General features: G+C 60.1%; 42 protein-coding genes and 3 pseudogenes (1 of these 45 only partly in view). 23 read left to right on the top strand and 22 right to left on the bottom strand.

Annotated elements, in window-relative coordinates:
• Positions 1-1,174, top strand: the 3' portion of a protein-coding gene (locus tag R4P64_RS29875; protein ID WP_317823812.1) for a helix-turn-helix domain-containing protein. It extends 305 nt beyond the left edge of the window; the window shows 1,174 of its 1,479 coding nt (coding positions 306-1,479); its start codon lies off the left edge, out of view; the stop codon is at positions 1,172-1,174.
• A 501-nt stretch (positions 1,175-1,675) separates the two neighbouring features.
• Here the strand turns inward: R4P64_RS29875 and R4P64_RS29870 are convergent.
• Entirely contained in the window at positions 1,676-2,005 is a 330-nt protein-coding gene (locus tag R4P64_RS29870) for a hypothetical protein (RefSeq protein WP_317823813.1), read from the bottom strand.
• A gap of 2,028 nt (positions 2,006-4,033) precedes the next feature.
• On the opposite strand from R4P64_RS29870, the gene R4P64_RS29865 reads away from it, so the two are divergent.
• The 7 genes from R4P64_RS29865 (at position 4,034) to R4P64_RS29835 (ending at position 13,414) form a co-directional block, all read left to right on the top strand.
• A complete protein-coding gene (locus tag R4P64_RS29865; RefSeq protein WP_317823792.1) occupies positions 4,034-5,494 on the top strand; it encodes an aldehyde dehydrogenase family protein in 1,461 nt (486 codons plus the stop codon).
• Complete coding sequence (locus tag R4P64_RS29860; RefSeq protein WP_317823791.1) at positions 5,494-6,624, top strand: NAD(P)-dependent alcohol dehydrogenase; 1,131 nt, start codon at positions 5,494-5,496, stop codon at positions 6,622-6,624. Before R4P64_RS29865 ends, R4P64_RS29860 begins: the two co-directional genes overlap by 1 nt.
• Complete coding sequence (locus R4P64_RS29855; RefSeq protein WP_317823789.1) at positions 6,624-8,240, top strand: class I adenylate-forming enzyme family protein; 1,617 nt, start codon at positions 6,624-6,626, stop codon at positions 8,238-8,240. Before R4P64_RS29860 ends, R4P64_RS29855 begins: the two co-directional genes overlap by 1 nt.
• A gap of 76 nt (positions 8,241-8,316) precedes the next feature.
• Positions 8,317-8,733 carry a PEP-utilizing enzyme gene (locus R4P64_RS29850; protein ID WP_317823788.1) on the top strand — a complete coding sequence of 139 codons (417 nt, stop codon included), beginning with the start codon at positions 8,317-8,319 and terminating at the stop codon, positions 8,731-8,733.
• 28 nt (positions 8,734-8,761) lie between these two features.
• On the top strand, positions 8,762-10,198 hold the full coding sequence (locus R4P64_RS29845; protein WP_317823787.1) for a hypothetical protein: 1,437 nt from the start codon (positions 8,762-8,764) through the stop codon (positions 10,196-10,198).
• A gap of 82 nt (positions 10,199-10,280) precedes the next feature.
• Positions 10,281-10,901 carry a hypothetical protein gene (locus tag R4P64_RS29840; RefSeq protein WP_317823786.1) on the top strand — a complete coding sequence of 207 codons (621 nt, stop codon included), beginning with the start codon at positions 10,281-10,283 and terminating at the stop codon, positions 10,899-10,901.
• A gap of 5 nt (positions 10,902-10,906) precedes the next feature.
• Complete coding sequence (locus R4P64_RS29835; protein ID WP_317823785.1) at positions 10,907-13,414, top strand: pyruvate, phosphate dikinase; 2,508 nt, start codon at positions 10,907-10,909, stop codon at positions 13,412-13,414.
• 79 nt (positions 13,415-13,493) lie between these two features.
• Here R4P64_RS29835 and R4P64_RS29830 read toward each other — a convergent pair whose 3' ends face one another.
• The 8 genes from R4P64_RS29830 to R4P64_RS29795 all read right to left on the bottom strand — a co-directional run bounded on the left by R4P64_RS29830 (position 13,494) and on the right by R4P64_RS29795 (position 21,632).
• The gene (locus R4P64_RS29830) at positions 13,494-15,659 is read right to left on the bottom strand and encodes a helix-turn-helix domain-containing protein (protein ID WP_317823784.1); all 2,166 of its coding nucleotides are present in this window, start codon (positions 15,657-15,659) and stop codon (positions 13,494-13,496) included.
• A gap of 81 nt (positions 15,660-15,740) precedes the next feature.
• Positions 15,741-16,778: an alcohol dehydrogenase catalytic domain-containing protein gene (locus R4P64_RS29825; RefSeq protein WP_317823783.1), complete on the bottom strand. Its 1,038-nt coding sequence runs from the start codon at positions 16,776-16,778 to the stop codon at positions 15,741-15,743.
• Entirely contained in the window at positions 16,775-18,106 is a 1,332-nt protein-coding gene (locus R4P64_RS29820; protein WP_317823782.1) for a malate dehydrogenase, read from the bottom strand. Before R4P64_RS29820 ends, R4P64_RS29825 begins: the two co-directional genes overlap by 4 nt.
• Complete coding sequence (locus R4P64_RS29815) at positions 18,103-18,738, bottom strand: hypothetical protein (RefSeq protein ID WP_317823781.1); 636 nt, start codon at positions 18,736-18,738, stop codon at positions 18,103-18,105. Before R4P64_RS29815 ends, R4P64_RS29820 begins: the two co-directional genes overlap by 4 nt.
• Complete coding sequence (gene eutJ / locus R4P64_RS29810; RefSeq protein ID WP_317823811.1) at positions 18,735-19,541, bottom strand: ethanolamine utilization protein EutJ; 807 nt, start codon at positions 19,539-19,541, stop codon at positions 18,735-18,737. Before eutJ ends, R4P64_RS29815 begins: the two co-directional genes overlap by 4 nt.
• The gene (locus tag R4P64_RS29805; protein WP_317823780.1) at positions 19,541-20,917 is read right to left on the bottom strand and encodes an aldehyde dehydrogenase family protein; all 1,377 of its coding nucleotides are present in this window, start codon (positions 20,915-20,917) and stop codon (positions 19,541-19,543) included. The genes eutJ and R4P64_RS29805 overlap by 1 nt, the downstream gene beginning before the upstream one ends.
• A gap of 52 nt (positions 20,918-20,969) precedes the next feature.
• On the bottom strand, positions 20,970-21,293 hold the full coding sequence (locus R4P64_RS29800; RefSeq protein ID WP_317823779.1) for a BMC domain-containing protein: 324 nt from the start codon (positions 21,291-21,293) through the stop codon (positions 20,970-20,972).
• Between the two features lie 60 nt (positions 21,294-21,353).
• Complete coding sequence (locus R4P64_RS29795; protein WP_317823778.1) at positions 21,354-21,632, bottom strand: EutN/CcmL family microcompartment protein; 279 nt, start codon at positions 21,630-21,632, stop codon at positions 21,354-21,356.
• 300 nt (positions 21,633-21,932) lie between these two features.
• Between R4P64_RS29795 and R4P64_RS29790 the strand changes: the two genes are divergently transcribed.
• The 7 genes and pseudogenes from R4P64_RS29790 (at position 21,933) to R4P64_RS29760 (ending at position 28,774) form a co-directional block, all read left to right on the top strand.
• Entirely contained in the window at positions 21,933-22,928 is a 996-nt protein-coding gene (locus R4P64_RS29790) for a hypothetical protein (RefSeq protein WP_317823777.1), read from the top strand.
• Between the two features lies 1 nt (position 22,929).
• Entirely contained in the window at positions 22,930-23,916 is a 987-nt protein-coding gene (locus tag R4P64_RS29785) for an HAD family hydrolase (RefSeq protein WP_317823776.1), read from the top strand.
• Positions 23,913-24,725, top strand: coding sequence for a 5'/3'-nucleotidase SurE (gene surE, locus R4P64_RS29780; protein WP_317823774.1), 813 nt, complete (start codon positions 23,913-23,915; stop codon positions 24,723-24,725). The genes R4P64_RS29785 and surE overlap by 4 nt, the downstream gene beginning before the upstream one ends.
• A gap of 1 nt (position 24,726) precedes the next feature.
• Positions 24,727-25,020, top strand: a complete 294-nt coding sequence (locus tag R4P64_RS29775; protein ID WP_317823773.1) for a BMC domain-containing protein — start codon at positions 24,727-24,729, stop codon at positions 25,018-25,020.
• 305 nt (positions 25,021-25,325) lie between these two features.
• Positions 25,326-25,867: pseudogene (locus R4P64_RS29770) on the top strand (IS3 family transposase); the annotation flags it as partial.
• 382 nt (positions 25,868-26,249) lie between these two features.
• Positions 26,250-27,350: pseudogene (locus R4P64_RS29765) on the top strand (RNA-guided endonuclease InsQ/TnpB family protein).
• A 1,016-nt stretch (positions 27,351-28,366) separates the two neighbouring features.
• Positions 28,367-28,774: a cutinase family protein gene (locus R4P64_RS29760; protein WP_317823772.1), complete on the top strand. Its 408-nt coding sequence runs from the start codon at positions 28,367-28,369 to the stop codon at positions 28,772-28,774.
• Positions 28,775-30,941: 2,167 nt separating this feature from the next.
• Here R4P64_RS29760 and R4P64_RS29755 read toward each other — a convergent pair.
• Both R4P64_RS29755 and R4P64_RS29750 read right to left on the bottom strand, forming a co-directional pair.
• Positions 30,942-33,269 (bottom strand): ATP-binding protein, encoded by a 2,328-nt coding sequence (locus R4P64_RS29755; RefSeq protein WP_317823771.1) that lies wholly within the window; start codon positions 33,267-33,269, stop codon positions 30,942-30,944.
• A 1,509-nt stretch (positions 33,270-34,778) separates the two neighbouring features.
• A pseudogene (locus tag R4P64_RS29750) lies at positions 34,779-35,390 on the bottom strand (MFS transporter); the annotation flags it as partial.
• Between the two features lie 297 nt (positions 35,391-35,687).
• Here R4P64_RS29750 and R4P64_RS29745 point away from each other — a divergent pair.
• From R4P64_RS29745 to R4P64_RS34080, 4 genes are all read left to right on the top strand, one after another.
• On the top strand, positions 35,688-36,644 hold the full coding sequence (locus R4P64_RS29745) for an Lrp/AsnC family transcriptional regulator (RefSeq protein ID WP_317823810.1): 957 nt from the start codon (positions 35,688-35,690) through the stop codon (positions 36,642-36,644).
• Positions 36,645-37,060: 416 nt separating this feature from the next.
• A complete protein-coding gene (locus R4P64_RS29740) occupies positions 37,061-37,885 on the top strand; it encodes an N-acyl homoserine lactonase family protein (RefSeq protein ID WP_317823770.1) in 825 nt (274 codons plus the stop codon).
• A 432-nt stretch (positions 37,886-38,317) separates the two neighbouring features.
• Positions 38,318-38,845, top strand: a complete 528-nt coding sequence (locus R4P64_RS29735) for a hypothetical protein (RefSeq protein WP_317823769.1) — start codon at positions 38,318-38,320, stop codon at positions 38,843-38,845.
• A 588-nt stretch (positions 38,846-39,433) separates the two neighbouring features.
• The gene (locus R4P64_RS34080; protein WP_411742726.1) at positions 39,434-40,198 is read left to right on the top strand and encodes a DUF4236 domain-containing protein; all 765 of its coding nucleotides are present in this window, start codon (positions 39,434-39,436) and stop codon (positions 40,196-40,198) included.
• 383 nt (positions 40,199-40,581) lie between these two features.
• Here R4P64_RS34080 and R4P64_RS29730 read toward each other — a convergent pair whose 3' ends face one another.
• The 11 genes from R4P64_RS29730 to R4P64_RS29680 form a co-directional block, all read right to left on the bottom strand.
• Entirely contained in the window at positions 40,582-41,214 is a 633-nt protein-coding gene (locus R4P64_RS29730) for a TetR/AcrR family transcriptional regulator (protein WP_317823809.1), read from the bottom strand.
• Positions 41,195-42,205, bottom strand: coding sequence for a DMT family transporter (locus R4P64_RS29725; protein ID WP_317823768.1), 1,011 nt, complete (start codon positions 42,203-42,205; stop codon positions 41,195-41,197). Before R4P64_RS29725 ends, R4P64_RS29730 begins: the two co-directional genes overlap by 20 nt.
• 13 nt (positions 42,206-42,218) lie before the next feature.
• Positions 42,219-43,373, bottom strand: coding sequence for an acyl-CoA dehydrogenase family protein (locus R4P64_RS29720; RefSeq protein ID WP_317823767.1), 1,155 nt, complete (start codon positions 43,371-43,373; stop codon positions 42,219-42,221).
• 94 nt (positions 43,374-43,467) lie between these two features.
• Positions 43,468-44,880, bottom strand: a complete 1,413-nt coding sequence (locus tag R4P64_RS29715) for an aldehyde dehydrogenase family protein (RefSeq protein WP_317823766.1) — start codon at positions 44,878-44,880, stop codon at positions 43,468-43,470.
• Positions 44,877-46,457 (bottom strand): 5-guanidino-2-oxopentanoate decarboxylase, encoded by a 1,581-nt coding sequence (locus R4P64_RS29710; RefSeq protein WP_317823765.1) that lies wholly within the window; start codon positions 46,455-46,457, stop codon positions 44,877-44,879. Before R4P64_RS29710 ends, R4P64_RS29715 begins: the two co-directional genes overlap by 4 nt.
• Position 46,458: 1 nt before the next feature.
• Positions 46,459-47,265, bottom strand: a complete 807-nt coding sequence (locus R4P64_RS29705; RefSeq protein ID WP_317823764.1) for an SDR family oxidoreductase — start codon at positions 47,263-47,265, stop codon at positions 46,459-46,461.
• Positions 47,266-47,298: 33 nt separating this feature from the next.
• Positions 47,299-49,338: an acetate--CoA ligase family protein gene (locus R4P64_RS29700; protein WP_317823763.1), complete on the bottom strand. Its 2,040-nt coding sequence runs from the start codon at positions 49,336-49,338 to the stop codon at positions 47,299-47,301.
• 41 nt (positions 49,339-49,379) lie between these two features.
• Entirely contained in the window at positions 49,380-50,486 is a 1,107-nt protein-coding gene (locus R4P64_RS29695; protein ID WP_317823762.1) for an ABC transporter ATP-binding protein, read from the bottom strand.
• On the bottom strand, positions 50,483-51,319 hold the full coding sequence (locus R4P64_RS29690; protein ID WP_317823761.1) for an ABC transporter permease: 837 nt from the start codon (positions 51,317-51,319) through the stop codon (positions 50,483-50,485). Before R4P64_RS29690 ends, R4P64_RS29695 begins: the two co-directional genes overlap by 4 nt.
• A complete protein-coding gene (locus R4P64_RS29685; protein WP_317823760.1) occupies positions 51,316-52,233 on the bottom strand; it encodes an ABC transporter permease in 918 nt (305 codons plus the stop codon). Before R4P64_RS29685 ends, R4P64_RS29690 begins: the two co-directional genes overlap by 4 nt.
• Entirely contained in the window at positions 52,230-53,297 is a 1,068-nt protein-coding gene (locus R4P64_RS29680) for an ABC transporter substrate-binding protein (RefSeq protein WP_317823758.1), read from the bottom strand. Before R4P64_RS29680 ends, R4P64_RS29685 begins: the two co-directional genes overlap by 4 nt.
• A gap of 723 nt (positions 53,298-54,020) precedes the next feature.
• Between R4P64_RS29680 and R4P64_RS29675 the strand changes: the two genes are divergently transcribed.
• The 4 genes from R4P64_RS29675 to R4P64_RS29660 all read left to right on the top strand — a co-directional run bounded on the left by R4P64_RS29675 (position 54,021) and on the right by R4P64_RS29660 (position 57,505).
• Entirely contained in the window at positions 54,021-54,548 is a 528-nt protein-coding gene (locus tag R4P64_RS29675; protein ID WP_317823757.1) for a hypothetical protein, read from the top strand.
• A 57-nt stretch (positions 54,549-54,605) separates the two neighbouring features.
• Positions 54,606-55,355 carry a hypothetical protein gene (locus R4P64_RS29670; protein WP_317823756.1) on the top strand — a complete coding sequence of 250 codons (750 nt, stop codon included), beginning with the start codon at positions 54,606-54,608 and terminating at the stop codon, positions 55,353-55,355.
• A 1,672-nt stretch (positions 55,356-57,027) separates the two neighbouring features.
• Positions 57,028-57,231 carry a three-helix bundle dimerization domain-containing protein gene (locus R4P64_RS29665; RefSeq protein WP_317823755.1) on the top strand — a complete coding sequence of 68 codons (204 nt, stop codon included), beginning with the start codon at positions 57,028-57,030 and terminating at the stop codon, positions 57,229-57,231.
• Between the two features lie 4 nt (positions 57,232-57,235).
• Positions 57,236-57,505, top strand: coding sequence for a hypothetical protein (locus tag R4P64_RS29660; RefSeq protein WP_317823754.1), 270 nt, complete (start codon positions 57,236-57,238; stop codon positions 57,503-57,505).
• The last annotated feature ends 166 nt before the right edge of the window (positions 57,506-57,671 follow it).

Genomic DNA, 57,671 nt, shown 5'->3' with positions numbered 1-57,671 from the left:
AGTATCACCGCCTGTCAACCTCCTGCAGGTACATCGCCTTGTGAACGACACCATCCAAGCTGAGCACTATGCAGTGCTTCGAAGTTCCCTCGAACTGGCTGATGCCTGCGCCGAACTCGAAGCGCGTGGAACAACTCTGTTGGAACTTCTCGAACGAATTCGAGTAGTGGTCGGTGGCGAGGTCGGGCTCATAGACTCTCAAGGACGAATGGTGGCCAGCCGCCCAGCAGGTATGCACTGGCAATTACCTGACGCGCACACACGAAGGAGTTCCGGCGAGGTCTCTGAGCATGTTCGCCGCCTCAATCCGGTACGTGGCGGCGAACGTTTCTCCATCGCTGTACGGTCGCCTCAGAGCGAGTCAGTTCTCGATCCCCTTCTAGGCCCAGTGGGGTCCATCGTCAGTCTCCATCTGAACTCCGCCGCCGACTACTACAACGAGGAAAACGACCGTATGCGCTCGATGATCGAGCGCCTACGCCTGCCCGATGCCGACTCCCCCCGCTACACGAAGAAATTGATGCGCGCTGCAGGATTCGACCCCCAGAAGCCGACTATCCTCATCACTGTCCGCGCCGGCGCCGATCCGAACGACGCGTGGCGGATGCGAATTCAATTCGCCGACCTTTTCCCCACGCTCGGCCTTCTCGAAACTGAGCACTATTCCCTTCTGATCGGGCAGAATTTCAACCCCGACGCTGCACAGACATCGGTGATCCAGCGACTGCACAAGATCGCCCCGCGGAGGCCGGCAATTGTCACCGCGCCCCTGTTGAGTACCGGCAGTCTCCGCACAGCCATTCTGGCTTCGCCGCGCCAACTCGACCGCGTTAACGAGCCCACGGCCGCTCGGCACTTCGATCTACCGTCCGTCCTCGCGACCTCACTCACCAAAGGCGGCATCGAGCAAGCGCTTCAGTTTATTCGGCCGCTCAAAACATGCGACGACGACACCAATTCCGATTTCATCACCACACTGCGTGCCTTCTTGGATGCAGACGGCAGTCCCACCAAGACTGCCGCTGCCTTGTTCATCCACCGAAATTCCCTCACCTACCGATTGAACCGAATCGGTGAGCTGTTGGGCGTCTCCCTCAGCACGGTCGACGGAAAGTCCACATGCGCAGTAGCACTTGCGGTGTGGGAGATGCAGGAAGAAGCGAGACTCAGATGACCGGCACCCGCATTGACCTCGAAGACACCCGCGCCGAACTGGCGCCGTGGGACAAAGGTGGATTCTAGGGATCGTCGCAACACTGTCAGTGTCCGACGTACTGTATGCCCTTCGCTCAGAACGTGCTCGCCGAGGATCGCTTCGAAGCACGGCGAGCTCCTCGAGGTCGATCGCGATATCACACCCGGATCGACCTGTGTACGAGGCGCGGAAACGTTGACCGTGGCACCCGCCACCGATACGCCTACCGAGAGGTTTCGAGCCAACGCGATCAGATCGTCGACGCTGTCCTTGAGTCTCTGTTTACGGCTGTAGCGACGCAGACCCAACGAGAGTTCCTGCGCCAGGGTGTTACGCACCGCCGCGATACCGGAGCTACTGGGAAGGCCTTCGATGCTGATCGTCAGCCAGCCCTGGCTGTCCGCATGATGGGCCAGATAGTTGAGCAACGACGTCTTGCCGACGCCCCGTAGTTCGGAGAGAATCATGCCGCGGTCGTAATTAAGAATCCCCTCTCACCCGGAGACTACCGAACCAGGTTTGATCGTGGAGACCGAGGAAGGACATCATTGTAGGAACAACGAGGTATCCACCGGAGTTGCGTGCGCTCGGTGCGGTTGTATCGAGGGTCGGATCGGCAAGCCATAGCTGCGCCGACATGTATCCATCCGGCGTGTGGATGATCAGACTGCGCGGCGCGTGTTCCAGCGGCTTGAACGCCAACGGTGCCGCCATCATCGTCGAGGTTCGCCAGCCGAGGATTCTGCGTGAGTATGCATCGATGACAAAGGCGACATCTCCCCCAAGCGCTTCGTGCAGGGGGTACCCCACTCAACCTGACCACGTCGAGACGTAAGTAAAGTCGTCCACCTACAACATGTTTGGAGTGACCGAGTTGAACTTTCGTTACACCAGATCGTCCGCTCGATGTCGTTGAGGATCAGCAATGGTGGTGCGTTTGGTCTTACATCGCCGCGCAGCTTCCGCCTAGGCCTGATCTCACCCCGCCCCGCGGCCACAGCAATCACCGCGCCCTTCAAGAAACCCAGAAAACCCTCCCGCGCAACACTTCGCACCACCGCACACCGAGCCCGAACCGTCGCACAACTTCAATCACTTGATGGTGCCCAGAATTCGTTGCAGCCCAGCGGTGCTGGCGGCTATTTGAAGTTCTCACCAACGCACGCGCCGGCACGCCAAAGGACGCGGAGAGCGCAACCCCTCGCCCGATTCGCGTCTTCCCAGTTGCTCATTCACACAACAGGATTGAAACAGCAGGCCACATCGGAGAGATCTGCGACGTCCTCAACCGAGCAAACATCGACCCCACCCGATGGACCGTCCGCGACATCGCCCCCGAACCAACTATGGCCAGCACATCTCACCCACCCCGCCACATTTCTACGATGGAGGCTCATACAGATCAACTGGTCCAAACCCTCCCCGACCGAGCGTACCCACGTAAACGATCGAGCGCGCCTAGCTGAACAGACCACACGTCGACGACAAACTGGCGACCGCAATGCTCGCATCGCAGACGCCGCCCCGTACCGCGAGCAGTTCTCACGTACATGACAGTGAGCATTCAGGACGCGGAAAGTCCTATGCCAGCGCCGAATCGGAGCTTACGGCGACCTACAACGGTTCCTGACAGCGTTCGGCGGGATTCCCATCTCTTGCTGCCCTAGCACTTGCTTACCGCGCGTCCGAGTGCCGCATCGAACTCCAGGTTGGAATTTCACGCTGAGGTGGGAGAACGGGGTTAAGGATCTCACCCGCATGAAAGTGAAGCAAGCCCACCGACCGGGGGGAATCCTACTCGGCGGGGCCACGCGTCGTCGACGTCATCGACGACGCGAAGATGAACGTAATGCGCCCGACATCTTTCCGCTACCTACGTACCAGTAGTCACGAACCCCCCAATCTCACTGCACGATTGGGGAACTTTTGTCATCTGAGGGCCGAGAAAGGCAGGTCCTACATAGGTATTTCTGCCCACGCATTACGCGCCTTCAGCTGGCACTGTCAGACGGTACCTACACACAGTGATCAAAGGTGACGACCAGATGACACTTCAGGGATCAACTGGACAATTGCCAGATTCTGCTCAACCGTGCCCAGCTCACAGGGACGGCGACGCAGTCCTGCTGAGGCACGGTGATCCGGGATTGCATTCTCAGCACTCCAGTCGACAAACAGGAATCCAACGGGCAGTCGGTCAACATGGCATCCGAGCGAGAGTGTCGAATGCGGCTAGGTCACTGTGGTGGGCAATAGTGCAAGACCCAATAACAGGTTTTGAATTTGGACGGGAAAGCGCGTCACCCTGGTGCTCAGTGCCAGGGATCGGAGTCTGGAGAGGTAGCAGTCCTTGTCGATCCCGAATCGAGTCATGATTTCGACTTCGTCACCACCACCGAAGGCTGCCCATCGAGTGAAAAATCTGACGAGATAGTCGTCGTCGACCTCTTGTTGAGTAAGAGTCGATGGGCAACGCGCGTTTGCCCAATTATCGAATATCGCTGCGGGTGAAGTTTTTTCGAGCGTGTGAGGATCTGTGGAATCTGTTTGGTGTGTGGCCATAACGAGAGGGATCCCTACGCAGTGGGGGCATATGGTTGGTTTGATCCGAGCGCTTCCTGCTCGCGTGTCGATCAGTTCTCTATCGTGTTGCAGATCACTCCTCGGTACTACTCTTTCGGGGACAATATTGAGGGGCGTGATGCTCCCTCGGAGATGAAACGCATCTCACCCTCTCGCACTAGACATGGAGACGGCTTCGCTACACACCGCCGTCGCCACCAATGACGCAGTAGTGGGTGCTTGATCACGCAGCGAATTATTCGAGGAGAATTCCCCATGAACAACATCGTCGAGACGAAAAGTCTATTGGACCATTCCTTTGTCATGACAATCGATGGGCAGTCGGTTAGCAGCGTTTCTGTTGCACCCGTATACAACCCCGCCACAGGCGTGGTCGTTGCTCACGTTCCGGTCGCCACCCGCGAAGTTCTGGACAGGGCGGTCGAGTCGGCTACTCACGCGTTCGAGGATTGGTCCAGGCGACCAATTGCTGAAAGGCAAGCTGCTGTTTCTGCGATTGGTGATCGACTCGAGGCTCGCGCTGAAGAGTTTATGGAGCTGTTGACAATGGAGCAGGGTAAGCCGAGAGCAATGGCCGAGTGGGAGGTGTACGGCTCGATTGCATGGTTCCGCGAAATCGCGAACCAGTCACTTCCGGAGGAAGTGCTCGAGGACACCTCGGAACGGCGGGTGATCAGCAGGCATACTCCGCTCGGAGTTGTTGGTGCGATTGTGCCGTGGAATTTCCCAATTCTCTTGGCGGTGTGGAAGATTGCTCCGGCATTGGTTGCGGGTGACACGATGATAGTCAAGCCGTCGCCGTTCACGCCTTTGTGCGATTTGGCGCTGGTTGAGATGGTCCAAGATCTGCTTCCACCCGGCGTTCTGAGCGCTGTCAGTGGTGACGACGAACTGGGCAAGTGGATTACTTCGCATCCGGATATCGCGAAGATCGCTTTCACAGGTAGTACTGAGACCGGAAAACATGTCATGCGCTCGGCAGCGGAGACACTCAAGCGTGTCACGTTGGAGCTTGGCGGCAACGACCCAGCGATCGTGATGGGTGATGTGGACCCGGCCAAGGTTGCGCCACAGATATTTTGGGCTGCGTTTCAGAATAATGCCCAGTTCTGCAATGCCGCGAAGCGGATCTATATTCATGATTCGGTGTACGACGCAGTGCGTGATGAGTTGGTCGCGTACGCCAAGACCGTGGTCGTGGGAGACGGGGCGAACGATGAGACCCAGCTAGGACCTATCCAGAACGCTCCTCAGCTTGCGAAGGTCAAAGAGTACTTCGACGATTGCGCGAAGAACGGATACACATTCGCGCTCGGTGGGCAGATCGACGACAGCGCTCAGGGATGGTTCGTACCCGTCACCATCGTCGACAATCCGCCGGAAGACTCCCGCCTGGTGGTGGAAGAGCCGTTCGGGCCGATTCTCCCGCTTCTGCTGTGGAGCGACGAGGACGACGTCGTTCGACGGGCTAACGACACGGTGTGGGGTTTGGGCGCGACTGTGTGGGGTGATGATCTCGCCAGCGTCGAACGTATCGGGCGACAACTCGAGGCCGGCACTGTGTGGCTCAACGAAGTGCACCAGTACTCACCACATCAGGTGTTCGGTGGGCACAAGCAATCGGGGATCGGCGCCGAGAATTCGCTTCACGGATTGGCTGAATACACCAACCATCAGACGATCACGCTCAACAAGGTTCCGGGTTCGGTGGCGTGATGTCTGACACTCGTGAAAGCGAACCGGTGAAGACCCTTGCCGCCGTGCACCGTTCCGGCGAACGGGCACTCTCGCTCGAGACTCTCGATATCGCATTGCCGAGGCCGGACGAAGTTCTTGTGGACATCGTGGGGTCTGGCATCTGCCATACGGATCTCGGCGTGATGGCGTCCGACGACGCAGGCCCGATCGTTCTCGGTCACGAAGGATCCGGTGTCGTTCGGCAGATCGGGGCTGATGTCACCACACTCAGCCCGGGAGATCACGTCGTACTCTCGTTCAACCACTGTGGCACCTGCGACAACTGTGTGGCCGGCATCCCGGGGCACTGTCGGACTTTTGTCGCCTCAAACCTCACCGGGTTGCGCGGCGACGGGTCCACCCCTCTGACGACGAAAAAGGGAGACCCTGTGAGGGGTCACTTTTTCGGTCAATCCTCGTGGTCGCGCACCGTGGTGACTACCGAGTGGAATTGCGTCAAAGTCGACAAGGACTTGCCTCTGGAGTTGCTCGGACCTCTGGGGTGCGGAATCCAGACGGGAGCGGGAGCAGTACTGAACACACTCAATCCCGAACCCGATTCGTCGATCGCGATTTTCGGCGCCGGCTCGGTCGGAATGGCCGCAATCCTCGGTGCTGTGGTGGCGGAGTGCACGACAATCATTGCCGTCGATATCGATCGCGGCAGGTTGGAGGCGGCACGCGAACTCGGTGCAACTCACATCATCGACTCCAGTGCGACAGATCCGGTTGACGAAATCCGCCGTCTGACAGATGGATACGGTGCACGCTATTCAGTGGAGTGCATAGGACTTCCGGCAGTGGTCAACGCAGCAATCGAGTGTCTGCAGTCTCCTGGTGTGTGCGCGTCGGTAGGTTTTCAGGGTGTGCCGAACAACGTGACAATTGATCAGGGCCACTTACTCTTCGGCCGCAGTCTGGTGGGAGTCATCGAGGGCGACGCAGTGCCGACCGAGTTCATCACCCGGATGATCTCGCTCTACCGGGCCGGAATGTTTCCCTTCGACCGGCTGATCGAAACCTTTCCGTTCGAAGAGGTCAACGCCGCACTCGAGGCGGTTCACAACGGGTCGGTCATCAAAGCCGTACTTACGATGGACGGTGTGTAGTGCTCGCCCGCCCCACGTTCGGTCCTGCTGAGATTCTCCCGTTTGCTGCGTCTAGGGCGCCGGACAAGACGGCCTTGGTGGTCGCGAACACTCGGCTAAGTTACCGAGAATTGGACGAGCGGTCGAACGCAGTCGCTGCCGGTTTGCAAGAGCGCGGCATCCGTGCGGGTGACGTGTGCTCGGTGTACTCGCAGAACTGCTGGGAATGGATCGTTGCGTACCACGGCATCCTGAAAGCAGGCGCTGTCGTCAACCCCGTCAACGTCATGTTGACCGGTACCGAACTCGTCTATGTGCTCGACGACTGCAAGGCCAAGGCTGTTTTTGCCGGCGGGGCGCAGATGGAGGTCGTAGATTCTGTCGCCGACCAGCTGACGGGGTTGAAGTTGATCTTCAGTTTTGGTGACGGCGGACCACAGTCCGTCCCGTTCGCGGATCTGCTCGCGATCGGTGCTGGACGACAGTTCGATCAGCAATCTGCGGACCCCACAGCTTTGTGCAGCATCGGTTATACCTCTGGCACTACAGGGCATCCGAAGGGAGCGATGCAGTCACATCAATCCATTCTGCTCAACTGTGCGCTTACCGCGGCCATGCACGGTCGGACCGCGAATGATGTGACAGTGACAGCACTTCCAGCCCCCCACGTGTATGGAAATGTTGCTATCAACTCCACGTTCCTCTCAGGCGGAACCGTCGTATTGATGGAACGCTTCGACGCAGCCGGTGCGTTGAGTCTGCTCGAAAGTGAACGAGCAACGATGTTCGAAGGCGTTCCAGCGATGTACTCGATGATGGTCGCATCGGAGGCGTTCGTCGCTACGGATCTGTCGTCGCTGGAGAAATGCACCATCGGAGGCCAGACCTTCACACCCGACTTGATTCGTCGGTGGAACACCCGCACACCGGTGCCGCTTCTGGAACTGTGGGGGATGACTGAAATATCGGGTCTCGGCACTACCCATGCTCTCTATTTGCCTCAGGTCAATGGATCCATCGGGGTCGCGCTCCCCGGCATGGATTTGCGTATCGTTTCTCTCGACGATGGAACAGAAGTTCACCCCGATGAGCACGGTGAGCTGACGGTGCGAGGACCGCTGGTAATGCTTGGCTATCACGGTCGGCCGGATTCGACAGCGGAAGTGTTGTCGTCCGACGGCTGGCTCCGCACGGGTGACGTCGCGTATCGGGACCGCACCGGGCACGTCTTCATCGTGGACAGACTCAAAGACATGATCATCACCGGCGGCTACAACGTCTATCCCGCCGAGATTGAGCGAGTGGTCGGATCTCACCCGGACGTGGCGATGGTCGCTGTCGGCGGCCTCCCTGACGAAGTGAAGGGTGAGATTGCCGTTGCCTACGTGGTCGCAGTCGAGCACGTAGACCTGGACCCTGATGCTGTCCTCGCGTATTGCAAGGGACGTCTGGCGGCGTACAAACGCCCACGTGAAGTCATCGTGGTGCAGTCTCTGCCGACAACGTCCTCCGGCAAATTGATGCGCCGAAAGCTCAGTGAGATTCACCCTGGAGCAGCCATCCCTCCGCTGTCCTGCAGGGATAAAGAAGGCCCGAATAACTATCCACACGATGGAAGCGCAGATCACATCGAATGATGGAGTGTGATTGCGGCAACAATTGAAAGTACGGGCTGCTGAGAAGTCAGCTCGAATACTCGGAACAGGAGCACCCATGCAGGTCGTTGCGGAAGGTTTCAACGCCTTCGAGACCAAGAAGACCCCCACCGGCGAGGTCAAGTACCTCGGGTCACCTCAAGATGTCATCGAGGTAGTTCAGTCCGGCAAGCTCGCTGACTACATCCTGCTCGTCCGTGGCGGTACCACCACCTTCCTCACTCCCGCCCTCAGCATGGGTGCCAGCGGTGTCATCACCATGTCCGGCGCCCCCGAATCTCATCTCGGAATTCTCTCCCGTGAATTCCAGATCCCCTGCGTGATGACTGCCCACCTGACCGGCAGCGATTCGCGCTACGAAGTAGGAAACACCGACGACGCTCACTTCGAGGAAATCGCGCAGAGCCTGGTAGGCAAGACTGTCCAACTTCACTGCGACGACTCCGAGGTCGGCCGCATCAGCATTGTCGACTGATCCGACGACCCGAGAGGCAGACGCACACATGACTATCGAATCCACACCAGAGTTGATCGTGTCCTACAAGAAGCGTTACGAGCCAGCCGACGACGGACTCCGCTTCCAGGAGCTGACTTTCGAAGGAAACTTCGTCGGTCAGGAGCCGCTGCGTGACGGCATTCTCGGAGACAAGGTCCAGAAGCAGCGCGCCAAGAGCAAAGTCCTCGAAAAGGTCTCGAAAGAAGACGTCCTCGAAGACCAATTCACGCTCGACGAGCTCAACGACCTGAACAACTACCTGGCCTGGAACATCTGGGACACCCTGGTGATGCGCGCAACCGAGGGCGTTTCCGGAATGATCCCTCGCCAAGAATACGAGATCCTCGCGTTCATGCACGAGTTCTACCGCTGGCCCGAGATCATGACCATGATGACCGACGAGGTCGGGGCACAGGGAATCCTCGACATAGGAGCCACCGCTCGTCGGGAAATTGGCACCAAGATCAACTCGGTGCACGACTGGTCCCTCGGAGCAGTGGGATTCGGAATGGGCCGATGTGGGTTGCTCGCGCTCGAGGCAATCGGGCCGGACGATTACATCGAAGAGAGCAACACGATGCTCAAATTCATGCAGCGCATCGAGTTCGGCAAACGTCAGGACGGATACATCCTCAATTCGCAGGATCGCTACCGTTGCCAGATTCACGAGGACGACTTCCTGCAGACGATCATCAGCCAGCTCGAAGAGTTGGAGCCGGACAGCCCGAAACAGAGCAAGTTCACAAGGTTCAACGCTGCAGCGGAACTTCTGTCCTTCCTCGACCACATGGACTGCCGGCTCGGACTCGGCGACACGGGTCCGTACGAACTGCCGAACGGCAACGTGTTGATTCTGCGAGATCTGTTCGTCAACGAGCCGATCTTCCACTGGAGTGATGTGTGCGATGACGCCGGACTCCCGCACGCGTACACCATGGCCATCGAGATCGATCCGAAAGCCCTGGGATTGCAAGAGATTCGTGTCAACGACATCTCCACCACGTTCACTCGCCCGAAGAACTACATCCCCGGCATCGTGGGCGGCGCAGTCTTCGCGCGTGAGAAGTGGGACACGCCGATGTCCGAGGTGCGCAACATCCCGATCGACGAACTCGATGCCGAGCTGCCCAAGGTGCAGGATGCCACCTTCAAGATGTACCGCAAGGTCTCACGGATGTGCCGCCGCGACCTGATCTGGGCCGGCCAGTACGTCTACTACGTCGACATGATTCTTCCGTACCTACGAAAGTCGGGAACATACGACAAGGCATGCAACGAGTACCAGCTCTGGGAGATCGACCAGCGCGTGTCGAACTACTACTACGACATCGGCAAACGCGGATTCGCCCAGGAAGTAGTCCCACACAAGATCTTCTCGGGCAAGGGCTACCTACCGTTCGGTGAGGGAGCCGATCTGCGCAAGTCGAAGGGCCGCTGGCTCTGATATTCGATCGCCCCGTCACCAGGTGAAGGACACAGGCCCGACCCTTATGTCCTTCACCTGGTTTCACTATCGAAAGACGAACATGACTCAGACATTCTTGAACAAAGACCTCTACGACGTGCTCAACGCCGTTGCTCTGAAAAAGATGGCATCCGCGTCTGCGGTCGCCGATTCGACAGGCCAACAGATCGACGGCGTCTCCGGTTCGTTCGCCGATCTACAAGAGCGGAACCTCATCGCATTGGTGGGCGACACCGCGATGCCCACCGACAGTTCCGCGCAGGTACTGATCGACTCGGCATCACAGATCTACTCCGATCTGCGCGTCGACCCCAACGTGCTGACCGTGGCCGACAAGTTCGAGGATGTGAATTCTCGCTTCCTCAAGACGATGGCATCGTGGCAGCAGATCGAAGTCGGTGGCCGCAAACTCGCTAACGATCACACCGACGCAGACTACGACGCGAAGGTAATCGTCACGATCGAAAAGTTGGTGGCACGGCTGGAAGGCTTGCTGCAAGCACTCGCCGAGAAGGACCCGCGGTTCGCTCACTACGTGACCAGATTCGACCGTTCGGTGGACAAGGTCGACGAAGGAGATATTTCCTTCGTGTCCGACCCCACCAAGGATTCCGTCCACAACGTGTGGTTCGAGTTCCACGAGGACTTGCTGCGCACGCTCGGCCGCGCGCGCAAGGAATGAGCGAGATGAGTGCAGCAATCACCACGTCCAGTTTGACCAGGTCCTTCAACGAAGCCGGGCCCGTCGACCGAGAATTGTTGGGCGGTAAAGGCTACGGGCTGGTCGGAATGACCCAGAGCGGCCTCAACGTGCCGCCTGGATACATCGTTTCGACCTCGGCCTGTCACAAGTACCTCTCGAGCGGCGAACTCGAGGATGACCTTCAGATCGACATTGCAGGCCGGTTGGCCGATCTCGAAGCACTGACACAGAAGAGTTTTGGGGGCGGACCACATCCACTGTTGCTTTCGGTACGCTCTGGCGCACCGATCTCGATGCCGGGGATGATGGACACCATCCTCAACTTGGGGCTCAACCGTGACGCTGCGATCGCACTCGCCGAGTCCACAGGCGACTTTCACTTTATGGCAGATGTCCTGTTCCGCTTCCACAATATGTACTCCGAGACTGTGTTAGGCGCCCTGGAAACCCCGGACCGCGACGACCTCGATTCGCTACTCGGTGAACTGGACGACTCGGCGTCGGCGGGTGAGGTGTACGACACTGTGTGGTCTCATTGCCAGACTCTCCTGCAGGACGAGTTGGGCGAGCAAGTGCCCAGTGAACCCATACAGCAACTCCTGGGTGCTGTAGAGGCGGTGTTCCGTTCGTGGAACACCAAGCGCGCCATCAAGTATCGCGAATTGCACAAAATTCCGGACAGCATCGGCACCGCGGTCGTAGTGCAAACGATGGTCTTCGGAAACCTGGACGAGAGCTCGGGATCCGGAGTGGTGTTCACTCGCAATCCGGTCACCGGTGAGCCTGGCTTGTTCGGCGAATACCTTGCAGCCAGCCAGGGCGAGGACGTGGTCGCAGGCACTCGAACCCCGGACCCTGTGTCATCTCTCAGCGACCAACTCCCGGAGGTGTTCGCGGAGCTCGAGTCGACCTGCGCGGAGCTCGAGCGCACTCGCGGAGACGTTCTCGACATCGAGTTCACCGTTGAACGCGGCGTGCTCTACATGCTCCAGGTTCGAAACGCCAAGCGTACAGCCCAGGCCGCAATCCGAATCGCAGCCAATCTGCTACAGGAAGCTGTGATCACGCCGGAAGTGGCACTGGACGCGGTCTCACTCGATCAGATCCGACAGGTTCAGCGCCCCGGATTCGATCCCGTTGCCTACGAGCAAGCCCGTCAAAATGGACGCGTACTCGGCAAAGGCGTCGGCGCCGCGCCCGGACACGTAGTCGGCGAACTCTACTTCACGTCCGAAGCGGCCCAAGAAGCCGCCAAGAACGGGCGCACGGCCATTCTCGCTCGCCCGGTCACCAGCCCCACCGACCTACACGGCATGATCGCGTCCGCTGGAATTCTCACCGCAACAGGAGGATCGACGAGCCATGCGGCGGTGGTTGCGCGCGCACTGGGAACAACGTGCGTTGTCGGTGCAGGCTCGCTCGACATCGACCCCGCGGCGGGAACGCTGACCGCAGCAGGGGTGACACTGAACGCTGGTGACGTCATCTCGCTCGACGGAACGAGTGGTGAAATCCTCTCCGGTGCAGTAGAACTCAGCGAACCAGCAGCGGAGGACCACAACTTGGCCGAGCTGTTGACCATCGCGCGCTCGCGCTCGACGGTAGAACTGTTCGCCAGGGTGACCACCGTGGATCAGGTGACGCGCACAGCTGCCGCCGGCGCGATCGGCTTCGTTGCGGGAATCGACTCCGTTCTCGCCGCTTCCGGTCACCTCGATTCGATCTTGAACACGATCTATCAGCACGATGCACGAAGTGCAGCCTCTCTGCTCGAACGGGCGGTCGCCGAGGAATTCTCGAAGATCTTCGCTGCCGCTGGCGAGGTCGAATTCGGCGTCCGTGCAATCGATTTCGACGCTGACGAATCAAGTGAACTGCTGCGATCATACGAGCTGTTCATCGCGCACCCCGAACTGGCACTTCCGCTCGGCTCCGTCGAGTTGCTCGAAGCCCAGATTCGCGGCATCGCGAAGGCTCTCGAGAAGGTCGATCGTCCACCGGCTGTTCATTTCACCGTCCGCAAGATCAACGAGGTCGCCGAAGTGGAGGCGCTTGAATCCGCCCGCGCTGCCGCCAACGCCCCGGTCGAGATGGGCGCCTACATCGCGACGGTACTCGGAGCCACACAGATTCCCGTACTCGCTCGCTCCACCCACGCACTCTGGATCGAATTGAGAGAACTGCAGGCCACAGTGCTGGGGATCCCGACCCGCCATCTGCATACTGCGGAGCCGCTGGATTCGTACGTTCGACGAGGACTCCTGGATGTGGACCCTCGCAGCGATCTCGACGGGCGGGTCGAACTTTCGCTCGACGCCGCAGCTGCCAGCGCGGACGACGGTGCTCGAATCGGCATTCGGCTGACTGGCCCGTTCACGGCCGAGCTGGTGAACAAGATAATCGATAGCGGATTCACGCGGCTTGCCGTCGACGCAGACGAAGTGCGCACCGCAACGCTTGCTCTGGGGCGAGCATCCAACGCCCGAGCGTGACAAGTGACGATTGTTGGCGAGGATCGAAGATCCTCGCCAACAATCGTCATCCGGCTTTGCCCATGCACCAGACGACGAGTCAGTCGCTGAGACGTCCGAGGGTAGGCACGCGAACAGCATCTGCAACATCGAGTAGCCGCAACGCCAGATCAGCCCGCATACGGTCAGCGTGCAGGGACAGATCGAGATCGGTCAGCTTACGGATCAGCTCCAGCCTGTACGAGAGAGTTTTCGGGTGGACATAGAGTCTCTCGGCAGCAGCTTTCTGCGAGCAATTCGCATCGAAGAAGGCTCGCAGCGTCTGGAGAAGAGCGCCCTCGTGTTTTTGGTCGTACTCGGTCAGAGGTTGGGTGATCTCGTCGATGAAAGCTGCGAGATCAGGACTGTCGCCACTGCCGAGAAGTAGGCGCACGATGCCGAGTTCGTCGTACAAGGACACGGTGCCAAGACGCCGCGCGGCTGCATGCGCGGTTCGTGCTTCGTCGAAGGCAGTAGGGTAACCGCTCGGATCATCACGGACGGCGCTCATTCCCCATGACACCGAGAAGTCTGCATGCACGTCCGTGACGAGCGCGCGGTACTTGTCCAGTTGGAAGCGGGCGCGTTCGCGATCCTTGATCGGCACCAAAACCACGATCCAGTTGCCGCGGATCGCGGACAAGGTGGGTAATGCTGGGGACGAGCATGTCCGGATCCTGTCCAAAATGCTGCGCCGCGCTTGGTCCAACGACGACGTACTCCAGCCCTCGCGGTCTGCGAGAGCCTCGGCATTGTCGATGACCCCGTAGGCCACGCGGTGTGCGCCTTTGAGCCTTACCCCCATCTGGTGCGTGCGGGTACGTGCAGCGGATCGCTGTTCGGGAGTTCCGTCGAGCAGGTCCCATAGCAGTTGATCGAGAGCCTCGGCTCGTGCGGCACTTGCAGCGCGTGCCTGCAGTTGCGCCAGCGAGCACACCATCGCCCCCTGACTGCACGCGATGCTCATGAGATCGGCCGAGGTGTTGTCGCCGCGTAGGAACACGGCACCGTACTGGGCGTCTCCCGCCGCAATCGGATGCGCCCAGATCGAGGTTCCGGGTGCGATATCCACCCGATGCGCGCGTTGCGGTAGATTTCCGCTTTCACCGGTAGCCGCTGTAAGTATCGCTGCGGCATCGAGCGCACGCGGATAAAGAGCGTCGACATCGCCCGAGGCTGAGGCGATCACGACATCGCAACCGAGTTCGGTGCCCAAAGTGCGAGCGACGGAACCTTCGATCGCATTGTTGCTCAACACGATATCGAGCAGGCTCTGTTGCAGTTCCGAGCTTCTGCTCAGGAGCGCAAATTGTCGCTCGAGCGATATCTTTGCGGTATCGAGTTCTCTGACCATCGCCCGCTGAGAATCGTAGAGTCGACCATTTTCGATGGCGATTGTCGCGAGGTCGGCGAGCGAGATGAGCCGGCGAACATCTCGATCTGTGAACGAGGAATATCGACGTCTCCATACCTCGAGGACACCGATGAGTTCGCCATGCACGGTGAGAGGAACTGCAAGAGCCGACCGTGTGGCTTCTTGAACAGCTAAGGACATGAAGTCGGTACTGATAGTCGAATCCTGGAGGTAGCTATCTACCTTGGCGACCTGGCCGGTTTCGAACACCAACCCCGCTACACCCTGCCCTCGCCTCATCGTCAGACGTGCGGTGTCGATGACTCGGTGGCCGGTACAGCTTCGCATGTGGAGAAGATCGCCGTCACGCAGAAAGACACCACAGATATCGGATTCGGACATCCGTAGTGTGTGGTTGGTGATGGCCAACAAGACCTGATCGAGATCTCGCGCACTCAGTATCTGCTGGGCGACGGTGCGCATCACATCTGCCTCGTCGTCAAGTGAGGCGATCTCGTCCGCCGCCACCCCTTCTCTCGCGATCAATTCCACCCACACGCACGCTTGCCGAAGAAGATCCAAGGATATTTCCGGAGGGGGTGGCTGAGCGCACACCACTGCGGTGCGGCCGACAGCGACCCCTCGGGGTAATAGCGTGCCGGCATTCACTTCCAGAGCAGTCAAGGCTCGTTGATCCAGCTCGGCGACGTCACCATCGGCAACGGTCCATTCGAGGTCGTCTCGGCGGAACACGTTAAGAGGGCAGCCAGATCCTGCCGCTATGACCAGCGACCGTGTCGCATCATGTAAATCATCAGGAATTCGAGTGAGCAATGCGCGCAGTCGCTCGGCAGAATCATGTGCTGTTGTCATCACTATCGGCCTTCCCGTCATCCCCCCGTTTCATCGAGTGACAATCTGTGAACAGCGATTGCGCTCTGTGAACAAAGATTGTCACGGAATGTCGATTACAGCCTTCATCACTCGCCGTTCGGCCATCGCGGCGTACGCATCGGGGACGCCAGCGAGGTCGGTCCGATAGTCGATGACTACTGTTGGGTCTATTGCTCCTGACCGTACCAAGCCGTCGATCCGGTCGCGGTCTCGCATAGCGTTGCCGATTGCAAAACTGATCGTGAGCTCGTCAGCGAAAGCCCTCGCGACCGGGAGCGGATAGGTCGGCTGCGGATGTACACCCACCGATACAAGCGTCCCGCAGCGGCGAACCAGGGACAATCCGGTATCGAGTCCTCGCGGGCCGCCGACAGCCTCGATGACCGCATCGGCACCGCGGCCATCGGTCAGCGCATCGAGCACCGAGCGCGCCGACTCCGGTGTCGCCGTTACCGCTCCGTGTTCCTGCGCGAACACACGACGCGCCTCGACTGGCTCGATCAGAACGACAGGCCCAGCCGAACAAGCCTGCGCGCACAAGCTTGCGAACTGTCCGACCGGTCCACCGCCGATCACTGCAACGGTATCGCCAGGTGAAATCCGACTCTGTTGCACGGCCGCGTATCCGGTGGCGAGAATGTCCCCGGTGAACAGCGCCGCATCCCACCCGACACCCGAACTGACCGGCGCGAGGACGCTGTCGGCGAATGGCACTCGCACCAGCTCGGCCTGCGCTCCAGCCAACGGAGGACCGAATGCCTCTCCCGTGCCGAAGAACTGCCGGTCGGCACACTCCCATTGATGTCCACCACGGCACCACCAACACTGCCCACAAGCAGTGAAATCTGCCCCGCTCACCCGAACACCCGGCACAAAGCGTCTGACCGCGGAGCCGGTGGCGACCACCTCACCGCAGAACTCATGTCCAAGTATCGATCCGGCAGAAATACCGTCTGGGTGAGCAATCGTGTGGAGATCCGTCCCACACACGGCGGCACGTCGAACCCGCACAAGAGCATCGGTCGGTGCCTCGAGAACCGGATCCGGCACCTCAACGACTCGAACATCGTTGACGCCTGCGAAAACGACAGCTCTCATGCGCGCACCACCGTCCGATCGAGATCGGCTACGCGCGCCGAGATTTTCTCTGCCGCGATCTTCAGCTGGGCATGCTCGGACTCAGCGAGAGGGAGTTCGACGATGCGCCGTAATCCCTTTCGGCCGAGCTGAACCGGGAGCCCCACGAACGTTCCGGTTATCCCATATTGACCGTCCGCGCGCACTGTGGCAGCGATGGTCTCCGACGAGTCCGACGCCATTGCAAGAACCATCTTCGCTGCCGAGGCACCCGGCGCGAAGAAGGCACTGCCCGTACCGAGAAGTCCGACAACTTCGGCCCCGGAGTTTCGCGCGCGGTCGACGAGACCGTCGACAATCGAGGCTTCGAGACGCTGCGTGATCGGCTTTGCTCCAATTCTTGCCAGGGAAAGCGGAATGACCATTTCATCCCCATGACTGCCGAGAGCGAGAGCGGACACTTCTGTCGGAGATACTCCCGCCGACAAGGCCGCCAGCGCTTCGAATCTTGCACTGTCCAGTACACCGGCCATGCCGAGGACACGTCCGGGCGGGAAACCGGACTCGGCCCAAACGTGGTGCGTCATCTCGTCCAACGGGTTCGTCACGACCAAGATGACGGAGTCAGGCGACGTGCGAGCAACGTCTTTCGCGAGGACGCCGACGATTTCCGCATTGACGGTGACCAGATCGCCGCGCGTCATTCCGGGCTGGCGGGCACGCCCAGCGGTAATCACGACGTACTCGGCGCGGCCTGCAGCTGCGATCGAACCCACACCCGTGATCTTCGTACGAACACCGAGCAAGGACGTGACGTGCGTCAGGTCCAGCGCGACCCCTGCTGCCAACCCTTCGTTGATATCGACCAGGACGACCTCGTCGATAGCATCGGCTTCGGCCAGTTTGAGTGCGGTAATCATCCCGACGTGGCCGGCACCGACAACGACTACCTTCTCGACCCGGCCGGAACCTGGCAGGGAACGTCGCGACGAACTCACAGATTCGGCCCCAGAACCGAGTGCTGCGGGTGCAACAGCAGGATTCAACGGACCGCCGCGCCGATAGAGAGCAGGTGAGGGTGGATCGAGATATGCCGGCGGTTTCTGTTCCAGAAACGAGGTGGTCCGAAACTGCTTCACAGGCTCCGAGGGTGACATCGCATCGCGACTGGATGCCGAAACATTCGAATTCAACTGCGAAGCCGCAGAATTCGTTGATACCTCGATGGCGACACCTCTCTCGCGAGCAAGTTCACGAGCAAGGGGAGTCACGATGTCGCGAGGAGCGACAACCAGTCTATTCGTGTTCGACGCCGCTGATTCGACGTCACTTACGCCGAAGACAGTCATCGACGTGCCTCCTCCTGGCCGTCGAGGGCCTCCAGAGCCGCCACCGCGGCGTCGCGGGCAACAGCAACTTCACTTTCGTTGCCGGCCAGAAACATTCGGCCGAAGCGGCCGACAGCACGAATCTCGATGACGTCGATGTCTGCAGCCTTCTCTGCTTCGTTGGCCGCCAACGAGACATATGCGGCGGGTGCGACTTCCATGATGAAGAGGCTCGAACCAGGCATCAACAGTGTGCCTTTGCGCCACTTGTTGATCAACTGCGCTTGATACCCGTGCACATTGGTGATGAACTGCGTCGAGGCGATGACCGGTTTGATGCGGTCACTTTCCTTCATCCCGAGCGATTCGAGCATTGCCTCACCGGCAGCGAGAACCTCGGCTTGATGCTCCGAATGGATTTCCAGGAGGCCGAATTCTCGCTCGATTATCTGCAGTGCCGGACGCACTCCGGCCGCCTTCAGCGCAATGTCGGCGGCCTTGAACACTTCGTTGCCCGGCGCCATTTCGACGAACAACTCGGCCATCCCGGCAAGGGGCGGATCTCCGGGACTGGTGGCCGCGATGTGAGCCGCGCACTGTGGTTGCATTCGGTCTATGAACGCGTAGGTCCGTAGTGTTGCTGTGCCTGTCATGACGCATACCTCGCGATTCCGAGTGGGGTGATGAGCAGGGCGTGCGGATAGGAACGCACTTCTCTGCCCAGAAATTTGCTGATGACGGCGTCCGCACCGGGCAACATCAGTGCGCCTCCCGCCAGATGCACATCAAGTTCGTCCGCGCCGGACGTCAAATCGCGGATGGAGGACGCGATTCTCTCGATTCCAGGGCGCAAGATGGCCAAGTAATCGTGATTTCCTGCCCTTTTCCGTTTCTCCGCCTCGGCGAGCTCGATACCCAATGCGCCGGCGAGCACCAGATCGAGATGATGGCCGCCACCGGCGCGATCGTCCAGCGCGACGAGCTCACCGTCACGCAGGACTCCCACGCCGGTGGAACCCCCGCCCACATCCACCACGACACCGTCTTTGATCCCGAGCGTCTTGTTGGCGGCAGTGACCTCGTCGACAAGGACGACGTCTTCGAACCCGGCGCCTTCGAGCACGAATCGGCAGGCACGACTGTCCGCTTCACCGATGCAGGGTGGGAATGCCGTGGCTCCGCTGAGCAGTTCGTGGCCTAGTTCTTCTTCCGCGCGAGCCTTCAGCTGTCGAACCGCGGTCACTGCTGCAGCGAAATCGACAACCACCCCGTCGCGCACGGCGGCGGTGCGGTCGAAGTCGATCCAGACAGGTTGGTCATCGTCATCGATGACTGTGATGACGCAGGTGGCGGTACCCAAGTCCACTCCAGTCCTCAGACGCCCCACCGCTAGGCGACTCGACCGTATGCAGTTATGTGCGTGCTCGAGGACCGCAGCGACATCGGTGGTCTCCATCAGGAGAACACCCCTCGCCATGGCCGCGCCTCATGTGCAACACGTTTGATGTTGACAAGGTGGAGCGGGGTGACGTTGTCGGAGCAGATCGAACCGCTCCACGTTCCGGTACCGATCTGGAAGGACGGATCGATATTGGTCGAATAGCCCATCCCGCCGAAAAGTGCCGGCGTGTTGACTACAATCCGGCCGGCAGGCAATTGACCGAATTTCGCAATAACGTCAGGATTAGTGGCATGCACGGCGACGGTATGCCCTTCGCCGCCAAGCGCGAGGATTTCTCGGCACCGACGCCAGCCGGACTGAAAATCGGGTTCGCGGTAAATAGACAAAACCGGGCCGAGAATTTCTCGCGACAGAAGTGCGTGGTCTCCGACTTCGGTCATTGCTGCCGCGAGCACCTTGGTTGAGCCAGGCACGGCAAAGCCGGACATCTCTGCCAATCGGGTCGCCGACTGTCCCACAGCGTTCGGCCGCAGTCCACCGCGCTCGTCGAAGAGTGTGGCAACCAAGGCTTTCTGCTGATCGGCCGACAACCATGCTGCTCCCGCAGCCGTCAATTCTGCGACGAAGACATCGGCGATCTTCTCGTCCAACACGACAGACTGCTCGGCAACGCATGCCGTACCGTTGTCGAACGCCTTAGAGGTGACGATCATCGTCGCTGCTTCCGCCAGATCAGCGGTTGTACGGTCGACATAGGCAGGCACGTTTCCGGCGCCGACAGCGATTGTCGGCTTGCCGCTCGAGTATGCGGCAGCGACCATGGCAGGCCCTCCGGTCGCCAACACCAACTGGACGTCTGTGTGACGCATAAGCTCGCGGGTCGATTCGAGCGTCGGCTGTGTCAGACATGCGACCAGATGTTCGGGTGCACCGGCAGTGACCGCAGCATCAGCCATGATTTCCGCAGCCTTCGCGGAACATTTCACAGCCCGCGGGTGAGGCGCGTGAACTATCGCATTGCCTGCCTTGACAGCAGCGAGGCTTTTGAAAAGTACTGTGGCGGTGGGATTGGTGACCGGAATGATCGCGGCGATGACTCCCATGGGGGATCCGATCGCGGTGACCTTATTCTGTTGATCGGCCCACAGAACACCTACAGCTCGCCGTTCGAGCATCCAGTCGGCGACGTAACCGGTGTTGAATCGGTTCTTGATGATCTTGTTCTCGTAGACGCCGTATCCGGTCTCGTCGACGGCCATCCGAGCCAATTCTTCTGACGCTTCATACCCAGCTTTAGCCATGGCGCGCACGATGTTGTCGAGCCACCCCTGGTCGGCGCCGTCGATCGCCTCGAATGCGCGCCGTGTTGCCGCGACCTGGGCGCGTACATCTGCGATTGCTTCCAGGTCGGCATTCAAAGCGGTTGTCACTGGGATCTCCCTCCCGAAGTTTCAGCGCGGGCTATGAGGCTGAACACTGCAGTTACGCTCCCTTTGGACGGGTGAGGGTAGCGAGGATCGACTCGGTCTCGTCATGGGGGCGCGGGATGACGTGGACGGAAACGACCTCGCCGGCCTTGCCAGCAGCGACTGCTCCAGCGTCGGTGGCGGCTTTGACTGCTCCGACGTCGCCGCGCACCATCACGGTAACGAGACCGCCGCCGATCTCGCGGTGACCCAGGATCTGGACATTCGCCGCTTTGACCATGGCGTCGGCGGCTTCGATCGCGCCGACGAGTCCTTTCGTTTCGATGAGTCCAAGTGCGCCGGCGCCGCGAGCGGGCAAGTTGTTAGGTGTTGTTGCCATGGTGTCCTCCGTGTGGACTTCGTTTAGGTGGGGTTCGAGCGGATGGTCGTAAGTCGGTTGCTATTTGGAGTAGCTGACCGCGCCGTGGGTGATGATCGTGTCGGCGATGGCGACTATGGCGGCATCGGTGGGAACGGTCTCGGCTCCCGCAGCTATTCGTGCGCCGCTTCCGGTCGCTACCAGTACTACCTCGTCTTGACCTGCGCCGATCAGATCTATGGCGGCGTAGTGTCCCGCTGCACTGTCTGCGAAATCTTCGACAAGCAGGATCGTCGTACCAGAGAGTTGAGATGCTTTCGCGGTGGCGACGACTTGTCCGACGACTCGTGCAAGCTTCATGTCCGGTACAGCCTTCCTTGAGGTCGATCAGACGATGCGCGTATCCGCGCCGCGTGCGGGGAGCTTCGTCGCGTCACAGTTGTTGTGCGAGAAAGGATCCCTGCTCAGGACGCTACGGTGACCCCGCCCACACGTGCGTTATCTTGAAGAGATAGAACTGTCTAGCTGGATTGTCTCCATGCGATGTGGCGCACGACTCCTGTTGCCCGTCACGCTAGTTACTATCACCCGGACCAGCCGGTTGATAGAACTACGTCTATTGCCCGTTGAACAGCGCGCAGTAATAGGAGGATCGACGAGATGATCAAGGATGTCGACGCGGACTTCCATACACCCACCAGTGACGACCCGACGTGGGCCGAAACCAATTTCTTCGGTTTCTACGTACCCGAGGCGGCGCTCAATGTCGGTGTGTACGCACTCTTCCGCCCGAATGTGGGCGTGGCGATCTCCACAGTGGCGATGAATTCCAAGTTCGTCGAGGCACCGTGGCAAGCAGAGTACTGGGACGCACAGCACCACTTGGCCATTCCAGAGCCGCGTAATCTACGCGACTACACCCTTGCGAACGGCTTGCGTGTGAGTTCTCCTGAGCCGAACCGGGTATGGGACGTCGAATTCGACAACGGCGACGGCGTATCGCTGGCCTTCCGTTACACCGCGCTGACCGAAGCCTTCGACATCCACGATCCGAAGCAGGACCCCATCGTCGCCGCACAAGCCGACGATGGAGTCTTCGCGTGGGGTGAAGCCTATGCAGGCCACTTCGACCAGACTGGTCATTTCGAGGGTGAGGTCAATCTCCGCGGTCAGAAGTTCCCCGTCGACTGCATCTCCACGATGGACCACAGCTGGGGCCTGAGGTCGGAACATCAGGGCCACACCATGAGCTGGCTGCATGCCCATTTCTCGAAAGATCTTGCATTCCATGGAATTTTCGACTTCGATCCCAGCGGTGGACCCGATGCTCCTACTGAGCTCACTCTCGAACATGGATACATCGTCGATCATGGTCAACTACGTGGCCTGGCATCAGGGCGCGGACGAACTGTTCGTCAAGGATTCTTCGCAAAAACCGTCGAGCTCGAACTCGTAGACGGGGATGGACGCGAGTACTCGCTGACCGGACTGGGAAGGACTTCCTTCCCATGGCAGGCCGGCCCCGGAACTGTTGGCTACAACGTCCTCGCCGAGTGGCGCCACAACGGACAGGAAGGCTGGGGCGAGATCCAAGACTTCATCGGGCCGCAGACTCTGTGCAAGATCTACGCCGACCCCCACGCTCGCGGGGTGTGAGGTGTGCGTCCCACCGCCGCCGGAAGCGGTGATCTTCGACCTCGACGGAACGCTGGTACAGACGCGTGAAGCTTCGTGGCGAGTCTTCGAGAAGATCGCCACGAAGCACGACATTCCGATCTCGACCTCGGATCAGTTCTATGAGCTGTTCGCACACAATTTTTTCGCATCGCTGAGATCGGTATGCGCGGATGAAGTGAAGGCAAAGGCTGTGGAGAACGACTTCATGGAGGCGCTCAAAGTCGACTACGCCCCGATGATGATTCCTGGCATGATCGATGTGGTCCGTTCTTTGGTACCGCATTCAACACTGGCGGTGCTGTCCTCCAACGCTACCGAGGTCATTCGGCGCATTCTGCAGCAGAACGGTCTTGCCTACTGCTTTGGGCACGTTTTCGGTGGAGACGTCGAACCGGACAAAGCGCGTGGCATAGAGCGCTTCCAGAGTGACGCCGCGCGTGGGTCCGGGCGACTGTGCTCGGCGTTCTACGATGAGAGCAGTAGCGTCCGGAAGATCGCAGAACCGGGATCGACTGTAATCATCACCGATACGGTTGGCGACGTCGAGGCTGCACGCAGGACCGGAATTCGCGCTGTCGGCGTTGCGTGGGGTATGCACACCGAAGAGCAGCTGCTCGCAGCTGGCGCCGAGTTTGTGGCGATCTGGCCGCAAGAGATCATTGCGCATCTCTTTCAAGGCTCAGACCCCGCCCGGGTCGATGATTCGCAATGTGCCTGCAAAATCTCGACAGCACGCAATCCTGCGTCAACCGTTCCGCCACGCATCGCCCGGCGAATCGCCGGTGCCGCCACACTGAAAACGGCTGTGGCTGCACGATCTGCGGCCCCTCCGTCGCAAGATCCGCGTGGCACTGTTTCGCATCCCTGCTCCGCTCGAGACGGGAGTCCGGAACGAACGTCGGTGGCCACGGACTTCGGAACACCCAGTGCAGAACTGCTTGCCGCAGTCCGGCAGGCGGTGCTGTGAAGCCGCTGAATGTCGTGGTCACCAACGACGACGGCATCGACTCTCCTGGGCTGCACAAGCTCGCCGCCGCAGTTGCGGCAGCAGGTCACACTGTACGTGTGATCGCCCCCATGGTGCAGGTCAGCGGCGCCGGGGCCGGCATCGCCACATTGGCCGTTCCTGGCCATGAGATGGTGGAGCGTCGAAGCCTCGGACTTGGCACGGATGATCTCGCAGTCGCAGCCGAACCGGCCATGATTGTTTTGTGGTCAGTACTCGGATGTTTTGGCCCCACGCCAGATCTGGTCCTTTCCGGGATCAACCTCGGATCGAACTTCGGTACCGCAATCGTGCACTCGGGGACATTCGGCGCGGCATTCACGGCGGTCATGCACGAGATCCCTGCGATCGCTGTTTCGCTATGTTTCGAAGACGAGGACAAAGGCAACGTCGACGATGTACTTCACTGGGACTCCGCAGCGAAGTCAGCTGTAACCATGATCGATCACGCGTTTGACGCACTGGACGCGGGGTTCGCGATCAATCTCAATGTTCCGAATTCTCCGATCGATCGAATGCTGCCTCCAGCACCTTCGTTGGAGAGATCGCCAGGTCTCGTTCCGTCGATAGTGCCGTTTGTACGTCGCCTGAACCCGGTTAAAGCGGGAGTGGTTGCTAGTACGTCAGAAATTCGAGCGAGCCCCCCATCTCCGAGAAGCGACCGCGGCATCGTCAGCAGCGGCCGACCGAGTATCTCCCTGATCGGCCTTACCCATGGGGACGCCAACTCCGTCCTTATCGGCGCACATCAGATTTCAGAGAGGAATTGAAATGAATAGTGGAGCAGTAGGTTTGATAGAAACCAAAGGGCTCGTGGCAGCAGTTGAGGCCGCCGATGCGATGGTGAAGGCGGCCAATGTCACCCTAATCGGCTGCCGGACACTACGAAACGGGCTCGTCACCGTGATGGTCCGCGGTGACGTCGGCGCCGTCGCAGCGGCCGTTGACGCCGGTAAAGTCGCAGCACTGCGCGCTGGCTTCGTCACAGCCACCCAGGTCATCCCGCGACCGCATGCAGAGACCGAAGATATTCTGGCGGAGGCTATTTCGGTCAGCATTTCCTAGGCTACGGCCGCAATTAGGGGGTTAGTTGGGAATTGGTACCGCACAACCGACCTCGATGCTCATACAATCAATAGTGGTGATATGAGGACGCGATCTCGCGTGGAGTACTGCGCTGGGATCACAAAGTACGGGCTCAATCGCACCGGAGTTTCCGGGGATGATGCGCCCTCGGTTCGACAGAGTCGGTGAACGTGGTTCTGGCTACGATCTTGTCCAAGGAGGCAGGACCATGCCGAAGAGATATTCAGAGGAATTCCGCCGCAAGGGACCGCGATTCACTCCGATCACGGGGTGCAATTACCCCGACAGCCAGCGACCTGGTCAACCGGATGTTCACTCGCCAACAGCCAAATCGGTTGTGGGTCACTGATATCACCGAACATCGTACTCGTGAAGGCAGGTTTTCTGCGCGGTTGCCCTGGATGCGTTTTCAAGGCGGGTCGTGGGTTGGTCGATCGATTCCAGTCAAACCTCCGCGCTGGTGACCAACGCGCTGTCGATGGCCGTCTCCAACCGTGCACCGCTCGACGGGACCGTGATTCACTCCGATCACGGGGTGCAATTCACGTCGTGGACATTCACCGATCGAGCCAAACAATCAGGTCTCGTTCCCTCCATGGGGTCTGTCGGCAACTGCTACGACAATGCCACAGTCGAATATTCTTGGGGCAGAAAGCAAACCGAGATTCTGAACCGTAAACGATGGCGTACCCGGATTGAACTGGCGAACGCTATCTTCGAGCATCTGGAGATCTTTCACAACCGCCAACGTAGACATTCGAGCCTCGGAATGCGCACTCCGATAGAGTACGAATTGCATCATCACACGAATCAGCCAGTTGCCTGAAACCCGCTATACCGACTCCCTCGAACCGAGGGCACATCAGCCAGTATCTTCCCACGTTAGCTCTGCCTTGACGATGAATGAAGGGTGGGGTTTTCGTGGTGATTGTCGGGCTGGTTATTGCTCTGCGCGAAGCATGCAGACAACTCACCAAACCACCGTCTCTGAGCATCCATCCGCGCTAACACGTCCACGATCGACCCCGTCGCGAAACAACATGAACCACTCAGCCCCACGAGACAACCGACAAGTGGAAGTCCCAAACGTCGAGGGCGAGAGTTGAGAACCAGCGATGGATACTGTTTCGCTCGTACTTCGGCTTAGACGCGTTCTGCTGCCTCACTCTTCCAAGTTCCGGTTTCCGGCAGGTACCGGGCAGACACTGCTGACCTGCAACGCCGCTGCCGATGTCGCCCAACGATCGTCTGATCGTCGGGCACCGGTCGGTCTACACGCAGGTGAAGGCGCTGGGGTTGTCTGCGCAACCAGCCCTTCGGGTGATCAAGAAAGTCGCCGATACGTACGCCACCCCGGACGTCTAATCTCAGGGCCGGAAATTACGGTCGGATCGGGTCGAAACGGTATGCGGGCGTGGCAGATACAGCAGTTCGATTCCGCCCGCATGCGGCGCAACCTTTCGACGATCGGTGTTTGTCATGGCAACTCGATTCGTCGACGGTGTCGATCTGGACTACGGCGGGCCGAATGAAGGGTGTGCCGTTCGTGTGCACACCGTGGCAGCGGAAACTGCTCGCGGACCGAAAAGGCGAATCCGATCTGTTGTTCCGCGACGGCCAGTTCTACCTCTACACCACCGTCGACCAACCCACCCCGACAACTGTCGTACCGGCGAAGGATCCGGCGGGTTGGGTGGGTGTGGATTTGGGGATTGTGAACCTCGCGGTCACCACCGACGACGATCCCGCCGAGTTGGATGTGCGGTGGGGCGGTCACAGCGCGCCGGAAGAAGAACCTGGTGATGCGGACAGCGCTGCAGAAGGTGGGCACGAAATCCGCGAAACGGAAGCTGAAGACTCGGCGACGGAAGGAACAACGGTTCGCCACCGACATCAATCATCAATTGTCGAAAAATATTGTTGCTGCGGCGCAACGCACCGGTCGGGGTATCGCGATAGAGGATCTATCGGGTATCCGGAATCGGATACAGCTGGCCCGGAAGCAGCGAGCGCAGGTGCATTCGTGGGCATACGCCCAACTGCGTGCCCACGTCGGATTCAAAGCGGAGATGGCGAGAGTGCCGGTGCAGGTGATCAACCCGCACAACACCTCCCGCACGTGTTCGCAGCGCGGGTTCTGTGATCCGAAGAACCGTCGCAGTCAAGCAGTGTTCGAGTGCCGGCAGTGCGGGTGGGCAGCACATGTTGATCACAATGCTTCCTGCAACATTGCAGCGCTCGGGCATGAAAGTTATTGGGCCGCCGAGTCAACCGTGCCTAAAGCAGCCACTTCTCTAGCATTCAGCTAGATCCTCCTAATAGTCAGCTCCTGTCCCTATCGAGCACCGACGGACCGACTCTCACGCGTCCCAGCCTGACTGGTACGCGTGTCCATGCTCTCCCGAGTAGTCGTCGATTGTCTCCAAAGAGGCCCAGCGGTCGGCGGCCCTCCCCCTCGCATTCGCACTCGCCAATGTCGTGTTGACGATCGCCGCAGCCACCATCCTAGATTTTTCCGTCGAGGTTCTGCTCGCCGACGTCACCGTGCGTGTCGTGATCACGCGTTCTCTGGTTTCAGCATGGGACCGGTCGGGACGATACCTCGCCGATACCAGTAGAAGGCACGAAAGTGCGTATACGTATGGGCCATTCAGCCGTTGCTCCTGCTTCGTGGCCCCACTGTGATGAGTACCTAGTCCCGACGATAAATATTTCGCTGGGCACCGCAATTTGAAGGACTCACTTCGATGACCAATCACAAATCGTATATGGGTAGTCGCCAGAAGCTCTCGCACGCGCGTCTTCTCAGAGTTTTCATGAATGCAGGTCGGCACTCCGAGTTCCTGATCAGGGATTGAAGGTCTGGGAAACCACACTGAGCCCTATAGGTCTTGACTTCAGTTGAGGACTTGAGTCGATCCGAGCGACCTAGCTTGCAGTGCAAGAACTCTCAGTAGCACATAGCCGGGGCGCATACCCCGACCTCGACAGCGCGGGAAAGGTACGTCCGAACCGGCGCAGCACGCAGCTCGCTGACGCCCGCTTCAAACACTACTCCCATCCAATTTGCCCCGCCCGTGACTCTAGGGCATCAAAGCAAGGTATCGACATGGTTCGCAACACTTTATCGGCACTCGCAACAGTATTTTTCACGTTGAGTTCTACTGCAGGTATGGCTATCTCAGCTCATGCGGCGGTTGGGGCTTCCCTTCAGTGTCATGGCACCTGGGACATAGTCATCGGCGGTTTGAGCAACAATGATTCTGAGGGGTTCGTAAACGCGGACCAGCGCGTTGGGTACAACTCGTTTGACTTGCGGTCGGGCGTGAATGAACTCAACCACCTCGTACGTGCTCACGCGCGTGCCTGCCCTCAAGACTTCATCCATCCCGTCGGATACTCGGGTGGTGCAGCTGTAGTGCATCTTTGGGCAACCGAGAACGGCAAGGATTTCCCAGGCAGGGCCAGCATTGTCCTGATTGGTGACCCCAAGCGGCTAGCAGACACCGGTGGTCGAGGTTCCGCAGCTGCGGATCTGGGGTGGGTTCCGGCTCTCGGTGGCGCGAACCGCGACTATGGCGGACTGCCCGCGCTCCAGGTCTGCAACGGTGGCGACCACATCTGCAACAGTGAAGTCGGTTGGGACGGATACCTCCATGGTGTACACGCCGACTACGACTTCAATGTGAACTCGTACCCCAACAATGCCGAAGGAGAGATTTATCAGGACTGAGAATCCCAAAGATACTACGCGACAGTGTATCCGGATGGACCAGGGCGCTACGACAACGATCACAGTTCGTGAGTCGCAGAAGACACACTGAGTCATCGTTGTGGAGCTCTAGATCAGGGACTGCCCCACTTTGGACTGCTCCCCAAAAAGTGGGACTGAGAAACTCAGTTCGACTTCTGGGAGCAGTTTATGGACAAACGAAGTTCACTGACCAGAAATCAGCGGGCCGCAGCGGTAGCATTCTTCGCGACTGGTGCAGAGTAGCGCGGCCGCGAGGCAGTTGGGTGCCAGTTGGTGGCCCGCCAAACAGTTGCACGAGAGGTGGAGGGTTCACGGAAGTGGGGTGCTGGTGACCAAACGGGTCAGGGAGTCGTTCTCGTTCGAGTTCAAACTTGATGCGGTACAGCGTTTCCTGTCCGGCGAGCCGCGGGTTGAGCTTCGTGAGGTCGACCTCGCCCCTCCGAAGACGATCTCGCGTGGGTGGGAAGTACCGCGACGAGGGCGAGGCCGGGTTGCGGCCGAAACAGAGAGGTCATCCACAAAGATCTGGCGAACCCGAGCCCGGGTGAGCGCGCGCACTGAGTTGGAGCAGTTGAGGGCGGAGAACGACCGGTTGCGCGCCGAGGTCGCATATCTGGGAAAACTGCGAGCCTTGAGGCACAAGAACGACAGCGAAGGTCCATGCTGTCGTCTCCCTCATGGCTGAGTACGGTCTCGACGTGCTGCTCGAGGTTGCCGGGCTTCTCGATCACGCTTGATCTGCTCAGCAAGTTCAGCTAGATCCGACCCTCCGGATCCAGCTCGATGTGAGCGGAAACAGCGTTGTCCGCCAAGGGTTTACCGGCAGAGACTGCGATCAAATTCCCGCGCCATCAACTCCGTTCCACCGAGGCGACGTGCTTCGTCAACCCGTCATCCCTGAGGGCAGGGACTTCGATCCTCCACCACTTCCCCTCTCGGGTGACGGTCACTTCGTAACTCTCGCTCATGCCGCCGGCTCCTGAATTGCCTTGAGCACCTTGCGGTACACGCCCGGAGAAATGGTGCGGTATCCATCCGGAACACTCACGTGCACGTTTCAATTTCCGATTCCAAACGTAAGGAATAGACCCTGCGGTCCGCAGAGCAGTGACGCATGCGGCTTTGAGTTCCTTGATCACCGTGTCGGACTGATCCGCAACCATGAAATAGTCCAGTGCGGTTGACTGGTTATAGTCAACCGGCTACTGTCCTGCGCCTGAAATTAGTTCGGCATATTTTGCAAGTGAACGCATGGTTTTGTCCGCAGTTTTGGTCCAGACAACGGTTTCCGCTTCTCGTTCCAGTTTGCGATCCATTCCCAGACGTCCTTTTCGAGTGCCGCAACGCTGGTGTGCACTCCACATCGCAGAAGTTGGCCGACGAAATACCCGAACCAGCGTTCGACCTGGTTGATCCACGACGACCCGGTCGGAGTGAACTGGATGTGAGATCGGGGATGGCTCTCGAGTCAGCCCGGGGTGGTGATGGTTTTGTGGGTCGCGAGGTTGTCCCAGGCGATGTGCACGTCGAGTTCCGCATGAACGATTTGTCGATGGCAACCAGAAAATTCTTGTATTCGACAGCTCGATGACGACGACTAAGCGCAGGAATCACTGTGGCGTCGGCGATGCGAAGGCCGCAAACAAGCTCGTGACACGGGACCGGACGTAATCGTGGCAGCTCCGGGCATCATCGGGAGCACCGGTTGTGACCGGTCGAGAGCTTGTATTCCGCTTTTCTCGTCGACGACAGCACCACCGAATGCTCGGGTTGGTTGCGTTACAGGCCAACGAAATCGACAACTTTTCGACGAATTGTCGATCGGTGGAGTGTTTGAAGCCGTCGGTCGGTGTGGTTTCAACTCGAATTTGCGACAGATCTGCCCATCGTCGACTTCGAGTGCCCGGTTTTCTCAGCCATCGACATTCGTGAGAGTGTTCGCGATGACGTCTTCGACCTGATCGAGCATGATCGACGGTGGCCGCACGGGTCTCGGTTCGTCGGTCAACCCGTCAAGGCGTTTGGTGACGGTACTCGGAGGCAGTATCACGCAGATGGCCCGTGTCGAATTGTCCGCGTCCGAACTGGGGCCATGGCCCGATTGATGTCGGAAATGAAGAATTTGGCAATCGGCGGTGGTGCGCAGTCAGTGCTTGTCGCGCTGTTTCTGCTCGACGAGCCATGCTGCAATCTGAGAACGAGAGGTGAATCCCAGTTTGATGAGTATGTGCTCCACGTGTCCCTGCGCGGTGCGATGCGAGATGACGAGCTTGCTTGCAATCGCCCTGTTGGTAAGTCCCTGGGCAACAAGTTCGGCTACCTGCTTCTCCCGACGCGTGAGACTGGTGAAACCCGACTCGTCTGAGATATCGGGCCGGCTCTTTTCTTTGAGTGCATACGCAGCTGCATCTTCAAACTGCGCTCGGATTCCTTCGCGGAACTCTTCTGTAAACGCACGGTCACCTAAAGTCTGGCGAATCTTCTGCTCGAACAAGGAGTGCTGGACGGGCAGCTGCGGGTAAATAACGCCAGAACCACAGACCGTCTGTGAGAGCGTCTGAGCAGCACCCATCAGCTTGGCAGCACGTCTGGGTGCACCCTCCTCTGCTGCAACCCACGAGAGAACCTCGATGCACCCCGCGGCACTGGTCCGGTCCTCCACCGATCGAGCGAGCTCCAAAGCTTGCCTGACCAGACCTTTCGCCCCCGAGTGCTCGCCACGCTGCCACGCCCACATCCCGGCCGCCCGAAGTGACCACCCCCGGTAGATGGATTCACCTCGCGACTCGGTGAGCGCTTGGATCTCGTGCTGGCACTCCTCGCTCCGCATCCAGTCTCCATCCGCGGCGCTAGCGAGCGCGAGCCCGAACAGGGACCAGATCATATGGAGCTGGTCACCGTCCCGACGAAAGACCACAAGCGAGGATTCGAAGCGCTCAGTCGCGGTCGAGAAATCCTGGGCGACCAACGCGTGATATCCCGCTGCATCGGCCATCAGCGCCACGGCCGTACGATTGCCGAGGAGTCCAGCCAAACCGCATCCACGCTCCGCATAGAGCGCAGACGCCTCCCTATCCCCGTGTAACCCGGACAGCGCACTCAGCACGTATAGCGCCTTGATCTGTTCCAGACTGGGTTTCCCGCCTTCAACCGCCAGTAGCTGTGCGAGCCAACGCATACCCTCACGCAACAGGCCGCGCGCTCGCCAATACGGGTAGAGCGCCACCGCCATGCGAATCCCCGGGTTCGCCTCACTCGGACCGCTCAAACAGAATTGCAGAGCCGAACGGATGTTGGACTGCTCCGCATCGAGGCGTACAACCCATTCCACCTGTCGGGCGCTAATCCAGTTAGCCTCGGCCTGCAGCACCAAGTGCTCGTACCAGTCCCGATGACTCTGCGACAGCGATGCGAACTCGCCCGTCTCCTTCAACCGTTCCATAGCGTAGTCACGGAGCGTCTCGAGGAGTCGGTAGCGCACCGTCCCGGCAACCTCCTCCCGAACCAGTATCGATTTATCGATGAGCGACCCCACCGCATCGACAATCTGCTCTGACGTCATGGTTCGGGCGCAGATACCTTCAACGGCGTCGAGCGCGAAACCACCTGAGAACACTGCCAGCCGCGCCCACAACTCCTGTTCGACCGAACTGCACAACTCGTAGCTCCAGTCAATACACCACAGCAGAGTTTGCTGTCGTGTAGGCGCTCCCCGATTACCCGTTGTCAGGAAGGTGTAGCGGTCGGCGAGTCGTTGCAGGATCTGCTCAACTGACATCATTCTGAGTCGCACTGCCGCCAATTCGATCGCGAGCGGCAGACCGTCAAGGCGACGGCAGATTGTCGCAACGGCTTCCTCGTTGTTCTCGGTGATTTTGAAAGCCGGGACCGCAGTCATCGCACGTTCAGCGAATAGGTTCATCGCCTCGTAACGTACATGCCCCCCAACGACTTCCGACCGCTCATCTACTTTCGGCATCGTCATAGGCTGCACGCGAAGCGTACCTTCGCCCCCGATTCTCAGCGCTTCCCGACTAGTCGCGAGAATTCGAAGATCCGGACAGGTATGAAGAAGGACCTCGGCCAGGGCTGCGACAGGTTCGATCAGGTGCTCGCAGTTGTCCAAAATAAGCAACAGTTTCCGCGTCGACAGGTACTCGACTAGCAGCGTCTCGGGCGGATCGTCCCAACCCTCGCGCAGTTTCAACGCCGACAGGACTGCGTCAACGACTGCGCCTGGGTCACGCAATTCACCCAACCCAACCGACCACACACCGTCATCAAATGCACGACCTACGTCGGCACCGACCCTCAGAGCCAGCCTCGTCTTTCCCACACCACCGACACCAGTCAATGTGACGAGACGCGATGCGGAGAGCAGACTGCGAACCTCGGCTATCTCACGACGACGGCCGACGAAACTCGTCAGTTCGTAAGGAAGATTCCCTACGCGTGCCTTGCCAACCGGAGGCATCAGTCCGCCACTTTCATCGCACGTACCCCTGTAACCACAGTACCTCTGGAGATGCAGTTAGGTAGTTGCGCGGCCAACCGCGACTACACCAATGCGGTAGCACTGTTGTCGGCTGTATCGCTCTGTCCAGAGCATGACTCGTTTGCACAGGCTGCAGTTCCGACTTGTGTGAAGGTTCGGTCCATGTTCGGGGGTGCTGCTCGTAGCGTTGAGGAGTAGACGGGAAATGACTCCTGATCTTGCCGGCGTCAAGGTTCGCCGGTTGACTTCGGAGGCATGCCCCGCGGCGGATACCCCCATTACCACCGAGAAGGTGGCCAAACACCAAACCCTCAATTTCCCATTCCGGCACCTCCGGAATCGGTTCCATTCGACTCGACGCAGCGAAACTACTCGATCACGCGAGCGGGCGAAGACGTCCGAGGTATGCGTCGAAGAAACAAAACGGGGCGACACGGCGCCTGCATTATCGGATACGGCGTACCGCTGCTCTCGCAATTCTCGACGAATGTCGAATATATCTGTCCGACAGTAGAAATCGAACTGAAAGTAACCTTCATGCACAATTACGCGAACCGTCCGCCTGTGGCGTACCGACATCGTTGCCGTTTCGACGGCGGGCGAGCAGCTTCCTGACCATAGCTACTTCAGTCAAGACTGTTTAGAGCGACACTGACGCCCGTTAAGATCGCCAATGCACGATCAAACCGATATCGACTCTCGCGCTACGGCGATCGGGATCTGGGTTCGCGGCTAACCCCCGACCGAGCTCGGCTACCCTTCTTCTCGACCCGGAGTAAACTCCAATACGCAATATCGGACACCGGGCCGCAGCCTTAGAAATATTAAACCTTTGATAATTCCGAGTACCCAACCTACGATATTCTCGCGTTAATAAACGTGCGGAATACCCGATTCACATCACTCGCTTTAATTAATTTGGTCGACCGAGTAAGCTAGAAAGGAAAGGCTGTGTGGGTGCAAACGCAATTAGAGGTTGAGAAGTTTCAGTCGCCCCTAGGCCGTCATTTTGCGGGGATCTCGATCGAGCGCTGCAATCGCGGACAGCCCATAGATACGCTCGGGACATACGAGGCCGTCGCGAAGACGGGCAAGCTGGATTCTCGCAGCAGCCTGAAGCAGAGAAGCGTACTGCATGCTATCGATCGAGAAGGCCGATTCAATGTTTTCCGGACCTGGTCCCCCAAGCGGCTCCCAGAGCAGCGCAAAGTCGATAATATCGCTTTCGCTATTTCTTTGCCACATTTCTTGCCACCTAATTTTATTGCTCTGAAACCATGCCTATGGCTCTCAGATCTATCGGACCACGGGCACTTTGATTCTTTCGGAGGGAATCCGAGCAGTTTGCCAACAGGTTCGGATATTCTCACATGGTGTCGGCTCGGATATATGCTCGCTAAACTGCAGATTTCTACTTGACCGCAGTTCTATTAAGGAATTACCTGCCACAAACGCTCGATGAACCGGCCCGGCGTCATTCCGATGTTCGACAATCCCGACGGCTATCAGAACTACTGCGAAGAGAAACGGTAACCGCCAAGCCCAATCACGGAGGGCATCATCGCCAACAATCGAAAGAAGGCTAAAGAATCCGGTTGCCAGCAACGCTCCAGCAGGGTTCCCCAACTGCGCGAATCCTCCGTAGAACGCCTTCTTGTCGGCCGGCTCGTACTCCACCGCTTGCAGAACGGCGCCACCCCACTCACCACCAACCGCAAACTCCTGAATAAATCTGAGAAATACCAACAAGACTGGAACCCAAAAACCGATTTGCGCGTAGGTCGGAAGAAGGCCGATCAACAATGTCCCGACACCCAGAATCGTCAGCGTGATCACCAACGCTATCCGACGACCGAACCGATCACCCACATCCCCGAAAACGATCCCGCCTATAGGGCGTGCGAAGAACCCCACCGTGCATGTGCCGAATGCCGCGACAATTCCGGTCAGCCGATCGGTGCCGGCAGGAAAGAAGACATCGCCGAAGACCAGTGCCGCCGCGGTGGCGAACACGAGGAAGTCATACCACCCGATCGTGGTTCCAACGAAGGCGTCAACACCCGTCCGACGAGCGTCGGCAACCTGAAAGTCTTCGCTCATGGCTGGTCCTCCATGATGTCATCGGCCCGCTACGCGGAGCAGGCATGCTCGAGTCTTCGTGGATCGAAACCCCTCGAATCGTGGTGAGGTTCACCACCTGACTCGAAACAAAACCTACGCCCAAAACTCCTGTCAATCAACACATCTGAGCTCTCATCCACAGCGCAAACCGCCGTTCTGTTCGGAATTTCTATCAAATGCGCGTATTCTGATGCACCACGACGCCGCATTTCATGCAGTGTGCATTCAAGACAAAACAGAAAAATCTCGAAAAAATAGTTAGGGACGGTGGGCCCGATGACCGCTGATCTAGACTCGAAGCTCATTGCCGTATTGCAACAGAACGGCCGCGCAACATACCAAGAACTCGCTGCGGCGACCGGCGTGCCGCGAGCAAAAGTATCCACACACGTACAAGCCTTACTCGCCTCGGGCACCTTGACGGTGGTCGCTGTCGCTCATCCAGAACTTCTCGGCCTCAAAGCACTTGCCCACGTATCCATATCAGTGTCAGGATCAGCTTCACCCGTCATCGCCGAACTGTGCAGATCGGAGTCCACGGTATACGTATCTGCTATCAGCGGCAGGCACAACATCGTCACAGAACTCCGAGTTCCAGACCAACAGGATCTTTACGAGGCAATTGGATTGATTCGCGCCATGCCCGGCGTGACCAGCGTGAGAACACACGTCTTCGCCGAGGTTGTGAAGGGAATCTTCGTGCCTAAGAACGTATTACGTTCCGACGTGCGTCTAGACCAAACTGACGTCGATCTCATCGAATTGCTGGAGCACAACGGGCGCGTGTCTTTCCTGGAACTGTCTGAGCGGACGGGACTCTCTCGAAGCGCAGTGCGGAATCGCGTCAATCACCTGATCGCTGAGACAGCAATTCAGATAGGCGCGGTGGTCAAAAGACGCGGTGGCAGTACAACTATTGCAATGGGCATAGGTGTGAGCCTAGGCTTCCGCCGCAAGGAAGCAACGAAACAGATCGAGGACCTCCCTGGTATTGAATTCTTGGCGCGCACACTTGGCACGTTCGACTTGATCGGTACTGTCGCCGCCGACTCGGCGATCGCCCTCTACTCACTCGCCGAGCACATACGATCGATCGAGGGAGTCACAGGTCTCGAGACCTGGATCCATTTGGAGGTCGTCAAGGAACATTACGGCCGCAGCCTCGAATTGACGGGGCACCATGACATTTTCAGATCGAATCCGAAGATTGCCGTGTCCGTCGATCAACATTGATAGCCTCAACTACCCCTGACGGCGGGAACCGACAAGCTTCTCGCCAGTCCCACAGACGTCGACCGCATAGAACCCTGTCTGTCACATTCGCCTGTCGGCATGAAGCTATGCGCCACTGTGAGACTCGGCATATCCGCCAGCACTGGCCGCCAGGCCTCGGTTCGGCGTCGTTCGATTCAATCATTCTGATGCGCAGTTCATTTCGTTCACAGTTACAACCAATCGGATAGAAGTGCACACGAATATCCCGGCAGAGCCACGTACCGAGAAGAAGCTGTCAATTGACAGTTTTCTGGTTTAGAGTAGCGTTCGCTGGTCCGTCCGTACGCAATGCCAACGCGTGCAGGACCATTCAATCGGTGAGCCATAATCCCGTGACGACTTCCGTCTCGACCCCCGAACAGACAAGGCTGGATATGAGCAAATTGGTTCAACGGATCGCACTGCTGACTCTTGGCTGGGAGGACTTACCCAAGTCCGTTTCCGTATTCGGATCCCCATCTTCGGAGAGACTTGTCGAACCAACTCCCGCCGTATTGGCACAGCTCGGCGACGGCACCTGGGCTCTTCTCGACACCGGTTTCAACACCGCACTGGTTAGAGATCCCGCGCTGTACGAACGGTTCTATCCCAACCCCGACTATTCGCCCTCACTACCCTCCGCAGACGACGAACCGCTTCTCACAGCTTTCGAGTCCGCAGGCTTGACGATCGACGAGATTTCCATGGTGGCCCTCAGCCATTTACATCATGACCACGCCGGAGGACTGAAACTGTTCGCCGGACGAGTACCCATTCACCTCCAGCGGCGCGAACTCGAGCGCGGACTCGACGTGAGCATTCCCGCCGAACACGAAGCCCGTGCCCGGATCGACTACGACGACCCACGAATTGACTGGCACCTCGCAGACGGATTAGTCGAGCTCGCACCAGGACTCACCGCAATCCCCACGTACGGCCATACCGTTGGACACCAGAGTTTCATGGTCGAGTTGGACCCGTCGGTGGGGGGCGGTGGGTACATCTTCGCGTTCGACGCAGCCGATCTCACAGAAAACATCGAGGAAGAGCTTCCACTCGGAGGTTTCATCGGATCCGACCCGAGCATTACGATTCCGCCGATCAGGAAATTGAAGGCGCTCGCAATGGAACGGGGATTCATATTGGTACCCGGGCATGATCCGAACGTATGGCCGGCGTTGACTGCAAGCCTGGCGGATCGGTTCAAGGAAGTTCGCTGATCAGCGATCCTTCAGTTGAAGCCTAGGTGCATGCTCCCGATCCGATCCGAGAGCCATCTCGAGCCATCTCGTTTACACAGGGTTTGCCGGTCCGAAGTCCACCTCGTAGGGAGATCCAGTGCACGGCAGCAAGGAATCGAGAGACCTTCTGTATTTCGCCTTGACCTGGGCCCCTTACGGCGGGCCCCCGGATGAAGAGACCTTCATGCGGTTCGGAATGACTCGTTCCCGATTCGTAGTGAAACTTTGGCAGGCGGTCCACGAGGTCGGGTGTGAACCTGGGGCGAGACGATATCTCGCGTCGGTGTATCCACCAGCAGTTCAGTAGATTTCGTCGGCTAGGCCAGCCACGCAGTCCCACACACCAGATACCTCACCTACCTGCAGAGCCGCCGCGAGAACACTTGGTGTCCCGGGGAATTGGAGTTGAACGTGAATCTCGAAGACCCAGGACAATGGACCCATTCGGGACCAGATGCGCAACCGCCACCTGTTCCCGAAGACGAAGACGAACTCTACCAATTCCCGACGATTCTTCACCGGGCTGGAAACATGGGGATGGTCTATCGGGCAAATATCAAAATATCGACTCACGCAGCACCATTCAGGACGACGGCACTGCGGGCGTTCATCACAACCTTCGCCCGTGACCACGGCATAGACGCCGACACCACCGCGGACCTCGTGCTGGCAATCAACGAGGCTGCAATCTTCTTACTCAGCCACGCCGAGCGGGACAACGTACTGAAGTGCCGATGCGCGCTGCAGGCAAACGTGCTGCGCGTGATGCTTGCAACGAGAATGGGTTCGCAAATACCACTGGATCCCTGTTGCTTCGAGTTGTACGTAGTTCGCCAACTCGTCGATCGAATGGACCTGGAATTGCACTCTCAATTGAGCGTCTCAACACCAACCGCGATGCTCATTCTCGAAAAAGTGATTACTCGGAATAATTTGTAAGAGAAGCAATTACACAGTCTCTCCAAAACTGATCCACCTTGAGTATCAACACGAGCCATACAGGCCAGGATCGTCCGCACATCAACCGCGTTTGTCGTTCCACAGGCTTCCGTGGGCAGATTCGGGCACATTCCACCAAAATCAGATAGGCCATCGCAGTCAACGCCTCCGCCGAATGATTCTCGTAGCCAAGAGCATTGATGACCCAATCTTGGAATTGATACCGTCAAACAAACCGTTCGGCACACCAAGCTTCATCGCGGCGACGATGCCGTCGAGATGAGCATGTATCCGCCGGGCCGGCCCGATCATCCGCAGATTATTGCACCCGCGCAGCCGATCTTATACACCGCTGCAACGTCTTCCGCGCATGCTTCACACGCTCGATACGGAAGACGTCGAAAAGATCTTCCTTCAAGGTCTACGCCCGACCGACCTTGCGATCCACCGCGAAATCAGGTTCACAACTCACAATTGGTATCGGTGAGTATCTCTTGACCACAGGGCAGAGCCCACCGCGCGCATCGCCACCGCCCACTAATCGGCATTTCCTCTCGCAGCGTCCCCGAATACTAACCGCCGCATCGAATGCGTGAATCGTCCACTGCAAGACATGAAGCGGGTAGAAACAATGCCATGCCTTCCGTAGCCGCTCCTGAGCCCTCCGCCCATCGGCTGGTCGAATCCTCCAGTCCCCACCGGATTCGAACGGTAGGAGCCGATCATGGGTTTCATGATTCGCACAAGCATCCGAATAATCCCCGGTCCCGCGTCATCGGCAGCCGGAGCGCAATCGGATACTCAGCAGGCGCAAAGGGTGCCCGAATCACCAAGCACGCCAACGGCCGCGTTAGCCGCACTCTCTCAGTGCCCGGTACCGGGCTCTCGCATCAATCCACGATCGGGGCAACAGACCCGGACAGCCTGCGCGGCACCGCTATCCCGCGGGAGATCATTGCGCACTCCGTGTGGCCGTACTACCGGATCACCTTAAGCTTGCGCGACGTCGAGGAGTCGATGCTCGCCCATCGTCGTCTCGCACGAGACGATCCACACATGGATCGCCAAGTTCGGACCCGAATTCGTGCGTGGCCTGCACCGCGGTACTGCCCGCCCCAGCGACACATGATTTCTCGACGAGGTGTTCGTCAAGATCAGCCGCATCCGGCGCTACCTGTGCTTTTTCAACTCCCCCACACTCGAAACCTATTGTGCGCGAGACCAGCACGAGTACGAGTTATGGCGCGGAGGAGAGCTTTCACCGCTGTTCATCACGGTTTTCTTTCCACCAGAGGCATCACGAGTCGATTACTTATGCAACGCGGAAGAACCAGAATTGTCTCCCCAGCGTAAGCTTGCTGATTCGATCCGTCATCCCGACCGCAGTGCTCCGAACACATTGCGAGGCAGGAATATCCAGTTTGATTCCCCAAACCAGGCACTCATCGGATCCAACGACGTCGCCACCAAGACATGGTGACCGGATTGTGCTCAACGAAAAGATGGCAGACAACGATTAAGCAAGGACAATCTTCACCAGCTACCGTTTACCTGCGTCATGCTTGTAACGGAGTCCGTGGTTTGCGTCGATTGCGATGCCCCGCGACGACCCAGACGGTCATAGCCCCAGTCGCCAGCGGGGTATGAGCTCAGCACCAGCACGCGAAGAGCAAACCCATGACGGCACCACCGTCACAATTTGTCCTAAGGTGCCGATCTGAATCAGATTGGCAAGCTCACATGTTCCGGTTTGCGTTCTCAACAAGCTCTGCGTTGGGAACCATGATGGAGTCGATGAACGCATCGCACACTTCCAGCATCCGCTCGCGGGTCACGTGTGAGGATCCGACCAGCGCTTGAATAGCCAGTCCGTCGAGCATGCCAAGCAGCATGTCGGTCAGGTCCCCTTCATCGTTGTCGACATTGAGTGTGCCCTCCTCGCGCGCCGCATCCACCGTCCCGCGCACAAGGTTGCGCCAGGTCTCGTAGACAGAGTCGTTGAGCGCCTGTAGCTCGGCGCTACCGAGGGCCGCCGCCCATAATTCCACCCATACCCGCCACGCTGTTATCGTTTCCGGCCCGGACGGCAGATACGAGGAAACAAGGTGGTGCAGGTGTGCGCGCGGAGATTCCTTGGCGTCCAGAATCCAATCACGACGCCGTAGGGAGTTCTCAAAGTTGAATGCGAATGCCGCGTGCAGAAGTGCGTCTTTGGACTCGAAATAGTAATGCACGGTGCCACTGCTGACCCCTGCGCCCTTAGCGACGTCGGCTACACGGACGCCGCGAAACCCTAGCGTAGCGATGCTCTCACAGGTCGCTTGCAGGATCTGCTGTCTCCGTTCAACCTCAACGCTCGGCCGTGCCATGGCGATCACTGCTCCTTGTAGTCACTTTCGGTACAGTATCGGACCTTGATGCCGCGTCGGCTGGCAAGCACGAAACGGCCTGTCGTTTTGTGCTTGTCGCCCACGGCAGTACGCCGCAGGCAAGCAGAATCGCGATCATTCCTACCCACTGCGGCGCCAGCAGTTGCTCATCAAGTAGCATTCGCGCGGCATACACCCCGACGATCGGCTCCAGCAAACCCAAGAGGCTCAGCGCGACCGATCCCAAGCGGCGTATCGCGTAGAAGGCGCAGCCCACACCGATCGGGATCATGACGGCACCCTGAAGGACGACTGACGCCCAGCCTGTCCAGGTGAAGGACATGTTCGCAGTGGTGGCAACCGCGACGAGGCTCGCGGTTATCGTTGCGCCGACCATGACGAGTCCACCCGAGACCACGACACCGACCTCCCGGACCCAACGCTCGCCGAGTACCAGATAGAGCGCATAACCCACGGCGCTTGCCACAGCCAGACCGATACCCGCAAGTTTGACGTCGGCGGGGCCGGCTAACCCTACAAGTCCAATACCGGCGATCATTACCAAACACAACGCGATCAGGACGGGACTTGGTCGCCTTCGAGTGGTGAGCCACACGACGAACAGAACGAACACCGGGTAGATATGCACGACCACAACTGACACCTGCGCACCCGTGGACTGGACAGCCGCGAAGTAACAAAGCACCTGAAACCCAAACAGCGGGCCGCACAACAGCATCAGCCCGAGTGAGGCCCGCCGGCGCACGTGCCGGATCCGTCCGCTCGCCCAGGCAAAGACAAGGATCACCACCGCACCGACGAGGCTTCGCAACGCCACCAACATCGTCGGCGTCAGGCCCATCTCGTACGAGAGCATCGCCACCGTTGGTGTCAGTCCATAGACCACCGCCGACACAACTCCGCACACCCAAGCGACGGCGACGTGCGGCGGGGTGACCGACTTCAACTCGGCGCCTGGGCGTCTGGGCATGATCGGCACAGAATCAGAGGTTTCGTGAGATCACGACGCGCATGATGTCGGAGGTGCCTTCCTCGATCTCCTCGAGCTTGACGTCCCGCATCCACTGTTCCACGGGGAACTCCCGCGAGTAGCCCCATCCGCCGAGCGTCTGGATCGCGGCATGCGTGACGAACATAGCCATCTCCGATGCCGTCAGCTTTGCCATCGCCGCCACGCCGGTGGATTCATAACCGGCGTCGATCGAGCGGGCCGCGTGCAGCACCAGAAGTCGAGCCGACTCGATACGATTCGCCATGTCCGCCAACCGGAATGCGACAGCCTGGTGCTCGATGATCGGCTTGCCGAACTGCGTACGGGTGCGTGCGTAGTCCAGCGCGAACTCGTAGGCGGCGCGAGCAGAGCCGACCGCAGCGGCGCCGAGCACGGTGCGCGAGATGTCGAAGGTCTTCATCAGTCCGTAGAAACCTTGCCCCTCGTCGCCCAGTCGGTCTTCCTCGGGCACAAAGACGTTGTCGAAGAACAGTTCCCGGCAGACGATCGCCCGCTGACCCATCTTCTTCATCGGCTCGCCCCAGGTCAGGCCCGGCGCGTCCTTCTTCACAAGGAAGGCAGTGACGCCCTTGGAGCGCTCGTTACGGTCCGTCTTGGCGAACACCACGTACTGGTCGGCCGCGCCAGCGTTGGAGATCCAGGCCTTCTGGCCGTTGATCCTGTAGCCGCCGTCGACCTTGGTGGCGTACGTGATGATCGACGCCGCGTCCGAGCCCGAGCCCGGCTCGGTGGTGGCGAGCGCGGTCATCACCGGTGAGGTACCGGTGAGCGGGCGGAGCCATTTGTCCTTCTGCTCCTCGGTACCGAGTGCGAGCAGCGGATCGGAGAAAAATCCGTTGGAGCACACCAAGTTCCCGATGCCTGGGTCGCCCCAGCACAGCTCCTCCTGCACGAGGCACTGGGTAAAGACGTCGGTGAAGCCGCCACCGCCGAATTCCTCGGGAATCATGTAGTCGGTGATTCCAACCTTCGCGGCCTTCTGAAAGATGTCGACCGGCGTGACTACGTCCGCCTCGTCCACTTCCCGACCACGGGGGCGGATCTCTTTTTCGGCGAAGTCGCGGCAGAGCTTGACGATCTCACGCTGCTCGGTGGTAAGGGTCCAGGGCTCGAACATGGCGGTCATCTCGACTACCTTTCTTAATTGATTGATCAGTTAATTATGAATGCGGGAAGGTGAAATGTAAATTCTTCGGCGAGCAATCTTGGCAGTCAAGGAATCACAGTTGAACCGCCGTCCACTCTGTAAACTCCTCGATGCCGACGGTGCCGAGTTCGCGCCCCAGGCCGGAGAGCTTCCACCCACCGAACGGTGCCAGTGGGTTGAACTTCGCGCCGTTGATGTCCACCTGCCCGGTCTCCAGTCGACCGGCCACGTCCAACGCCCGGTCGACGTCGCCCGACCACACCGCGCCTGCCAACCCGTAGTCGGTACCGTTGGCCAAGGCGATCGCGTCCTCGACGTCCTCGTAGGCCTCGACCACCAGAACTGGACCGAATATCTCCTCCGTAGTCACCGGGTCACCCCGCTCGACCCCGCACAGGACGGTCGGCCGCACGAAGTGACCGACCAAACCCGGCAACGGATCGGGCCCACCCGCGACGATGGTCGCGCCCCGGTCTACGGCGCCGTTGACAGCCGCAAGTATCGAGAGCCGCTGTTTCAGAGAGACTACCGGCCCCAAATCGGTACCGCGATCGGTCGGATCGCCCACCACCAGCGCGTTGGCACGCGTTGCCGCCAGCTGGACCGCCTCGCCGTATCGGCTGCGCGGCACCAACATCCGGGTCCAGGCGCTACAGGTCTGCCCGCTGTTGAGCATCGCCGAGTCGACGGTGGCGAAAACCGCCGCAGCGATATCCGCGTCCTCCAGGATCACCGAAGCAGACTTACCACCCAGTTCCAGGCAGGCTCGCTTGATCAGCTCGCCGGCAGTCCGGCCAACCTGACGACCCACCACTGTGGATCCAGTGAAGGACACCACCGCAACATCGGGATGCTCGGTCAGCGCCGGACCCACCACACTGCCCGACCCTGGGACCAGATTCACAACGCCCGCAGGCAAACTCGTCTCAAGCACCGCATCGCAGAACAGGTAGGTGGTGATTGGCGTGAGCTCTGCCGGCTTGAGCACCGTGGTGCAACCCGCAGCGAGTGCCGCCCCGACCTTGGCTGCCAGCTGGTACAGCGGGTAGTTCCAGGGCGTAATGCACGCGACCACCCCGGCTGGCCGGCGCAGCAATACCGAATTGCCGACGCGCTCGATCAGCGGAGTGTCGCGGGCGATCGCGGCGAAGGATTCGATGATCTCGATAGCCAGGTCCACATGACTCTCCTCGGCCACCGCGATCGGCGCGCCGACCTCCGCGACCGTTGCCGCGACCAGTTCGTCGCGACGGGTCCGCAGCGCCTCGGCCAGCTCCCCCAGTGCCTTGCCTCGCTGCTCGCCGGTAGTCCGGCCCCAGTTCACGCCCGCGGCATATGCGGCCCGTACGCCGTCGTCGACGTCTGCAACAGTGGCCGCGGCAGCCTGCCCGACAACCTCGCCCGTGGCTGGGTTCTCCACTGCCGTCACGGCCGGACAGCGCTGCCAACGACCGTCGATCAGGACGGTGTCACGCATCCAGGTCATGTCCGCTCCTCTCGAATGTGAATGACAGTGGGGCGGTCCGCCGCAAAGGCTTTCGTGAGCGCATCCGTCAATTGTTCCGCCGAGTCGAGTCCGACGCCCAGGCAGCCCATCGATCGGGCCAGCGCCGGAAAGTCGATCGGTGCCAGGCCTACCGCGTGCACAGGATCCGCGCGCCCGACCATCTCGTCGCGGATCTCGCCGTAACCGCCGTTGTCGACCACGATGATCGGCAGTGGCACCCGCAGTTCCGAAGCCGCGGCCAACTCGGCGACCGTGAACATGATGCCGCCGTCGCCGAGCATGGCAACAACCTGCCGCTCTCCCACCGCAACCTTGGCACCGATCGCGGCAGGCAACCCGTAGCCGAGGGTGCCGACGCCGGTCGGGTAGAGAAACGAACGCGGGCGATGCAGCGGCAGGTTCGCCATGGCCCCGTAGTAGCAAGCCATGGTGCTGTCGCCGGCGAGGATAGCGTCCTCGTCCAGAGCCTTCGCGAGGGCCTCGACGATGCCGAGATAGTTCTTGCCCTCGCTGCGCGAATCGACACGCAGCCTAGTCCGCCACCCCTCGGCCCGCTCCTCCGCGGGACTCCTGTCAAGACCCTCCATCAGTGCACGCACGGTGAGCGACGCATCACCCACCAACGCCACCGACGGAATTGCGTTGGTGTACAACGATGTCGGGTCGATATCTACGCGAATCAACTTGCCGTCTGCGTCCAGTGGCCCGTTCCAGAAGTCTGAGGGCGCCAGTTCCGTACCGACAGCCAGCACCACGTCGGATTCGTTCACCAAATCAGCCACCGACGGCAGATGTACACCTGCCCCGAGACCAAGTGGGTGACTCTCCGGCAAAACGCCCTTGCCGTTGGTGGTGGTGATAACCGGTGCGCCGAGCAGTTCCGCAAGCTCTCGCAGTTCCGTTGCCGCGGTAGATGATCCACCGCCCGCGATAATCAGTGGCGCGTCCGCGGCGACCAGCAGCGTACGAGCTCGGACGAGATCACCCTCCGCCGCGGCGACCGGCGCCAGCGTCACCGGACCGAGGATGCGCACGTCGGCCGCCTCGTCCAGGAGGTCCAGAGGGATCTCCAGGAACGCCGGCCGGGGCCGACCGGAAGTCATCGCGGCGAAGCACTGAGCCACGGCGAGTGGAATCTCCTCCACACTGGTGACCCGCTGGCTGTGCCCCACGATCGAATCGAGTGCGCCGATCTGGTCCTTGATCTCGTGCAGGATGCCGTTGCCGTGACCGGGGTGCCGCAGCGGCAGCCCAGGCGAGATCAGCAGCACCGGAATCGAATCCGAATACGCCTGTGCAGCAGCAGCCGCCGCGTTCAGGATCGCCGGCCCGGAGGTCGTCACGGCCACCCCAGGTTGCCCCGTCGCCCGCGCGTAGCCGTCGGCCGCATACCCAGCACCCTGTTCGTGCCGGGTCAGTACGTGGGTGATCTGCGAGCCGGCCAACGCCCCATAGATTGGCAGGTTGTGGGTGCCGGGGATACCGAAGACTACTCGGATGCCGTGCGCCTCAAGCGCAGCGACCAGTGCCTGGCCGCCGTTCATCCTGGTGGACATGTCAGCCCTCGTTCTGCGGATCGGTGTAGATGGCCTTGCCGAGCCACTGGCCGCCGTCGACCACGAGGGTCTCGCCGGTGACGTACGCGGCGCGATCCGAAAGCAGGTAGGCGGCCGATTCCGCAACCTCTTCGGGGGTGGTGAAGCGGCCAGCAGGGACGCTGGAAAGCACTCGGGCGCGCGCATATTCGTCGGGCCACAGCGCCGCGCCGGCACCCTCCGTCTCCGTCGGGCCGGGGGCGATGCAGTTGAGCCGGACCCCGCGTGAGGCCCACTCGACCGCGAGGGTGCGGGTCATCGCGACGACGCCGGCCTTGGCCGCGGCGCTGTGGACCGTGCCCGGGTGCCCGTGCCAGGCATAGGTGGCGATGGTGTTCAAGATGGCTCCGTTGCCCGCCTCGAGCATGTGCTTGGCTGCCGCACGGGTGCCGTAGAAGCTGCCGTTGAGCACGATGTCGACGACGGCTTTCCATCCATTGGCCGAGAGGTTCTCGCCGGGCACCACGAAGTTGCCCGCTGCGTTGTTGACGAGGACATCGAGGCGACCGTGGCGCTCGACTACACCGTCGATCAGCGTCTCGACGGCAATCGCATCGCGCACGTCGCACGTCAGCGCTTCACCCTCACCGCCGGCCGCTTCCGCCAATCGCACGGTTTCGAGCAGCGGTTCCTCGCGTCGGCCCACGACCACGACGGTTCCACCGGCGGCGGCGTAGCGCACTGCGATGGCCCGACCGATGCCGGATCCGCCACCGGTGATCACGGCGACCCGGCCGGCGAACTCATTGCGGATGTCTGGTGCAGTCATTCATTTTCCTTGTCTGAGAAGCGATTTGGTCTTTCATTTCTCGATGATCAGCGCATCGACCGCGAAGGTCCCGTCAGGACCGACACGTAGCGGATTGAGTTCGATCTCCGTTATGCCCGGATGCGCGGACACCAGTTCCGACACTGCGACGACGAGGTCGGTCAGGCCTGCAATGTCGACGGCCGGCTTGCCCCGCCAGCCGAGCAGGAGTGGATGGCACTGCAGACGGGCGATCATGGCCGCGGCAGTCTCACGATCCACCGGCGCCATCTCGATTGCCACGTCGCGGTAGACCTCGGCCTCGACGCCACCAGCACCGATTACCACCACCGGCCCCAGGTCGCGGTCGCGGCGCACACCCAGCAAAATCTCGACCACATTGGGGCGCCGATCCAACTCCTCGAGGACGTATTCACCGTCACCCAGATTCGCGTGCATCACGTCGAAGGCAGCTCGCACCTCGGCAAGGTCCTTCAGACCCACCGCGACTCCGCCGACTTCGCTCTTGTGTTCGAGCCATGCCGCCTTCAGGACAAACGGTCCGGAAAGTTGCGCGACGATCCCCTCGATGTCCTCCGCACTCAGCACCCGCGCACCGACGGGAAACCGGACACCGGCACGATGCAGAAACTGCTGCGCTGCAAGGTAACCCGGACCGATAGAAGTGGTTTCAACAACCGGGGTTGCGAGTTGACGACCCGACCGCTGCAGCCGGGTAACGGCAGACAGCGAACTGATCGCGGCCTCAATGCTGGCGTAGGCCGGGATCCCGTGCTCCCACATAGCATCGATCGCCGGCCCCTCCGCCACCATCGAATGCACCAACAGCGGCTTGCCTGCCGCCCGCGCCGCGCCCGCCATCCGCTCGACCAGTTCGCCCTCGCGGGTGGCCAGCGACGGCGTGTCTACGCCGTAGCTGCCGAAGTAACCGGTAAGGAGGACCGAGTCCACCTCATCTGCAGCGAGCAGATTTTCGACGACCGTGGCATATGTTGCCAAGTCCTGCTCGCCAGCCCCTGCCAGATCAACCGGGTTGCTGCACGACGCGCCGCCGGGGAGCACATCCGCGAGCGTGGTCGACAGCGCCTCGGAGAAGGCGGCCACCTGCAACTCGGACATACTCGCAACGTCGGCAGCGATGCCCGTCTGACCGCCACTGTCGCCGACCACGGCGACCAGGTCACCGGCCGGCAGGTCCGTCGACATCAGCAGCCGCGCTACCTGCACAATCTCCGTGGGTGTCTGCACCCTGACGGCGCCAGCGGCCCGGGCCGCGGCATCGACCACATCCAGCGCCGACGTCATCGATCCGGTGTGCGAACGGGCCAGTCTGGTGCTTGCCGCGCTGCCGCCAACCGTCAGCAAGATGGTGTGCTTGCCCGCCGCACGCAGTCGCGATATCGCCGCGATCAGCTCGGGGCCGCCGGCAAAGCTCTCCAGATACAGCGCCACTACCTTGGTGCATGGATCACCGGCCAGATCGTCGAGTAGCTCCACCGCCGCCACATCAGTCTGGTTTCCGATGGAGAAGAAGCGGGAGACGCCCAGCCCAGCGCGGGCGGCGAGCGCGGCGACTTCCGAACCCAGCTGACCGCTCTGCGAGACGATCGCGATGGCGCCCGGCGTGAACTCGCCCCACGCGAGCTGCAGATCGGTCGACGCGTCGAAGATACCGAGGCTGTTCATGCCGACCAAGCGCGCACCCGCGGCGCGGATGCGGGTGCCGATCTCAGCCTCTTCGGGCACTCCGGCAGTGATACCGAGGAAACCGCGCACTCCCAGCGCCAGTGCCTCGTCCACCACCGCGCCGACCGTGGTCGGCGGCACGCACAGTGCGACCAGTTCCGGCACGGACGGCAGCTCGGCCAGGGTCCGGTAGCTCCGAGTACCGAGTATCGGCGCGCCGCCTCGGTTGAGCAGGAACACGTCGCGTCGGTCACGTCCCTTGAGCGCGCCCTGGGCAAGCCAATACCCCCATTTGGCGGGATCGGCGGAGGCCCCGACGACCGCTACCGAAACCGGGTCCGTGAAGACACGCAGACCGGCGTCTACGACAGGCGTGGTGTTCGCCATAGTGTTGAAACTCCTGACTTTTAGCTACGGGTCGGTGGGGCTCACACGTCGAGGACCGTGAGGTCCTCGACGTTCCAGTGCATGTGCACCGGGGCACCGGGCACAACCGCGTCGGCGGTGTGCGGCACGGGGGTTCGTGCGATGACGAGACGCCCGTCGGCGGTCCGGACCTGGACCTGGCGGCAATTGCCGAAGTAGACGTTGTCTTCGACGATGCCGTCGATGCGGTCGTGGCCTACGGGAATCGTTTGACCGGTACCGATCACGCTGATCCGTTCCGGCCGAAGCATCACATTGGTCTCGCCGCGCGGAACCTCCACTGCGAGCCGAAATCGATGCTCGGTACCCGGCTCGGCGAAGCCCGCCGTATCGACAAATCCACTGAAAATATTCGAGGCACCGATGAATTCCGCCGCATACCGGCAGTTCGGTCGCTTGTAGAGCTCCTCAGGGCTACCCACCTGCACGATAGAACCATTGCGCAACAAGGCGATCCGGTCCGACATGGCCAGGGCTTCGTCTTGATCGTGGGTGACGAATACGAACGTGATCCCCAGTTCTTGGTGCAGTCGACGAATCTCCAACTGCAACTGCTCACGCAGCAACTTGTCCAGGGCACCGAGCGGTTCGTCCATCAGCAATACCGGCGGCTTGAACACGATGGCTCGGGCCAGGGCTACACGCTGCTGCTGACCGCCGGAGAGTTCCGAAGGCATACGGGCGCCGAGATGACCCAGTTCCACCAATGCGAGGGCCTCGGCGACGCCGCGCTTGATCTCGGCTTTGGACCAGCCGTGCCGCCGCAAGGGGAACGCGACGTTGTCGGCGATGCTCATGTGCGGGAACAACGAGTAGTTCTGGAAGACGACGCCGAAGCCACGCTTGTGTGGCGGCACCTTGTTGAGCAGGCGCCCGCCGACTTCGATGGTGCCGGCGGTCGGCTTGATGAATCCCGAGATGATGTTGAGGAGCGTCGACTTACCGGAACCGCTGGCGCCGAGAAGCGTCAGGAACTCTCCGCCGCGGATCTCGAGATCCAGGTTGTCGAGCACCGTGGTGGAGCCATAGGTCTTACTGACACCCGAGACGGTGATCGAAGCACCAGGCTTGTTCGTTGCGCCCGGGGTGGTCAGGGAGATGATACTCACGAGTTTGCTCCAATCACGGTGACGGCATTGCGGTACCGCCACTTGCGAATGATGTTGCGGGTCAACTTCATTGCCCCAAAGAGCACGAAGGAAGCGATGATGACGAATAGCGTCAGTCCGGAGATGGCCGCGACCGTGGGGTCCACCTGAACCTTCACGCCAGACCAGATTCGCACCGGGAGAGTCGTCATCTGGGCCCCCGACAGGAAGATCGCGCTGACCACTTCGTCCCACGAGGTGATGAAGGCGAACAAGGCGCCGGCGAAGACGCTGGCCGCAATGTTGGGAAAAGTGACGCGGAAGAAGGTGGAGATCGGTCCGGCGCCCAGGCTCTGGGATGCCAACTCCAGACCGCGGTCGAATCCTGCCAGGCCCGCCGCCACGTTGATGGTCACGTACGGTACCGCCAAAGCCGTGTGAACCAGAACAAATCCGAGTGTCGTTTCTGTGAGCCCTAGCTCGAGGAAAACGATGTAGACGGCGAGGCCGACGATCACGTACGGCACGATGATCGGCGCCAACAACAGCGCGGTGATCGGTCCGCGGAACGGGTACTTGCCCCGCACCAGGCCCATCGCCGCCAGTACCCCGAGCGTCACGGCGCAGATCATGGACAGCACCGCCACCCGGAGACTGACCAGGGCCGAGTTGAGCCACGTCGGGTCGTCGAGCAGTTGCTGGTACCAGCGGGTGGAGAAAGCATCCGGAGGGAAGGTCAGGAATGCACTGTCCGCGAAGGACATCGGAATGACCACCAGAACCGGGAGGATCAGGTAGGCGACGGTGAGCGTGACGAGCAGCGTCAGGCCTGCTCGGGTGAGGAGTCGAGTCATGGTTGCCCCATCAGATACTTCTTCATGTCCACGAACCGGCTGGCGATGCCCAGCAACACCAGGGTGCTCACCAGAAGGACCGCACCGAGCGCGGCCGCGAAGCCGAAACGCAGGACTGTGCTGACCTGTTGGACGATGAGCTCACCGATCATGGTGTTCTGCGGTCCGCCGAGTAGTGCGGGCGTGATGTAGTAGCCGAGCGCCTGGATGAACACCAGGATGACGCCAGCGAACAGGCCGGGCAGCGTCAACGGAACGAAGACCCGAAAGAACGCCAGAGACGGTCGGGCGCCCAGACTTTCGGCCGCCTGCAGCAACCGTCGGTCGATACCGCGCATCGTCGCGTACAGCGGGAGCACCGCGAACGGCAGCGTGATCTGCACCATCCCGAACAGGACACCCGACATGTTACGCAGAAGAGGTAACGGCTCGTCAATCAAACCAATCGACTGCAGCCCGACGTTGAGCACGCCGGTGTCTCGGAGGACCAGCACCAGCGCGAAGCTGCGTACCAGCAGGCTCGTCCAGAACGGCACAAGTACCGCGATCAGCATCACGGCGCGCCAGAACGGGGTCGCCAATGTCATCAGGTAGGCGTAAGGGAAGGCGATGAGCACTGTCAACACCGTCGTCGAAATGGCAACCACGAAGGTATTTTTCAGGACCTTCAGGTAGAGGGAGTTCTCCCAGATGGCCCTGTAGTTCCCGAGGCCGACAGTAGGATCGGTGAAGCTCTTCGAGAACATCATCACCAGTGGGAGGACGAAGACCACCAGCAGGAAGATGACCACCGGCAGCAGCAATAGTGCCCAGCTGTTGAATTCGAACCGCGGGCGCCACTTCCGGCGCCCGCCCGGGAGTGTCTCCGGCTTCGGCGACGACAGCTCAGCGGCCGTGTCGATCAGCTGGGTCACGACAACACCCACGAATTCAGACGTTCACTGACTTCGTTGTAGTGCTCGGCCCAGTAGCTGTAGTCGATGGTGCCGGCGGACTTCGAGATATTAGCCGGGTAGGTCGAGAGTTTCCGTGCCACATCGGCCGGCACCTTGTCGAGTGCCGCTGGGTTGACCGGAGCAAACAGACTGCGCTCGGCGTCCCGGGCCTGGCCCTCGACGTCACCGAGGAAATTGGTCATCCAGCTCATCGCCAATTCGGTGTTCGGGTATCCCTTGGGAATCGCGACCTGGTCATAGGAGATGAAATTCTGCCCCCACTCGTTGGCGATTGGCTGTCCCTCCTGCGCAGCCTGGTCGATGCGCCCGCTCCATGCCTGGACCAGCGGCGCCTCACCACTGGCGACCAATTGTGCCTGCTCGTCGCCGGTGTCATAGAACACGATGTCATTCTTGATGGTGTCCAGCTTGCGGAAGGCCCGATCGATATCGAGCGGATAGAGCTGATCCGGGGCGACACCGTCGGCCAGCAACGCAGCCTCGAACATTCCTCCGGTGGCGTAGTTCCAGAACCCTCGCTTGCCTGGAAACTTCTCGGTGTCGAAGAATTCCGCCCATGTGGTCGGGTGCACGTCGGAGAAGGTCTTCGTGTTGTAGGCAATGGTGAACGCGTACAACAGGTTCGGGACAGCGCAGTCACTCACGAACCTCGGGTCGATATTCGCCGCCACCGCCGCGGCCTTCACCTCGGCGGTAAGCGGGGTGAGGGTACCGGCCGCGCAAGCAGTCTCGGCGTAGTTCGGCTCGACCTCTACGACGCCCCAGGTGACGTTGCCGCTCTGAACTTGGGCTGCAATCTTCGCGTAGTCGGTCGGCGAGTCCTCGCGGATCGTGACCTCATTGTCCTGTGCCCACGGACTGACGTAGCTTTCAAGGTGCACCCGCTGGGCGGCACCGCCCCACATGGTGACGGTGAGGGTCTTCGACGGATCGCTGGATTCGGTGCCACAGGCCGACGCAGCCATCAGGACTGCGAGCCCGAGGCCGAGGCCAAAGCCGACTCTGCTTTTTGCTGAGGTCACGTTTCGACTCCTAAGTTGATTGACGGACCAGTTATTAACGGAAAGTGTGGCGCATGTCATTATTTCTGTCAATAGTGACCTGCGCCCGGTTCTCTGGGCCTGGACGAAGGACGGGTATCCAATCCCCCAGCGTCACCACTCAATTCAAGTGCCGTCGAAGGCGACGGCGTACTTCCTGTGTCAGGATCCGCTCGGTGCCGAGCGAAGGAAACGAGGATCTTCACGCGTTCAGAAGCATGCCCAATTAGGTGTCATGCTTCAAAGTCACTCCCGCACCAGCCGCCACTCGGCTGGCCATCAGCGAGGTCGGCAACCCTTCGATGAAACTTGGTCTGCATCCGACCCTCTACCGGCGATGTACTCCTCCTCCCACGCAGCGCACATAGCCGGGTGAAATGTCTCGGGTTCTAAGAGGCTGATTGAGAACTCGACGACGACGGGTCTGCGGTGCTCAGTACATGGAGTGGGTTCCGGGTTGAGTTGGTGAGGTCAACGCCCGCAGTCGAATCGAGGAACCGACCCATGCCATCGGCGCCCATCTCACCGTGCCCGTAGTGTCCGCACTACGCGGCGCGCAGGCACCGTTGAAGGGATGTACCTGTCGCCGGTCACCGACGCACGGTGGGCGATCCCGCAATCGCTGCTGCCGGCTCCGGGCAACACCGCAGTTCGCGGCAGCAGACCCGAAAAGCATTACCGCCGAATCTTATTGGACGATATCCTGTGTGCGAATCCACTGAGGCGATCGAAGCGCGTGAGATCCTCGACGACCACCATCCGGAATGGGCACGAACCCTCACCGAGATCCTGGACGCGAAGTCCGAGAAGACGACGTCGGGCATTCTGATGGTGCTCACCTCGGTCATGGAACCGCTGGCCTCGCCAGCACTGTTGGCGGCTGTGGACTGCCCTGCCGCGAACTCGTTCGACGTGGTGGGCTTCGTCGAAAAGGGCACCGGCACCATGTACGTGCTCTCCGAAGGTGGCATCGGCTCGGTGGCACCGTTCGCGGCCACACTGGCAGCGGAAGTTTTCTTCGTCACGAACAAGCTCTCGCAACCGCGAACTCGAGGAAGGCACGGCGCTGATGATTCGCCGCAACAAAAAGCCGTCATGCTCGACCTTCCCGGTTTCTGGGAGGACCCACAGATCCGCGATGTCGTCGCCGCGTCGGAAAAGCAAGCGGCCGTCGTCATCGAGCAGGGTTTTGTCTCCACGTCCCCGCCGATCGAGCTCGCCCCGCTCACCTGAACGGTCTTTTCGCCCGTCAATCGAACGAATTCATCTGCCTAAGAAGGAGTTTTCATCATGGTTCAAGGTCGCCGCAGCAGCACCAAGTCCCGCAACACCAGCTCGTCTTCCGCGCAGTGGGACGAAGTCGGTAAGACAGTCAAGGAAGGCGCGGAAGAATTAGCCGCGTTGACCACACACTCCGAGCTCTACGAGTGGGCGAAGGAACACAAGTTCGCGACCGCGTCGATGTTCCCGAAATTCAAGACAGAGCTGAACAAGCGCCTCGACATCGACTACGACGAACTGCGCTCGATCGCGCAGCGGCAGCGACTCGCACAGATCGAGGCAGACGCCGCCGATCGCCCGATGGTGGAGCAGTGGGCCGCCGGCGATGACGAGGTCTCCTCGTACGCGGTGTGCGGTCCGGAAGGGCTGGTTGCCTGGTATGGAGAGTTTTACGAGGAAGACGAGATCCGCAAGGAAGGCGATCAGAATTCGGCGGACCTCTCGGCAGCCGGCAAAGCGGTGTTCCTGGCGGGCAAGGTCCGCGAAGAACTCGAAGTCCCAGCGCTGACGGTGCGGATTCACGTTCTCAATCATCATGTGCGGGCTGAGGATCTGATGCGGGCTGCGCTCAGCGCCGGTGTTGTGGTGGAGATCGACGTCGACGAAGACACGACTGCGTTGGACTGGTCCCGCGAGCCGGGGTCGAAGTCGTGGCGGGAAACGAAACTCGAACGCCTGCTCGCGGCGGAGGCCGATCCTTCCGAAGAGTGGGACAGCGCGGAAGAAACAGATTCCCGGGCAGGGTCGGATAGAGAATGACGTCGACGGTGACGAGCCGGAGGATCGGTGAGGGAACGCTAAGCGGACCTCGTCGGAATCGAACTCCTAATCCTGGCCGCTTCATTGATTAGCGTCGCCGTCCTCGCGTCCTAGTTGGGGCTTCACATGCCAACCGGCGGGCTACCTGAACCTTGCGAGTCAGCGAAAGCTATCCCCGACTGCTGTGCACGAATTGGGGATAGTTCGATACTCAAGTATCTGCCACCCGCCGTAAACTGGTATCTGAAACGTCCGGCCCGTAGATTCTGCGTGGCGGCATCACCCGACTCCCAAAATCGGGTGTGGCGTATGCCCTGCCGACGTGACATCCCCCAGATCGTCGGCGGGGCACCGCTTTCCGCCTCGGTTCTCGGTGCGCCCACGACTTGCCGACCTGCTGATCACACATTGGTCGGCGAGTCCCACTCGGCTGCTCGCGCCCCAACGCGCAGCGCCATGCTCGGCAGGGCACTGAATATGTTTACGTTCGCCGATTCCCGGTTACCTTCCTTGCGCGACGGGGATTTTCTCGGGCGTGGGGTCCGTCGCACACGGTCCGCCTACCGGCACTCACTCGCCGGAGGTGGGCCCCAAACGGCTACGCATCGTCCGGACTCGGCGCGTATGGCTCACCGGCGCAACACGTCCACCTCCCGCGCCGGCGAGCACTTCCTGCGCCGCAACGCACAAAACGCCCCGCACCCGGATCTCGGGGCGGCGCATAGTGCTGTCAGTCTTTCGCCGGCGGCGGCGTGTAGATCAACTCGGGTTTCTTCATGACGATCAGCTCGGATCCGGGTGGGCCCAAACGACAAAAGCCACAGTCGCGCGGGAGGTTGAGGGCATTTCGTGGCTACCGGTACGTAAGTGGCGCACACCACACGTTTGGGGTAGCTTTTTCGGCGATGGTTGGTCGTAGGTCGGTATTGAGAGGGGCGACCCACCACAGTCCCCGCCAGCTGCCCCACCCAGCCTGGCGGGGCACCAACACGCAAGCAGCCCCGAAACGCCGAAAGCCCCCAACGCCGAAAGATATTGGGGGCCTCGCGCTGCCATGGGCCGCACAACAGTGGGGCACCGTAGTCGCTTCACACCGCAAGCGATGGCAATGAGACTGTTCGTTCGAATTAACGTGCGCGGAATCCTGACTGACAACGAATGACGACTTACCGTGGAGCAGTAGGGATTCGGTACGAGGGGATCTAATCCCTACGTGGATAGTGGGTCTTCGTGTTGTGTGCTCGGCACGGATGACGTTCGAGGAACCCCCGGCCTGTTAACTTCCCAGCCGGGGTTTCCGATTCGATTCCACTGGCTACACACCTGTCGTGGCGGAACACTCAGGGGCGGGGGAACCGTCACGCATGGCCCGCCTTCCGGTTGCCACCTCCCCGGAGGTGGGCCTCTTGAACCGCTCACTGGCTCGGTGCGCATGGCTCACCGGCGCACCGTATGCGCCGGTGGGCTCTTCCTTTGAGTAGGCCGGTGGCCATCCCGTAAATGAGTTGCGAGGGAGCCCAGCGAAAGTCTGAAAGAGAATGCACACGCTCATTACGTGGCAGTTAGTGCTACACCTTTTTACGGATTTGACACCTAGAAGACGTCCCTCGTTTACCGGCAATTCACTCTTTGTTTCAGTTCGGCCGACGACATCGGGAGCACAATTACGGGCATGAATCCCGCAGAAGAAGAACGTCAGATCGGCCTGATCAAGGGTCGTTTGTCGGTGAAGTTTCCGGGCGCAACTCGGGAGGTTGTCGACGACGCGGTGGACGAGGCGTACAGCCATTTTTCCGGTAAGAACATCCGCGATTTCGTCCCACTCCTGGTCGAGCGTCGAGCGAACGAAACGCTGACGACCCGAGTCGCGACCTGAGTTGGTGAATCCGCCAGATTCGCCGAACTACGCGCAAGCGCGGGTTCTTCTCGTCGCACTTTATTCGGAAATCGACGGTGTCCTCGCCGAAGCCGATGCGGTGAAGGATGCTGCTACGGCAGCGTGGCGCGCTGGCCATCACCTCACGTACCGGGAGCGGGTCACGCACAGAGATGCACTCCGCGAGAAGCTGTACGAACTGCACAGGATGGTTGACAACATCAACGCCAGATTTCCTGGAATTGATCCATCCAGGCGCACACCTCACGAATAGCCTCGGACCCCAAACAGTGGTGCGGGCCCATGCCGACGAGCACCTCAGGTTCCGCAATGTGACATGTGCCACTTCGCAACTATGGCGCAGCACCGCTCGGGCAATATGACTTTGGTCCTCCGGAATGATCATCCCTGATCCTTCGGCGGACTACTGGTCTGCGCAT

The sequence above is a fragment of the Rhodococcus sp. IEGM 1366 genome (genome assembly GCF_033142425.1).
Taxonomy (GTDB): Bacteria; Actinomycetota; Actinomycetes; order Mycobacteriales; family Mycobacteriaceae; genus Rhodococcus_F; species Rhodococcus_F globerula.
Note: the sequence above shows the minus strand (reverse complement) of the source record. Positions and strands in the feature narration are given on the sequence as shown.

Coding starts and splice junctions, on each gene's coding strand:
- R4P64_RS29815 (WP_317823781.1), bottom strand. CDS start 18,738: ATGACAGGCACAGCAACACTACGGACCTACGCGTTCATAGACCGAATG.
- R4P64_RS29775 (WP_317823773.1), top strand. CDS start 24,727: ATGAATAGTGGAGCAGTAGGTTTGATAGAAACCAAAGGGCTCGTGGCA.
- R4P64_RS29710 (WP_317823765.1), bottom strand. CDS start 46,457: ATGTCCACCAGGATGAACGGCGGCCAGGCACTGGTCGCTGCGCTTGAG.
- R4P64_RS29745 (WP_317823810.1), top strand. CDS start 35,688: ATGACCGCTGATCTAGACTCGAAGCTCATTGCCGTATTGCAACAGAAC.
- R4P64_RS29740 (WP_317823770.1), top strand. CDS start 37,061: ATGAGCAAATTGGTTCAACGGATCGCACTGCTGACTCTTGGCTGGGAG.
- R4P64_RS29825 (WP_317823783.1), bottom strand. CDS start 16,778: ATGAGAGCTGTCGTTTTCGCAGGCGTCAACGATGTTCGAGTCGTTGAG.
- R4P64_RS29700 (WP_317823763.1), bottom strand. CDS start 49,338: ATGGCGAACACCACGCCTGTCGTAGACGCCGGTCTGCGTGTCTTCACG.
- R4P64_RS29670 (WP_317823756.1), top strand. CDS start 54,606: ATGGTTCAAGGTCGCCGCAGCAGCACCAAGTCCCGCAACACCAGCTCG.
- R4P64_RS29705 (WP_317823764.1), bottom strand. CDS start 47,265: ATGACTGCACCAGACATCCGCAATGAGTTCGCCGGCCGGGTCGCCGTG.
- R4P64_RS29755 (WP_317823771.1), bottom strand. CDS start 33,269: ATGCCTCCGGTTGGCAAGGCACGCGTAGGGAATCTTCCTTACGAACTG.
- R4P64_RS29800 (WP_317823779.1), bottom strand. CDS start 21,293: ATGGCAACAACACCTAACAACTTGCCCGCTCGCGGCGCCGGCGCACTT.
- R4P64_RS29790 (WP_317823777.1), top strand. CDS start 21,933: ATGATCAAGGATGTCGACGCGGACTTCCATACACCCACCAGTGACGAC.
- R4P64_RS29725 (WP_317823768.1), bottom strand. CDS start 42,205: ATGCCCAGACGCCCAGGCGCCGAGTTGAAGTCGGTCACCCCGCCGCAC.
- R4P64_RS29840 (WP_317823786.1), top strand. CDS start 10,281: ATGACTCAGACATTCTTGAACAAAGACCTCTACGACGTGCTCAACGCC.
- eutJ (WP_317823811.1), bottom strand. CDS start 19,541: ATGGAGACCACCGATGTCGCTGCGGTCCTCGAGCACGCACATAACTGC.
- R4P64_RS29665 (WP_317823755.1), top strand. CDS start 57,028: ATGAATCCCGCAGAAGAAGAACGTCAGATCGGCCTGATCAAGGGTCGT.
- R4P64_RS29715 (WP_317823766.1), bottom strand. CDS start 44,880: ATGACCTGGATGCGTGACACCGTCCTGATCGACGGTCGTTGGCAGCGC.
- R4P64_RS29850 (WP_317823788.1), top strand. CDS start 8,317: ATGCAGGTCGTTGCGGAAGGTTTCAACGCCTTCGAGACCAAGAAGACC.
- R4P64_RS34080 (WP_411742726.1), top strand. CDS start 39,434: ATGCGTGAATCGTCCACTGCAAGACATGAAGCGGGTAGAAACAATGCC.
- R4P64_RS29720 (WP_317823767.1), bottom strand. CDS start 43,373: ATGACCGCCATGTTCGAGCCCTGGACCCTTACCACCGAGCAGCGTGAG.
- R4P64_RS29865 (WP_317823792.1), top strand. CDS start 4,034: ATGAACAACATCGTCGAGACGAAAAGTCTATTGGACCATTCCTTTGTC.
- R4P64_RS29830 (WP_317823784.1), bottom strand. CDS start 15,659: ATGACAACAGCACATGATTCTGCCGAGCGACTGCGCGCATTGCTCACT.
- R4P64_RS29835 (WP_317823785.1), top strand. CDS start 10,907: ATGAGTGCAGCAATCACCACGTCCAGTTTGACCAGGTCCTTCAACGAA.
- R4P64_RS29690 (WP_317823761.1), bottom strand. CDS start 51,319: ATGACTCGACTCCTCACCCGAGCAGGCCTGACGCTGCTCGTCACGCTC.
- R4P64_RS29820 (WP_317823782.1), bottom strand. CDS start 18,106: ATGACTGTCTTCGGCGTAAGTGACGTCGAATCAGCGGCGTCGAACACG.
- R4P64_RS29860 (WP_317823791.1), top strand. CDS start 5,494: ATGTCTGACACTCGTGAAAGCGAACCGGTGAAGACCCTTGCCGCCGTG.
- R4P64_RS29845 (WP_317823787.1), top strand. CDS start 8,762: ATGACTATCGAATCCACACCAGAGTTGATCGTGTCCTACAAGAAGCGT.
- R4P64_RS29795 (WP_317823778.1), bottom strand. CDS start 21,632: ATGAAGCTTGCACGAGTCGTCGGACAAGTCGTCGCCACCGCGAAAGCA.
- R4P64_RS29730 (WP_317823809.1), bottom strand. CDS start 41,214: ATGGCACGGCCGAGCGTTGAGGTTGAACGGAGACAGCAGATCCTGCAA.